Raw genomic sequence first — 44,260 nt, forward strand, 5'->3', positions numbered from 1 at the left:
GCGGTCTAGCCCCCAAGCCCAACGGGCCCGCCCGTCCCCGGCCCGGGCCCCGGCGGCCGTTTCCGGTTTGTGATTGCCATCGTACCTTTTGTTGTTACTTATGCCATTTTCCCGCTTAACGCTCGTTTTCTTCTGCCTGGGCCGCGCTGCTGCTGGGGGCCTGCAACCCTGGCTACCAGAAGCTGCTCAAGAGCGGCGACGTGAACAAGAAGTACGAGGCCGCCATTCGCTACTATGATGCGGGCGACTACTTCCGCGCCGGTACGCTGCTGGAGGACCTGATTCCGCTGCTCAAGGGCCGCCCCGAGGCCGAAAAGGCGCAGTTCTACTTCGCTAATACTAACTTCAAGCAGCGCAACTATGTGCTGGGGGCCTACTACTTCAAGCAGTTCACCGATACGTACCCCAACTCGGAATACACCGAAGAGGCCTCGTTTATGCACGCCAAGTCGCTGTTCCGCGACTCGCCGGGCTTTGAGCTGGACCAGACCAATACCACGTCGGCCCTCGAAGTCATCCAGGATTTCATCAACCGCTACCCCGAAAGCAAATTCCGCCCAGAAACGGAGAGCATGTCGCAGGAGTTGCAGAAGAAGCTGGAAAGTAAAGCCTTTGGTGCCGCCGAGCTGTATTACAAGCTGCGCTACAACCAAGCGGCCGTGACGGCGATGGGCGTGTTCGAGCAGAACTACCCGGCTTCGCCATACATCGACCAGGCCGATTTCCTGCGCCTGAGCGCCCAGTACGCTTGGGCCAAGGAGAGCATCGAATCGAAGCAGCGCGAACGGTTTCTCGACGCCGTGGCGTTTTACCAGCACTTCATCGACACCTTTCCGCAGAGCAAAAGCCTGAAACTGGCCCAGTCGATGTACGACGATAGCCGTGCCGAGCTGGAACGGCTGAAAGCCATTCCCGGGGCCGAGGCTGCGGCTACCAAACAACCCTAGGCTCGTCCCGCCGGGGCCCCGGCATCGCCTGCTGCCGGCCCGCATTTATTCTCAATCAAGTAACCCATCAGTGCCCATGAAACCCGCTCCCAACGCCGTATCCAGTTCCATCGTGACGCGCAACATGGCCGATTTTAGCATCGAAAGCGGCAACGTGTACGAAGCCATTTCCGTCATCTCGAAGCGTGCCAACCAACTCTCCATCAAGCTAAAAGAGGAGCTGAACGACCGCCTGGCCGAGTTCGCCTCCACCGTCGACAACCTGGAAGAAGTATTCGAGAACCGCGAGCAAATCGAGGTTTCGAAGCACTATGAGCGCATGCCCAAGCCCACCAGCCTTGCCATCGAGGAGTTCCTAGAGGGTAAGCTGCACTACACCACCCCCGACCCGGTGGAAGTGCCCCTGGCCCGCGAGCTGTTCTAATTGCCGCCGGTGGTGCCGCCCGCTCCGTTGCCCTCGTCGCCGCTGGCGGGCCGCCGCCTACTGCTGGGTGTGAGCGGCAGCATTGCCGCCTACAAAGCCGCTGCCCTCACGCGGCTGCTGGTGCAGGCCGGGGCCGAGGTGCAGGTCATTCTCACCGAAGCCGCCGCCGCATTCGTTACGCCCCTCACGCTGGGCACCCTCTCCAAAAAGCCCGTCCTGACGGGCTTTTTGCGTGATGCGGCGTCCGGGCAGTGGCACAACCACGTCGAATTGGGGCTGTGGGCCGATGCGCTGCTCATTGCGCCGGCCAGTGCCAACACCCTCGGGCAGCTAGCCAACGGCCTGTGCCCCAACTTGCTGAGCGCCGTGTACCTGTCGGCCCGCTGCCCGGTGTTCCTGGCCCCGGCCATGGACCTGGACATGTACGCCCACCCGGCCGTGACGCAGAACTTGGCGCGCCTGCGCAGCTTCGGCAACCACGTGTTTGACTCGCCCAGCGGTGAGCTAGCCAGCGGCCTCGTGGGCCCCGGCCGCATGCTGGAGCCCGAGCAGATAGTGGCCGAGCTAGCGGCTTTTTTTAGCAGACCTGTTTGATTGAGAGGTTGTTGATGCAGAATGGCACGTCATGCTGAGCCTGTCGAAGCATCTCTCCAGCGTCGTTGAACGATTGATTTAGTGAGCGGTAGAGATGCTTCGATAAGCTCAGCATCACCGCCTGAGTAGTGCGTTCAAATAAAAACGAGCATTTAACTGATAACTGAAAAAATGCGCGTCATCATTACCGCGGGCCCTACTTATGAGCCGCTGGACCCGGTGCGATTCCTCGGCAACCGCTCGACGGGCAAGATGGGCTACGCGCTGGCGGCGGCATTCGCGGCGGCGGGGGCCCAGGTTGACCTTATCAGCGGGCCCAGTGCTTTGCCCGCGCCGGCCCACCCGGCTGTGCAATTGACGCGCGTGGAAACTGCCGCTGAGATGTACGCCGCCGCCGCCGCCGGGGCCCCCGCGGCCGACGTGTGGGTATTTGCCGCCGCCGTGGCCGACTACCGGCCCGCCCACGTGGCCGCCGAGAAAATTAAAAAAGCGGGCGACACGCTCACGCTGGAGCTGGTGAAGAATGTGGACATTGCTGCCACTCTCGGCCATACTAAGCGGGCTGAACAATTTGCCGTCGGTTTTGCGTTGGAGACGACGAACGAACTGGCCCATGCGCAGGAAAAGCTGCACCGTAAAAATTTCGACCTTGTGGTGCTGAATTCGCTGCGCGACGCTGGGGCCGGGTTTGGCCATGACACCAACAAAGTGAGCGTGCTGGACCGCGCCGGCCAGGTAGTTACCTTTGAGTTGATGGCCAAAACCGATCTGGCCGGTGAGTTGGTGCGCTTGGTTTTGGTTCGTCGCGCGGCAGTTATAACTACTTGATTGAATTAGTAATGCGTAAAATCTGGTCCCTGTTGCCGCTGCTACTCCTGTTGCTGGGGGCCCCGCCCGGGCCCAGGAGCTGAACTGCGTCGTGGAGGTATCCATCGGGCCGAGTGTGGTGATTACCGACCAGAGCATCGTGGCCAATTTGCAGCGCGATATTTCGGCGTTTATGAATACGCGCACCTGGACCAACACCACGTACCAGGAAAAGGAACGCATCAAGTGCCGCATGTTCGTGGTGCTCACGGGCGGCACGGCCCCGGCGTACCAGGCCACGATGCGGCTGCTTTCGACCCGCCCGATTTACGGCACGGGCTACGAAACCAACGTCATCAGCATCGTTGATAAGAGCTTTAACTTCAACTACCCGCCGCCCAACTCGCTCGATTTTTCGCCCAACAGCTTCGTTTCCAACCTCTCGTCGCTGCTGGGCTTCTACGCCAACATCATTGTGGGGCTCGACCGCGACACGTTCAGCAAGCTGGGGGGCACGCAGTATTTCGAAAATGCCCGGCTCATCATGACCTATTCGGCCTCGCAGAGCAGCAGCGAGGGCCAGGACCCGAGTTGGACCAACGGCGGGGGCCTGCGTAGCCGCTACCAGCTCCTCACCAACCTCACCGATCCGCAGCTCGAAGCCTTCCGCACCGGCTCCTACGCCTATTACCGGCAGGGGATGGACATCTTTATCGAGAAGCCCGAGGAAGCCCGCACGGCCGTGCTGGGGGCCCTAACGGGCATCAACGCGGCGGCGTCGCTGCGGGTGAGCGAGCCGATTTTCCGGTACTTCTTTGACGCTAAGGCTGACGAGATTGCCAATATCTTCCGCACCAGTTCCGACCAAAACCAGAAGCAGCAGCTGGTGACGATGCTGGTGAACATCGACGCGACCAACGCACCAAAATACCAAGCCATCCTCACGGCCCGCTAACGCGGTGGGATGGTAATATATTGGTTATTACATAACTGAGTGGGCGTTAGCATTTGCCAAAACTTCGGGGTTAACTTTAATAAATAATGCGTCGGGGCCCTATGAAGCGCCGGCCCAATTACTTATTCAGCTAGAATGGCTGACTTTGGCCACGCTACCCCGTGCCCACCCCGGCCCCATCTACCCAATTATGTTAGTCGATTTACGCATTCAGAATTACGCCCTGATTGAGTCGCTGGAGCTGCGGCCGTCGCCGCTGCTCAACATCATCACCGGCGAGACGGGAGCCGGCAAATCCATCATGCTAGGGGCCATTGGGCTGCTGCTGGGCAATCGAGCCGACGGCAAGCTGCTGTTCGACACGGCACGCAAGTGCGTGATTGAGGGGCAGTTTGACATTGCCAGCTACCAACTGCAAGACATTTTTGAGGCCGAGGACCTGGACTACGACGCGCAGTGCATTCTGCGCCGCGAGATCAGCCCCACGGGCAAGTCGCGCGCCTTTGTAAACGACACGCCGGTGACGCTGGAGGCCCTGCGGAAAATTGGAGCCAACCTGATGGACATCCACTCGCAGCACGACACGCTGCTGCTCGGCGACACCGTGTTTCAGCTCAACCTGCTCGACCTCTACGCCGGGTTGGTACCGCAGCGCACGCACTACAGCAACGCCTTCCGGCAGTACCGTAAGCTGGAGGCCGAACTGAAAACCTTGGAGGACCAGTCGAACCAGGCCAACGCGCAGCTGGATTACAATAGCTTTTTGCTGAACGAGTTGGAGGAAGCCAGCCTCGACAATGAAGACCAGGAAGCGCTGGAGCAGGAAGTGAAGCAGCTTGAGCACGCCGAGGAAATCAAGTACAAGCTGAGCCAGGCCCTGCACGGGCTGCGCGACAGCGAAAGCTGCGCCACCGGCACCATGAAGGACGCCTCAACGCTGCTGGGCCAGGTTTCGAGCTACTCTGACAATTTCCGCGAACTGCGCCAGCGCCTGGAAAGCTGCTTGATTGAGCTGCACGACATTGCCGACGAGGTGGAAACCGCCGAGCGCCGCACCGAGGGCGACCCCGCCCGCGCCGAAGAGCTGCAAGAGCGCCTGAACGTGCTCTATACCTTGCAGCGCAAGCACACGGTGCGCGACCTGGGGGCCCTAATCATCGTGCGCGATGAGCTACGCCAGAAAGTGGGCAATGTGCTGAACCTCGACAAGCAGATTGCCCGGGTGCGCAAAGACGTGGAAGCCGCCCTGACCGCCGTGACGAAGCAGGCGGCCAAGCTTTCGGAGAGCCGGCGCAAGTCGTTTCCGCGCTTCGAACAGGAGCTGCGCAACTTGGTGGCCGACCTGGGCATGCCCAATGCCCGCATTGTGGTGGACCACCGTGCTGGGGCCCCCAGCGCCAGCGGTACCGACGTGGTGAACATCCTCTTCACGGCCAACAAAGGGGCCCAGCCCCAGACGCTGAGCAAAGCCGCGTCGGGGGGCGAATTCTCGCGCTTGATGCTGTGCGTGAAGTACATGCTGGCCGACAAAACGGCGCTGCCCACGATAGTATTCGACGAAATCGACACCGGCATTAGCGGAGAAATTGCCGTGAAGGTGGGCCGCATGATGCAGCAAATGGCGCGCAAGCACCAGTTGGTGGCCATTTCGCACCTGCCGCAAATGGCGGCGGCTGGCGACGCCCACTACTTTGTGTACAAGGAAGACCGCGCCGACCGCACCGTGAGCCGCATCCGCCAGCTCGGCGAGGACGACCGCATCCGGGAAATTGCCCACATGATTGCCGGTGCCAAGCCCAGCGCCAATGCCCTGCAAAGCGCCCGCGAGCTGCTGGCATTGCGCGGCGAGGCCATGGCCGGGTAGGGCCCCGGCGGCGGGCGGGCCAAACTCAACGGCTAACTTGCGCCCGCATTCGGGGCCAGCCGCTGGCTGGGGCCCCCGGCTGCGCCCTCATTCCCCCCGTCCACCCACCCGCTATTCAACATGGCTAATAACCTGCTCGCCGGCAAAGTCGGCATCATTTCCGGTGCCCTCAACGAGAAATCCATTGCCTGGAAAGTGGCCCAGCGCGCCCACGCCGAAGGGGCCCGCTTCGTGCTCACCAATGCCCCGCTGGCCATGCGCATGGGCGAAATCAACAAGCTGAGCGAGGAGTGCAACGCCCCGATCATCCCGGCCGATGCCACGTCGGTGGAGGATTTGGAAAAGCTGTTTACCGGGGCCCAGGAGCAGTTGGGCGGCAAGCTCGACTTCATGCTCCACTCCATTGGCATGAGCCCCAACATCCGCAAGGGCAAAAATTATGGCGAGCTGAACTACCAGTGGTTCCAGCAAACGATTGACATTTCGGCCCTCTCGTTCCACAAGATGCTGGCCGTGGCCGAGAAGCAAGACGCCTTCAACGAATGGGGCAGCGTGGTGGCCCTGAGCTACATCGCCGCCCAGCGCGCCTTCCTCGACTACACCGACATGACGCAGGCCAAGGCCATGCTCGAAAGCATTGCCCGGAGCTACGGCCAGCGCCTGGGCAAGCTCAAGAAAGTGCGCGTCAACACCGTGTCGCAGTCGCCCACCAAAACCACGGCCGGCGCCGGCATCAGCGGCTTCGACGCCTTTTACGAGTTTGCGGATAAGATGTCGCCGCTGGGCAATGCCCCCGCCGAGGCCTGCGCCGACTATTGCATCTCGCTGTTTTCGGACCTCACCCGCTACGTGACCATGCAGAACCTGATGCACGACGGCGGCTTCAGCACCACCGGCATCTCGCAGGAAATGGCTGATTTGATGGAAAAGGCCAACGGCTAACCGCTCGCTGGGGCCCCACGAAAAAAGCCTGGCCGTAACTGGTCAGGTTTTTTTTGTGCCCCAAGCGGTTTTGCCGGCAACGATTGCGGAGAAAAAGGTAGGTTTCGGGCGGAAGCGCTGCTTAGTTTGGGACCTTCCCACCTGCTGCTGCTATGAAAAACCTGCTGCTTTTCCTGAGCCTTTGGCTGCTGGGGGGCCCCGCGCGGGCCTACGATTTTGTGGTGGCGCAGGACGGCAGCGGGCAGTTTCGTACGGTGCAGCCGGCAGTTTTACCAGGATTTCTACATCGAGGGCACGGTGGATTTCATCTTTGGCTCGTCCACGGCCTGGTTCGAGAACTGCGACATTGTGTGCAAAACGGCCGGTTTTGTCACGGCCGCGTCCACGCCCGATACCATAAGCTACGGCTACGTGCTGCACCGCTGCCGCATTAGTGCGCCGGCGCCGGCGGGCAGCGTGGCCCTGGGCCGGCCCTGGCGCCCCTTCCCCAAAACTGTGTACCTGGACTGTGAGCTGAGCGCTGCCATCCGCCCTGCCGGCTGGGACGAGTGGAACAAGACGGCCAACCAGAAAACCGCTTACTACGCCGAATACCAAAGCAGGGGCCCCGGCGCCGCGCCCCAGCAGCGGGCCCCGTGGGCTCACCAGCTCACCGCTGCCGAGGCCCAGCGCTACACGCCCGCGCAGGCGCTGCACGGCTGGAACTCACTGGCCGAATAACGCTTGCATCATCGGCAATAGTGGACGGCTCAGTCTCCGTGTTGTTCACCGCCGGATCGGTTGCCGCTTATACCTCAGACGCTCTGCCGCTGGTGCGCGGGAAAGCTACGAGCAACTGCTAGGGTAGCGCAGTCCTACAATTTTTGGTAACGTGCTGGTAGTAAAATTTATAAAAGCAAAAAGCCTGACCGCTGTAGCGGTCAGGCTTTTTGCTTTTGCAGCCTGGGGCCCAGCCAGCGCTGGCTACCTGCGCCGGGCGCGGCTCGCCACCGGGGCGCGTCCATCACCAGCGTGACGAGCAGGGCGTGGGGCAGCGTGACGATGGAGGCCACCACCAGCGCCAGGCTGAACCAGGCGGCCCCGCTGTGCAAGTGGGGGGCCAGCAGGCGGCCCAGCACCAGCAGCGCCGCGCAGCTTAGCAGCAGGAGCGGGGCCGCCCGGCGCAGGAAGAAGGCCAGCCGGGGCATCAAGTCGGCTGCGGGGCGCGGCTGGCCGGGAGCCGGTGCGTAGCCGAGCCAGCCCGTGAGGCGCAGCACGTGTTGCAGGCTGTGCCAAAATATAAAGTACACGGCCACCGATAGTTGGGGCGGCAGTGCCAACAGCAGCAGCAGCAGCACCACCACCTCGCCCAGTTCGGTGCAGAGCCGGGCCCACTGGCGGCGGTAGGCCCAGCGGGCCCACAGGGCCAGGTGGCCCGCCACCACCACCGCACCGAGGGCCGTGGCGGCCGTGGCCAGCGTGGCGGTGGGCACCGTGGGGGCCCCGGTGAAGGCCAGTAGCCCGTTCACGACGCCCGCGGTCTGGGTGGGCCAGCCCCACAAGGGCACGGCAAACAGCAGCAGGCCCCGCAGGCAGCTGTGCGCCAGCCACAGCCACGCCGCCGGCCGGGGCCCGGCCGGTGCGTCGGCCGAGCCCCAGTGCCACACCGTCAGCAAGAAGAAGCCGCCGACCGTGGCCGCCGGCCAAGCCCACCACAGGGCCCCCACCAAGCCCGCCAGGCCCAGGTAGCCGAGCAGGAAGCCCAGCCAGTACCGCCACCCACTGGCCCGGGCCCGGGGCGTGGCCGGCCGGCAGCACCAATTGGTCGCAGGCCCCGTGCGCCACGCCCAGCACCACCATGCCCACGGCCAGCGGGGGCCCCAGCAGCGCCCAGGCGGCGCCCGGAAAGGCCGCACCCAGTCCCGCCAGCGCCAGCACGGCCGCGTAGGAGTAGCGCCGCTGGGGCCAGCTGGAGGCAGAACTAAGTGCCATGGTAGGTGGAAAAAAAAGGGGTAATCAACACGGCCGCTACGCCGCAGAGCGGAGCAGCGGCCCGTGGGCAACATAGGGGCGAAACGGGCCCTGCTTACTAACTGATATTACGCAGCGCTCTAGATTTAAGTGCCCCAGGGGAGGAGCTAGAACTGCAAAGTTTGCGCTACTGCGCGTTGCGTAACACCCCTGGCTAAGCCACCGCGCCGGACTGGATGCCTGGCTGCACCCTGGCCCTGGTACCGGCTTCGGACGGCGTGCTTTCTGGGTCGGCTTTCACCGCTGATTCGCTGCGGGCAATGCCGTACACGACCAGCCCGAAGCCAATTTTATTGACGGCGTCGCCCAGGTTGTAGATCAGGTCGAGGCTGGACGACTTCAGCAGGTTGAGGCCGTCGGGCCCGAGCAGGCCGCCGGGCATGGCCATGTAGCCGATGGGGTAAATGGCCCAGCCCGCGAAGATGAACCACGACAAGTAGCGCACCCCTTTTTGCACGGCCGCAGAATCGGACTTGGCCGCCAGCTGCGCGATTTCGCCGTACCAGGCCGAGTACAGGATGTACAAGTAGCCCAGCGTGGACAGGGCCCCCCACAGGTTCGAGTGGAATTTGGAGCCGTCGGTGAAGGCCTCGCCGATGTAGCCGCACACGAGCATGAACACGGCCGCGATGACGAGCTTCCAAAGTAGGCCGATTTTGGCCCCGGCCCCCCGCACGAGCAGGTAGAACTCAATCACCATCAGCGGCACGGTCAGCGTCCAGTCGATGTAGCGCAGGGCCACGGGCGTTGTGTGGGTGGTGATGTAGTAGTCGCGCATGTAGTAGTAGTGCACGGCGGCGATGCCGGTAATCATCCCCGAAATTAGGAGCGAGGTTTTCCACTTGTCGGCTACGGTGCCGCGCTCAAAAAGGAAAAACACCGACGCGGCCGCCATGGCCATGTACCCGGTGAAAAACGTGAATGCAACCGGGTCGTCAACCGGAATCTTCATGACGTCGAGAAACAAGTTCTGCATGGCGGGTGGGCGTTTAGGTGAAAGTATGCCTCTTTAATATTCCATTGTGCGTTAATGTTTTACAAATAATTAAAAAAGTATGTTATTAAACATTCCCGGAATTAAATTGTCTGGAAGCGGCCTTTCGTTCGTTAGTATCCGCGGCTCAAATCCACCACGTTTTCCAGAGGTTCACCGGCTTGGAGGTGGGCCAGATTGGCGAGGAACACGTCCACTTTGCCTTCGTCTTCGAGGGGCTGGCCGCCGGCGGTGTGCTGGGTGAGCAGCACGTTGGGCAGGGCCCAGAGGGGGCTGGCGGCGGGCAGCGGCTCGGTGGCCGTCACGTCGAGCACGGCGCCGCCGAGGCGGCCGGCTTGCAGGGCCCCGATGAGGGCAGGCTCGTTAGTGGTGTTGCCGCGGCCCACGCTGGCGTACACGCTGCCCGGGCGCAGAGCCCCCACGAGGTCGGCCGAGAAGAACCCCTCGGCGCTGCCCGGCAAGGTGTTGATGACGATATCGGCCTCCGGCAGGGCCGCTTTCAGGTCTTCCACGGAGTGCAGTTCGGCGGCGGGGCTGGTGCGGGCCAGCAGCTGCACCGGGCACGCGAAGCCGCTGAGCTGCTGGCGCAGGGCCAGCGCAATGGCCCCGGCCCCGAGAATAACCACCCGCTTGCCGCGCAGCAGGCCCGCCCGGTTGCGCACGAAGGCCCCGCCCACCCAGTGCTTCTCGGCCTGGAACACGGCCAGCTCGGGCAGGCGGCGGTAGAGGGCCAGCAGGCCGGCCACCATGGTTTCGGCGCAGGGCCAGGCAAAAAAGTCGCCCATGTTGGCCACCGGTACGCCCAGCCGCACGCCGCGGTAGCGCTCAAAGCCAGCCGAGTCAATTTGCCAGAACTGCAAGCCCGCCGGGGCCCCAGTGGCCAGCCACGCCGGCGGCACATTACCCAGCACGGCCTCGGCCTGCTGGAAGGCCGCAGCTTGTCCGTCGGCCGGCACATCGGCATTGAAAGTGACGGTGTGGCCCGCGGGCAGGTGCTGGTGCAGGTAGGTACGGGCGGCGGGGCTGAGGGGCGAATAGATGAAAATGCGCATAGATAAAAATGGGTAGGACCGAAAAAAATGCGTTGGTTAGGCGGGGTGGTCGGGCGACTTTTTCCGTCGTCGGGCCACCCTTACTATAGCGGCTCCGGGGTATCGTGAGAATGGCCCGACGACGGAAAAAATCGCCCGACCACCCCGTTTGGGATTACCGCAAAAAAAGAACGTCGTGCCCGGAATACCGTTGCACGACGTTCGATTGCTTGTTCAGCGGGGCAGGCTAGGCCGGAGCAACGGTGCCTTCGGCCGGGGCCCCGCCGTCTTTGGTGGCGGTGTCCTCAGGGGCTTGGTCGTCCTTTTTAGGGCCCCCGTGTTCTTCGTCGGGCTTGTAGTTTTTCTCCATTTCGGCCAGCTTTTCCTTGCCGTAGGCGAAGCGGGTGATGATGACGTAGAGCACCGGCACGATGAAAATGCCCATGCCCGTGGCCGCCAGCATCCCGCCCAGCACCGTCCAGCCCAGGGTTTGGCGGCTTTGGGCCCCCGCGCCCGAGGCGAACACCAGCGGCAGAATGCCCAGGATGAAGGCCAGCGAGGTCATGATGATGGGGCGCAGGCGCAGGGTGACGGCCTCCAGGGTGGCCTTCACCAGCGGCATCCCCTTGTCAACCCGCTCTTTAGCAAACTCGATGATCAGAATGGCGTTCTTGGCCGAAAGGCCAATGAGCGTGATCATGCCGATTTGGGCGTACACGTTGTTGGTGAGCTTAGGCAGAAAAAATAGCGCCAGAATGGCCCCGAAAATTCCCACCGGTACGGCCAGCAGCACCGAGAACGGCACCGACCAGCTCTCGTAGAGAGCGGCCAAAAACAAGAACACGAAGACGATGGACAGCGCAAAAATGTAGATTGTCTGGCCACCGGCCAGCAGCTCCTCGCGGCTCAGGCCCGAGAACTCGTAGCCGTAACTCTGGGACATGGTTTGGGCCGCCGTTTCTTGCAGGGCCTTGATGGCATCGCCGGAACTATAGCCCGGGGCCGGGTTGCCGTTGATTTCGGCCGAGCGGAACAGGTTGTAGTGCGAGATGAGTGGCGCGGTTTCGTTGCGCTTGTACGTGGTGAGCGTACTCAGGGGCACCATGCCGCCGGCCGAGTTACGCACGTAATACTGGCCGATGTTGGCAATGTCGCCGCGATAAGACGAATCGGCCTGGGCCACCACCCGGAACGTGCGGCCGTAGAGCGTGAAGTCGTTGATGTAGGCGCTGCCCAGGTACGTGCGCAAGGCCGAGCCAATGTCGGCAATTGAAACGCCCAGCTTTTTGGCTTTTTCGCGGTCAATATCAAGCTTGTAGCCCGGCGTGCTGGCCGTAAAGAAGGAAAAGCCCGACGCAATTTCGGGGCGCTTGCGGATGGCCCCCAGGAATTTCTGGAGGTTGGCGTCGAAGGTTTGAATGTCGCCGCCGGCCTCGCGCTCCTGGAAAATGAACGAGAAGCCGCCCGTGTTGCCCAGGCCCGGAATGGCGGGCGGTGAAATCACCACCGTGGTGGCCTCCTTGAAGCGGGCCATGCGCTGCTGCAAGCTGGCCATCAGGCCCTGGAGTTGCAGGGCCTTGTCCTCGCGGTCTTCCCAGGGTGCGAGCTGGCAGAAAATAGTGCCCGAGTTGGATTTTGAGGAGAAGTTAACCGCGTTCAGGCCCCCGAGGGCGGCGAAGTGCGCGATGCCCTTGGTGTGTTGCAGCTCCTTCATCATCTCCTGGAGCGTGGCTACGGTGCGTCCGGTGGAGGCTCCTTCGGGTAGGTTGAAAGTGATAAAAATACGGCCCTCGTCCTCGGTGGGTAAAAAGCCGCTGGGCTTGCCGCGGAACAGCAGCCCGGCCCCGGCGATGATGCACACCAGAATGATGACCACGAAGCGCGAGTGCTTAATGCCGCTCGCCACGCCGTTGCCGTACTTTTCCGTCACGCGCTCAAACCAAGTGTTGAACTTGAAAAACAGCTTGTTGAGACCCGTCGAGCTTTCGTCGCGCTTGGTGGGCTTCAGCAGCAGCACGCACAAGGCCGGCGTGAGCGACAGGGCCACGAAGGCCGAAATCAGCACCGAAATGGCGATGGTGATGGCAAACTGCTGGTACAGGCGCCCCGTGATGCCGGGGATGAAGCCCACCGGCACAAACACCGCCGCCAGAATCAGGGCGATGGCGATAACCGGGGCCGAAATCTCGCGCATGGCCTCCAGCGTGGCGTCGAGCACGTTCATGTTGCGCTCGTTCATGTTGTGCTCCACGGCTTCCACCACCACAATGGCGTCGTCCACCACAATGCCGATGGCCAACACGAAGCCAAAAAGTGTCAGCGTGTTAATGGTAAACCCCAGGGGAATGAAGAACGTGAATGTGCCGATGATGGACACCGGAATGGCGATGACCGGGATGAGCGTGGAGCGCCAGTTCTGGAGGAACAGGAACACCACGACCACCACCAGCAGCAGCGCCTCGGCCAGCGTTTCCACCACTTCTTTGATGGATACCTTCACCACGCTCGCCGACTCGAAGGGTACGATGTAGCTGAGGTCGGCGGGGAACTGCTTTTTGAGCTGATCCATGGTGGCCAGCACGTTGTCGTAGGTTTCGAGGGCGTTGGCGCCGGGGGCCTGGTACACGAGCAGGTAGGCGGCGCGCTTGCCGTCCACAAACGAGTTGTTGGCGTAGTTGAACTTACCCAGCTCCAGCCGGGCCACGTCCTTGAGGTAGACCAGCTGCCCGTCCTGCGGGTTGGTTTTGACGATGACGTTCCCGAACTGCTCTATCGTAGTCAGGCGGCCCTGCACCGTCACGATGTACTCGAACGGCTGGCCTTTTTCGGCCGGTGGGCCCCAATAGAGCCGGCGGCAATCTGGGCGTTCTGCTCGGCCAGCGCGGCCGAAATGTCGCCGGCCGTAATGCCCAGCTGGGCTAGCTTGTCGGGCTTCAGCCAGATGCGCATCGAAAAGTCGTCGGCGCGGCTCACAATATCACCCACGCCCTTGGTGCGCAGCAGCGCGTCCTTGATGAACACGTTGGCGTAGTTGTCGAGGAATGTGGAGCTGTGCGAGCCCTTGGGCGAGTACATGGCGACCAGCATCAGGATGCTTGGGTTCCGCTTGCGCACCGTCAGGCCCAGGCGCTGCACGTCCTGCGGCAGGGTGGGCAGGGCAATGCCCACGCGGTTTTGCACGTCGAGGGCCGCAATGTTGATGTCGGTGCCCACTTCGAAGTTTACCGTCATGCTCATCTGCCCGTTGCTGGTGCTGTTGCTCTGCAGGTAGGTCATGCCGGGCGTGCCGTTCACCTGCACTTCCACGGGCGTGGCCACGGTTTGCTCCACAGTTTGCGCGTCGGCTCCGATGTAGCTGCCCGTGACGGACACCGTGGGCGGCGTGATTTCGGGGTACTGCCCAATGGGCAGGCTGCGCATTGCCAGCAAGCCCACGAGCACAATCACCAGCGAGGCGACGATGGCCAGGACGGGCCGGCGAATAAAGGTTTCTGCAATCATAATGTCTTGGCTAACGCACGCTGCGCCGGATGGCGACTGTAGTTTACTTGGCCGCCGGGGCCCCGCCGGGGCCCCCCGCCGGCGCGGCCACGGCCGCACCCGGGGCACTCACTTGGATTTTGCCGCCGTCGCGCAGCTTCTGCACGCCTTCGGTCACAATTTTGTCGCCCGCCGCAATGCCTTTGAGGATCACCACTTGGTCAACCAGCCGGGGCCCCAGCTGCACCTTGCGCTGCTTGGCGCTGTCGCCAGCGGCCACGTACACGAAGTTTTCGCCCATCTGCTCCACAATGGCTTTGTAGGGAATCACCAGGCGGTTGCCCGACTGCTTGTTGAGTACCTTGATGACGCCGCTCAGCCCGTCCTTCAGTACGCGCTGGGGGTTGGCAAACTCCACCCGCACCGTAATGGTGCCGGTCTGGGCGTTCACGCCGCGGTCAATGGCCCGGATTTTACCCGGCTGGCCGTAGGGCTGGCCGCTGGGCAGCACGAAGCGAATGGTGGAGTCGCCCACGCCGCCGGCTTGGTTTTGCAGCGCCGTGAAGCGCGGGATGTCCGTTTCCGTTACCACGAAGTCCACCCCAATCGGCGTTTCGCTCGAAATCGTGTTCAGCACCGTGGTGCCCGCGCTCACCTGCGTGCCCAGCCGCACCTGCGAAATGCCGATGCGCCCCGCAAACGGGGCCGTGATGGTGGCAAAGCTCAGGTTGGTGCGGGCAATGTTGACGGCGGCCTGGGCCGCGGCCACCTGGCTGCCGGCGGTGGCCGCGGTGGTGGTGGCGTTTTCGGCCAGCTGGCGCGCCACGGCGTCTTGCTGCAACAGGCGCTGGTAGCGGGCCTGGTTTACGGTGGCGTTCTGGGCCGAAGCCCGGGCGCTGCCCAGGTTGGCCAGGGCCTGCTGGTAGGCGGCCTCGTACTGGCGCTTGTCAATCTCGTACAGCGCCTTACCCTTGGGCACCAGGTCGCCTTCTTTGAAGAGCAGGGCCGTCACAAAGCCCGTTACCTGGGCGCGCAGCTCCACGCTGTTCAGGGCTACGGCCGTGGCGGGGAACTCGTCGTAGTAAACAGCGTCGGTGGTGCGGGCGGCCACCACGCTTACCGGAGTGGCGGGCGGGGCGGCGTTCTTTTGGGCGTCGTCTTTTTTGCCGCACGCAGCGCCGGCCACTAGGCCCAAGGTGCAGCACAAGGCCAGGTATTTAGTGTTCATCGAGCGGAAGCGGAGGGATTAGTAATTGGTGGGCAGGGCCCCCAGCGTGCGCTGCAGCTCCACCTTGTAGCTCAGCACCTGAAACAGGGCGCTGTAGTAATTCAGCTGCGAGGTGCGCAGCGTGGTTTGGGCAATCAGCAAATCGAGGTAGGCCTTGATGCCTTCGCGGTACTGCAAATCGACTACTTTGTACACTTCCTTTGACAGTTCCAGGTTGCGCTTGCCCACCAGGTAGTCGTTGAAGTAGCCCTTGTAGTTGGCCAGGGCCGCCGCGTACTCTGCCCCAATCTGGTTGCGGGCGTACAGCACGTCTTGGTCGATGCGCTGGTCCTGGATGCGGGCCTTGCGCAGGTTTTGGGTGCGCCGGAAGCCCGTGAATAAGGGCAGCCCTAACTGTATGCCGGCGTAGGAGTTCGGGAACCGCATGTTGTACTGGTCGCTGAAGTTGTTGGCCTGGTACACCGAATTGTAGTTGCCGAACGCCGAGAGCGACGGCAAAAAGCCCAACCGGTAGTAGTCGATGGTGAGGCCCTGCAACGACTTCTGCGTCAGCACCTGCTGGTACTCGATGCGGCTGGCGGGGTTCAGCGGCTCCAGCGTGTCCACCACCGCGTCCTGCTCCAGGCTCAGCGTGTCGTACTGCACCACCAGGGGCCGCTCGGCCGAAATGCCCATCAGCTGCTGCAAGTTGGCCGTGTTGGCCTTGATGGCCTCCTGGGCCTGCTTGCGGCCGGCCAGCGAGTTATTCAGCGAAATCTCGGCCTGCAAGTAGTCCGTCTTGTCCACAATGCCGGCGTCGTAGCGGGCCTTGGCGTCGCGCAGGTTGCGCTGCAAGCGCACAATGTCCTCCTTATATACGTCGAGCTGCCGCTGCGAAAGCAGCACGGTGTAAAATGCCTTGCTCACGTCCGACACCGTGCTGATGGTCGTGTTCACGGTGTTTTGGCCAGCGGCCAGCCGCGTGTAGCGGGCCGACCGAGCGGCCAGGTTCACGTCGTTGTTGTAAATGACCTGGGTGCCTGAGAGGCCCAGCGTAGTCACGTTTTTCACGCCCAACTGGCGCGGGGTGCTAATGCCCGTGGTGGGGTCGGGAAACACGGTGAAGGGCAGCCCGAAGTAGTGCTGGGCCGTGCCCGTGGCCCCTACCTGGGGTAGCCAGCCTGATAGGGAGATGCGGATGTCGGCTTCGTTGCTCAGCTCATCGAGGCGGGCCTGGCGCACCAGGGGCTGGTTTACGAGGGCGTAATGCAAGCACTCGGGGAGGGTGAGGGGCCCCGTGGGGGCGGGTGGGGGCGTGGCGACCGTTTGGGCCCCCGCCAGCCCCGGCCATAAAAAGCACGCGAGCAGGGCCAGCAGCCGACCTTGCACGCGCACTGCGTTGGTTACAATGCTCATAGTGGGGCACAACCCGTTTGGGGAACAAAAGTTATCGGCCCTAAGACGCATTTGCGGGGCTGGGGTTGCTTGCCGCCCCGCGCTAGCTGGGTGCTAAAACGGATTAATTAGGCATTTATCAATACGTTAACATATTGATGATGAAGGTTGCCGCGGAGGATGCAACTGCACAGCCCCGCCGGTGCCGTGCAACCTGCCCCGGCGGGGAACGTCGTTGAGGGATGTTTCACCTTAAAAGCTCCGCCCTTTGCCTACTTCTTCGCTGCACAAATTGCTGCCGCTGGCCAGCTTGCTGGCCCTGGCCGCTGCCCCCGCTTGGGCCCAGGCCCCTGAAAAAACTGACGCGGCCGCCCTGGCCAAAATCAAGGACGAGGGCATGAACCGCTCCAAGGTGATGGAAACTGCCTTCTACCTCACCGACGTGTGCGGCCCGCGCCTGGCCGGCTCCGAGGGCCTGGCCCGCGCCAACGCCTGGAGCCAGAAAAAGCTGGCCGAGTATGGCTTGGCCAACGCCGCTGTGGAGCCCTGGGGCGACTTCGGCCGCGGCTGGGACATCGACAAGAGCTACGTGGCCATGACCAAGCCCTACTACCACGCCCTGATTGGCGTGCCGAAGGCCTGGACGCCCAGCACGCCCGGTGGGGCCCTGCGCAAGCAAGTAGTGGTGGTGCGCGCCACCACCGAAGCTGATTTAGCCAAGTACCAGGGCCAGTTGCGCGACAAAATCGTGCTGCTGCCGGTGACTACCCCGCCGCAGCCCAACTTCGAGCCCGACGCCAAGCGCCTCAGCGCCGACGACCTGCAAAAGCTGGCCGACGCCCCCGCCACGGCCCCCATGACCGCCGCCAACCGCCCCGTGGAGCCCGCTACGGCCGAGCGCATGGCCGCAATGAAAACCGCCCGCGAGCTGCGCGCCAAGCTGGCCGACATGCTGATTGCCGAAGGTGCGGCCGCCGTGCTCAGCCCCGGCCGCGGCACCGACGGCACCGTGTTCACCACCAACGGGGCCCCCTACGCCGCCGACGCCAAGCCGGTACTGCCCGAGCTGGAAATGTCGAGCGAAGACCAGCTCCGCCTCATCCGCCTTGCCGACGCCGGCATTCCGGTGGAAGTGGAAATGGAAACCAAAACCCACTTCCAAACCCAAGACCTGAAGGGCTACAACGTGGTGGCCGAAATTCCCGGCACCGACCGCAAGCTGAAGAGCGAAGTGGTGATGCTCGGCGGCCACCTCGACTCGTGGCACGCCGCCACCGGGGCTACCGACAACGCCGCCGGTTGCGCCGTAATGATGGAGGCCGTCCGCATCCTCAAGGCCAGCGGACTGAAGCCGCGCCGCACCATCCGCATCGCCCTGTGGGGCGAGGAGGAGGAGGGCCTGCACGGCTCGCGCAACTACGTGAAGAACCACTTCGCCGACCCCGCCACCATGCAGCTCAAGCCCGACCACGAGAAGCTGGCCGGCTATTTCAACCTCGACAACGGGGCCGGTAAAATCCGCGGCATCTACGCCCAGGGCAACGAGGCCGTGAAGCCGATTTTCACCGCCTGGCTCGCTCCCTTCGCCGACATGGGCGCCACCACCGTGACGCTGCGCAACACCGGCAGCACCGACCACGTGGCCTTCGACGCCGTGGGCCTGCCCGGCTTCCAGTTCATCCAGGACGGCCTCGATTACTTCGCCCGCACCCACCACTCCAACCAGGACACCTACGACCGCCTCGTGGCCGACGACCTCAAGCAGGCCTCGGTCGTGGTGGCCTCGTTCGTGTACAACGCCGCCATGCGTGACCAAAAGCTGCCCCGCAAGCCCCTGCCGGTCCCCACGCCGCCCCGGGCCCAGTAGCGCAGAGTGGGCGTTTTTGGGTGATGCACATTTGCTGAAAACAAATCAACGCGGGCTTAAAACCGAGCTCAGGGCCCCGGGGCCCCGCCGTGGCCTGGTCTTCTGCCGAATGCCCGCAAAAAAGCGCCCCTGCTACGTAGCAGGGGCGCTTTTTTTGTAAAAGACTGGCTGGCAGCTATTCGGCTTTCACCTTCATTTTGTCTTTTCTGACTTTCACTTTGCCTTTTTTGGCGGTGCTGTCCTGGGCCATGCCGCGGCGGGGGCCCATGCCCCGGCCGGGGCCCCGCTGCATGCGGTCGGCCTGCATGGCGGTGTACTTGGTGTACTGGTCGGGCGTGAGCACGGCCTTGAACTGGTCGTCGTACTTGGCGCGGCCGGCCACCATTTGGTCGCGCATTTGCCCGCGGGTGGCGGTGCCGCCCTGCATTTGGCCGCGCATGCCCTGCATTTCCTGGTCGCGGGCGGCCATGATTTGCTGCACTTTCGTGGTCTGGTCGGCGTTGAGGCCCAGTTGTTTGGTTATGCGCTCGGACTGGCGGGCAGCCATTTGCTCGGGCGAGGGTCGGCCCCCGCCGTTCTGCGGGGTGGTCTGGGCATTGGCGGCGCCGGCGGTGAGAGCGAAAGCGGCCAGCAGCGGGAACAGGTACTTTTTCATGTTGCGTTAAAATAAATAATTAAGAGAAGAGAGAGAGGGGGAGAAAAAAACAGGGCCCCCGGCGGGTTGGACTGGCCGGGGGGGCCAAAGCTTAACGGTGGTCGTAGCGGTGGGCGGCATCCCAGCGGGCGCGCTCCTGGTCGGTCACGCGGTGGGTTCTGGCGTAGCCGTAGTTGTTGCGGCGCTCGGCCTCCCAGCGGGCCTGCTGCTGGGGCGTTGCCACTACCACCACGGCGGGGCCCCGGCGGTCATCGCGGTAGTCGTAGCGGTGGGCGGCTTCCCAGCGGGCTTGCTCCCGGGGCGTCACGCGGTGCTTGCGGTCGTAGCCGTAGTTGAAGTCCTTGCTGTTGCGGTCGTCGTAGCGGTTGCTGGGGCCCGGGCGGTAGTCGTCGCGGTCGTGGTTGGCGGCGGGTGCGGCGAAAGCGCTGGTGCTAGCGAGCAGGGCGATGGCAGCGAAGGCGGAGAAGAAGGAGGTTTTCATCGGAGCGGGGGAGGGGGAAAGGTGGGTTGAGAAGGGAAGTTGGCGGGGCTTGCTATCCGCTCGATTGGCGAAGACCGGAGCAAGCCGTTCGTACCATACCCTTTGCAAACCTGAATCCACATCGCCCACTTTTTTCGCGGGCTAGACCAACCCCGCCATCCCGTCGACGGGCCCCCGCAAAACCCCGCCCAACCCCGCCAAAGCGGCCCGGGGCCCTACCGCAGCTTCAGGAACTTGCGCCGCATCACGTCCTGCACCGGCACGCCCGCAATCTTGCTTTCCAGCCACGAAATCAGGTCGAAATACAGGAAAGGCCGCCGGTCGTAAGGGTTGGCATAGATGGCCACGAGCTTGTCCTTCAGCTTAATAAATTCGTCTTTCAACTGGCTGGGCGCAAAATTGCCCACCCGCCGCAGAAACCGGAATATCTCCACCTGCATCGGCTGCTGGTCGTCCATCTTGCCCAGGAAGTGGTACACCGACCGCACCTGGTACTCCAGGCTGGCGTCGTCGCCGGCCTCGTAGTGCGCCACCAGGTTGAGGATGCGCGCAAAGCACTGCAAGTCCTCGCGCAGGCTCAGGTCCTTCTGGTCGATGATGAGGTTCAGGTACTCGATGGCCTTGTGGAACTGCCCGCTGCCGAAGTACAGGCTGGCAATCTTGTAATAAAACACCAGCGTGCGGTGCAAATCGAGCTGCGAGCGGTACAGCACCAGGTTTTCCAGCAGTTCCGGCACAATGGCCAGGCCCTCGGTGAAGCGCGCCTCCAGGAAGTAGGCGTTGATGCGGTTGGTGTAGATGTACTGGAAAAGCAACGCCTCGGTGTTGGGGCTGGCCCGCCGCGTCTGGTTGGCCGCGAAGTCCTCCAACTGTTGCAGTACTTCCATAAACTTGCTGTAGTACAGCAGGTTGAACAGTGTGGCCAGCAAGTTGTGCAGCCCCTTGATGTAGAGCATGGCCTGCGTGTCCTTCAGGTGCGGGGCCTCCTCAAACAAATCCACCCACTTCTGGGCGTAGCGGTAACAGGCCCTAAAGTCCTGGTTCAGCGTGTGGTACCACACGTGGGCCTGGTAGAAGTACAGCTTCTCAAAAAACGTGCTGTCGGGGCCCACCGTCGCCGGCATGTTGGCCTCAAAAAACGCCGTAATCTGCTCGTGGTCGGCCTGGTTGCGGGCGTGACCGGCCTTGAGGTACAGGCCGTACAGCCGCAGCGAGGCGTTGGATAGCTCGTGCATCCGGGCCAGGTGCGTCACGGTGTCCATGGCTTCGGTGGCCAGGGTTTCGGCCCGGTCCTTCAGGCTGCGCGTGATGTACTGGGACTCGATAAGCTTCTCAAAATCAATGGCCAACAGCGCCACGTGCGGCAGCTCGGCCTGCTGGGCGGCCAGCTTGGTTTTCTCCAGCATCCGCAGGCTCTGCTGGTAGAAGCCCTTGTTGTAGAGCACCCGGGCGTAGTCGAGCTGCTCGTGCAGCTGGATGTCGGGGTTCTGGCCGGCGTGGTATACGCGCAGGCTGCTCAGCAGCTGCTTGTACAGGTTGGCCTTGAGGTTGGCCAGCTGGGCCCGCTTCAGGGCCGGTACCTGCACCACAATGCGGTCCTCGTCGTAGCCATCCAGGGCATCTAGGGCGTCGAAAAGCTGGAGGAATTTTAGGCCCTCACCGGCCCCCGGGCGGTCGGTGAATAGCCGGAAATGCCGCTTTTCGGAGCGCGTGAGCGACTTGATGAGCTGAAAAACTGGGTCGGTGGGCTTATTGGGCATTGTAGCAACGGTTGGGTTAACCGCTTTAATAACAATTGATTAAACTAAAAGAGCGAACGATTGGAAATAGTACAACGCCTAGAAAAGAATTTTCAGCGGCTAGCCTAACAACGGTACTTGCAGTGCAATATCCACTTTGTATAGTGCTCCCGCCGGAGCAGTCTCACTATGTCGGTCCAAAAAATCCAAATTTTCGATACCACGCTCCGCGACGGCGAACAGGTGCCGGGCTGCAAGCTAAACCAAGCCGAGAAGCTCGTCATTGCCCGCCAACTCGAAGCCCTGGGCGTCGACGTGATTGAGGCCGGCTTCCCCGTGTCGAGCCCCGGCGACTTCGCCGCCGTGGCCGCCATCGCGGCCCAAACCCAAGAAGCCACCGTGTGTGGCCTCACCCGCGCCGTCGAAAACGACATCCGCGTGGCCGCCGAGGCCCTGCGCGGGGCCCGTCGCCCGCGCATCCACACCGGCATCGGCACCTCCGACCTGCACATTTTCCAGAAGCTGCGCACCACCCGCGAGGACGTGTTAATTCGCGCCGTGGCTGCCGTCAAGCTCTCCAAGAGCTTCGTGGAGGACGTCGAATTCTACGCCGAAGACGCCGGCCGCACCGACAACGAATTCTTGGCCCGCGTGTGCGAGGCTGTGATTGCTGCCGGCGCCACTGTCCTCAACATTCCCGACACCACCGGCTACTGCCTGCCCCACGAGTACGGCGCCAAGATTAAGTACCTGTACGAGAACGTGAAGGGCATCGACCGCGCCATTCTCTCTACCCACTGCCACAACGACCTGGGCTTGGCCACGGCCAACTCCATCGCCGGCGTCACCAACGGGGCCCGGCAAATCGAGTGCACCATCAACGGGGTAGGGGAACGGGCCGGCAACACGGCCCTGGAGGAAGTGGTGATGATTCTGCGCCAGCACCCCGACCTCGGCCTCAGCACCAACGTGCAGACCCGCCGCCTGGCCGAAACTTCGGCCCTGGTATCGCACCTGATGAGCATGCCCGTGCAGGCTAACAAGGCCATTGTGGGGGCCAACGCTTTCTCGCACAGCAGCGGCATCCACCAGGACGGCGTAATCAAGTGCCGCGAAACCTACGAAATCATCGATCCCAAAGAAGTGGGCGTCGTCGATTCGAGCATCGTGCTGACGGCCCGCTCGGGCCGCGCCGCCCTGGCCTACCGCCTCCAAAAGCTCGGCTACGATTTCGAGCGCCCGGCCCTCAATGCTGCCTACGCCAGCTTCCTCACGCTCGCCGACCGCAAGCGCGAAGTGGGCGACGAGGACCTGCACGCCCTCGTGGAGCAGGAGAAACTCGTGGCCGCCAACTAAGTCAACCCTATAATGCCTAGTACCTTATTCGATAAAATTTGGGATGCCCACGTCGTCCGCTCCATCGAGGGGTTGGATGTCGTGTACATTGACCGCCACCTGATTCACGAGGTCACCAGCCCCCAGGCGTTCGATGAAATCGCGGCCCGCAACCTGCCGCTGTTTCGCCCGAGCCAAATCTTGGCCACGGCCGACCATAACGTGCCCACCCTGCACCAGGACCAGCCCATCCGAGAGCCACTTTCGCGCTTGCAAGTGGAGAAGCTAACCGAAAACTGCGAGAAATACGGCATCGAACTGTATGGCCTGGGCCATGCGCGCCAGGGCATTGTGCACGTTATTGGGCCGGAGCTGGGCCTGACCCAGCCGGGCCTCACCATTGTGTGCGGCGACAGCCACACCAGCACCCACGGCGCGTTTGGCGCGGTGGCGTTCGGCATCGGCACCAGCCAGGTGGCGCAGGTGATGGCCTCGCAGTGCCTGCTGCTGAGCCGACCCAAGCGCATGCGCATCTCGGTGGAAGGCGAGCTGCGGCCCGGCGTCACTGCTAAAGACTTGATTTTATTCGTTATAGCGCAGCTCGGCACGGGCGGCGCCACTGGCCATTTCGTGGAATACGCGGGCAGCGCCGTGCGCAGTCTCAGCATGGAAGGCCGCATGACCATCTGCAACATGAGCATCGAGATGGGGGCCCGCGGGGGCCTCATCGCCCCCGATGCCACCACGCTGGCCTACGTTGAGGGCCGACCGTTTGCCCCCAAAGGCGAGGCCTGGAACGACGCCATAGCCTACTGGCAGACGTTGTACTCGGACGATGACGCCACGTTTGAAACTGAGTACACCTACCAAGCGGCCGACATTACGCCGATGATTACTTATGGCACCAACCCCGGCATGGGCATCCCGCTCACTGGCCACGTGCCGAACGAAGTGCCCGCCAGCGAAGCCGAAAGCTTCGATAAGTCATTGAAATACATGGGCTTCGAACGTGGCGAATCGCTGCTCGGCAAACAGATTGACTACGTGTTTATCGGTAGCTGCACCAACTCGCGCATCGAAGACCTGCGCGCCGTGGCCGCCTACGTGCAGGGCAAGCAGAAGGCCGGGCACGTGGAAGCCATCATCGTGCCCGGCTCCAAACAAGTTGAGCAGCAAGCCATTGCCGAGGGCATCGACAAGATTTTTGCCGCCGCCGGCTTTGAACTGCGCGAGCCCGGTTGCAGCGCCTGCCTGGCCATGAACGAGGACAAGATTCCGGCCGGTGCGTACTGCGTGGCTACTTCCAACCGCAACTTCGAAGGCCGCCAGGGCCCCGGCTCGCGCACGCTGCTGGCCTCGCCGCTAGTAGCGGCTATCACGGCCGTGCAGGGCCGCATCGTGGACATCACGCAGTACTTGAACTAATGGAAAAATTTCAAACCCTGCACACCACCGGCCGTCCGCTGCCGCTGGAAAACATTGATACCGACCAGATTATTCCGGCCCGGTTTCTGAAGGCGACCACGCGCGAAGGCTTCGGCGAGAACCTGTTTTGCGACTGGCGCTACAACGCCGACGTCTCGCCTAAACCCGAGTTCGTGCTCAACGACCCGCGCTACACTGGTTCCGTGCTGGTGGCCGGCAAAAACTTCGGCTGCGGCAGCAGCCGCGAGCACGCTGCCTGGGCCCTGTACGATGCTGGTTTTCGAACGATTATCTCCAGCTACTTCGCCGATATTTTCCGGGGCAACGCGCTGAATACCGGCCTGCTACCGCTGCAAGTGAGCGACGAGGTGCTGGCCCGGCTGCTGGCGGCCATTGAGGCCAACCCGCAACTGGAATTAGTAGTCGATTTGCCTTCTCAAACGCTGGCCGTGCCGGCCTGGGGCGAGACGTTCAGCTTCGCCATCGACGGCTACAAAAAGGAGTGCCTGATCAACGGCTACGACGACATCGACTTTTTAGTGAATCAAAAATCGGCCATTGAGGCCTTTGAAAAACAACGCGCATGGACCTGGTAACCAAAAAAATAGCTTTGCTGCCCGGCGATGGCATCGGGCCGGAAGTCTGTCGGCAGGCCGTGAAAGTGCTCGACGCCATAGCCGAGCGCTTCGGCCACCGCTTTGAGTTTACCTCGCACCTCGTGGGGGCCTGCGCCATCGACGCCACCGGCAACCCGCTGCCCGACGAGACGCTGGCCGCCTGCCGCGCCTCGGATGCCGTGCTGTTCGGCGCCATTGGCGACCCCAAGTACGACAACGACCCCAGCGCCAAGGTGCGCCCCGAGCAGGGCCTGCTGCGGATGCGGAAGGAGTTGGGCTTGTTCGCCAACATCCGTCCCGTCACGGCCTACCAGGCGTTGCTGAAGCACTCGCCGCTGAAATCGGACCGCATCGAGGGTACTGATATGGTGATTTTTCGGGAGCTGACGGGCGGCATATACTTCGGCGAGAAAGGCCGCACGGCCGACGGCGTCGCCTACGATAACTGCACCTACTCGCGCCCCGAGATTGAGCGCATCGCGCACTTGGCGTTTCAGTCGGCCGCCGGCCGCCGCCAGCACCTTACGCTGGTAGATAAGGCTAACGTGCTGGAAACTTCGCGCTTGTGGCGCGAAGTGGTGCGCGAAATCGCCCCGCAATACCCCGGGGTGACGGTCGATTACCTGTTCGTGGACAACGCCGCGATGCAGATTATCACCAACCCCAAGCAGTTTGACGTGGTGCTGACCGAGAACATGTTCGGCGACATCATTTCGGACGAAGCCTCGGTCATTGCTGGCTCCATGGGCCTGCTGCCCTCGGCGTCGGTAGGCGCGGCGGTGGCGGTATTTGAGCCCATCCACGGCTCCTACCCCCAGGCTAAGGGCAAGGGCATTGCCAACCCGCTGGCCGCCATCCTCTCGGCCGCCATGCTGCTCGACCACCTGGGCCTCACAGCCGAAGCCGAATTGGTGCGTGAAGCAGTGGATGAAGCGCTAACCAATAATATTTTGACCCCGGAGCTGAACCCGACTGCGCCTTACACGACGGAGCAAGTAGGCAGCTACGTGGCTTTCTGGATTGCCGATTCGAACGAGCAGCAATGGAACGCGCACAACATTGCGGTGGGCGTGAGTACGATTATCTAAGTGTAGCGTGGACTCTGCGAGTCCGCGCAACGATACCCGAACGTACTCGCACGCAGACTCGCATAGTCCACGCCACCCCTTTCGCATGCGCTGCTTTCTGCTATCTGTCGGCATTATCATTCCTACCCTCGCGGGCTAGCAGGTACTTCTTACCCCCAAAGAAAACCTTCCTAGCCCGCGGCTCAGGAAGGTTTTTTTAGGACCTTCGCCAGATCACAATCTAATTTATTCTAGCAATAATGAACGCCGTAAAAGAACAGTTTAACGAGATATCGGCGAAGTACGACCAGCAGCGGCCGTACCTGATTCCGTGTTTCGAGGACTTTTACGGCGCAGCCAATGCCCTGCTGGCCAACCGGCCGCAGGCGTGCAAGGTGCTGGATGTAGGCGCGGGCACGGGCCTGTTTTCCTACTTCTTGTACCAGCAGCGGCCCGAGCTGGAATTTACCCTCGTGGACCTGGCCCCCGAGATGCTGGCGGTAGCGCGGCAACGGTTTGTGGGATTGCCGAGCTTCATTTTTCAGGAGTTGGATTTTGTCACTCAGCCCCTGCCGGGCCACTACGACGTGGTTGTTTCAAGCCTGGCTATTCATCACCTGCCCGATGCGGAAAAAGCAACTCTTTACCAGCGTATTCACGACGCGCTAAACCCTGGGGGCCTGTTCATTAACGCTGACCAGGTGCTGGGGCGTACGGCGGGTTTCGATGCCTTCAACCGCCAGCACTGGGTGCGTACCGTGCAACAGTCGGGCTTGCCGAAGGAGGCCATTGAGCGGGCGTTCGAGCGCATCAAACTAGATGATTTTGGTACGCTAGAAGCGCAACTGCGAATGCTAGAAGCGGCTGGCTTTCAGGAAGTCGATTGCGTGTACAAAAACTTAAATTTCGTGGTGTTCGCCGCCGTGAGGGATACCATAACCGACTGGAATTAGCACCGCCTACGCCCCGGTACCAGGCACTTTGCACCAAGTACTAACATCATGACGCTCAATAAATACAGCCGCATCTACACCAAGGACGATAGCTTGCCCGCCTCGCAGGCCATGCTTATCGGCGCGGGCCTGTCGGATGCGGATTTGCGCAAGCCCTTCGTGGGCATCTGCTCCACGGGCTTCGAGGGCAACACCTGCAACATGCACCTCAACGGCCTGGCCGATGAGGTGAAGCGTGGCGTGGCTGCCCAGGGGCTGGTGGGGCTGCGCTTCAACACCATCGGCGTAAGCGACGGCATCACCAACGGCAACGCGGGCATGCGCTTTTCGCTGGTTTCGAGGGAGATAATTGCCGACTCGATTGAGGCCATGGCGGGCGCGCACTACTACGATGCCATCGCCACGGTGGTGGGCTGCGACAAGAACATGCCGGGGGCCCTAATTGCCATGGCGCGGCTCAACCGGCCATCGCTAATGGTGTATGGCGGCACCATTAAGGGCGGGGAGTTCAAGGGGCAGCAGCTCAACATTGTGTCTTGCTTTGAGGCTTACGGTAAGAAAGTTAATGGCAATATTTCGGAGGAAGACTACCAGGGTATTATCCACAATGCTTGCCCTGGCCCCGGCGCGTGCGGCGGTATGTACACGGCCAACACGATGGCGGCGGCCATCGAAACGCTGGGCATGAGCGTGCCCGCCTCGTCATCGCTGCCCGCCGAAAGCGCCGCCAAGGTGCAGGAGTGCCTCGATGCCGGCGGCTACCTGCGCCGCCTGCTGGAGCTCGACCTCAAGCCCCGCGACATCCTTACCCGGGCGGCGTTTGAGAACGCCATGGTGATGATAACGGTGCTCGGCGGCTCGACCAATGCCGTGCTGCACCTCATCGCCATCGCCCACGCGGCCGGCGTGAAGTTGACGATGGAGGACTTCCAAGCTGTGAGTAACCGTGTGCCGGTGCTGGCCGACCTCAAGCCCAGCGGCCGCTACTTGATGGAAGACTTGTCGAAAATTGGCGGCGTGCCCGCCGTGCAGCGCACCCTGCTCGACCTGGGGATGCTTAATGGCGACCTGCTGACCGTGACCGGCCGCACCCTGGCTGAGAACCTGGCCGATGTGCAACCCCTTGGCCCGGAGCAAGATTTGCTGCGCCCGCTCAGCAACCCCATCAAGGCCGATGGGCACATTCAGATGCTGTACGGCAACCTCGCCACCAAGGGCAGCGTGGCCAAAATCAGTGGCAAGGAGGGCCTGCGGTTTGAGGGCCCGGCGATAGTATTCAACTCGGAAGAAGAGCTGAACCAGGGCATTATTGACCACAAAATTGAGGCCGGGCAGGTGGTCGTGATTCGCTACGTGGGGCCCAAAGGCGGGCCGGGAATGCCCGAAATGCTCAAACCCACCTCGGCCATCATGGGCGCGGGCTTGGGCGATAAGGTGGCCCTGATTACCGACGGCCGCTTTTCGGGCGGCACGCACGGCTTCGTCATCGGCCACATCTGCCCCGAGGCCTTCGACGGCGGCGGCCTGGCCCTGGTGCAGAACGGCGACTGGATTATCCTGGATGCCAGCGCCAATACCATCGACGTGCAACTTTCGGAAGCGGAGCTGGCCGACCGCCGCGCCGCTTGGCGGCGCCCCCCACTGCCCGCCAAGCAAGGCGTGCTGCTTAAGTACATCCGCACCGTGAGCGACGCCAGCCACGGTTGTATCACTGACTTATTAGAAGAAGATGCGCAGGCTGCGACGGTGCCAACGGCGCAATTGACGCACTAGCTTACTCGCCGCCCGCGCCGCCACTGACTGCTACACCAGAACTTATGTTCCAGACCCAAACCGCTCCTGACCTTACTACCGCCGCCCCCGCCACTACGCCCCTGACGGGCGCGGTAGCCACGCTGCAAGCCCTGGTGGCGGAGGGCGTGGACACAATTTTTGGCTATCCCGGCGGGGCCATTATCCCGATTTATGATGCCCTCTACGATTTCAAGGAGCAGCTCAACCACGTGCTGGTGCGCCACGAGCAGGGCGGCATTCACGCGGCGCAGGGCTATGCGCGCAGCTCGGGGCGGGTGGGCGTGGCGCTGGCTACCAGCGGGCCAGGCGCGACCAACCTCGTGACGGGCTTAGCCGACGCCATGATTGACAGCACGCCGCTGGTTTGCATTACGGGGCAAGTGTTCGCGCATTTGCTGGGCACCGATGCGTTTCAGGAGACGGATATTATCAACATCACGACGCCGGTTACGAAATGGAACTACCAGGTTACCAGGGCCGAAGAGATACCCGAGGCGCTGGCCAAGGCCTTCTACATTGCGCGCAGCGGCCGGCCCGGCCCGGTATTGGTGGATATCACCAAAAACGCGCAGATGCAGACCTTCGACGCGCCGGCCTACGAGCGTTGCACGCACATCCGCAGCTACCGGCCCGCGCCGGTGGTGCGCCCCGAGTACATCGAGCAGGCGGCGGCGCTGATTAATAGCGCCAAAAGGCCCTTTATTCTGTGGGGGCAAGGCGTGGTGCTGGGCAAGGCTGAGCGCGAATTCCAGGAATTTGTGGAGAAAAGCGGCATCCCGGCCGCTTGGACCATCCTGGGCGTGGGGGCCCTGGCCACCGGCCACCCGCTGAACGTGGGCATGCTGGGCATGCACGGCAACTACGGCCCCAACGTGCTCACCAACGATTGCGACGTGCTGATTGCCATTGGGATGCGCTTCGACGACCGGGTGACCGGCCGGCTCGATAAGTACGCCAAGCAGGCGCAAATCATCCACCTCGACATCGACCCGACCGAAATCGGCAAAAATGTGCCCACCGCCGTGCCCGTGTGGGGCGACTGCAAGGAAACCCTCCCACTGCTCACGGCCTTGGTCGAGCGCAAAGAGCACACCGCCTGGCTGGCCCGCTTCAACGACCACATGGCGCAGGAAGTGGACGCCGTGATTCGGGAGGAGTTGTTCCCGACGTCGGAAGAATTAACTATGGGCGAGGTGCTGCAACAGCTCAACGAAACCACGGGCGGTGAGGCCGTTATCGTATCCGACGTGGGGCAGCACCAGATGGTGGCCTGCCGCTATGCCCTGCAAAACCAGTCGCGCAGCCACGTCACGAGCGGCGGGCTGGGCACCATGGGCTTCGCGCTTCCTGCCGCCATCGGGGCCAAGTTTGGGGCCCCGCACCGGCCAGTGGTGGCCGTCATTGGCGACGGTGGTTTCCAGATGACGATTCAGGAGCTGGGCACCATCATGCAGACGGGCGTGGACGTGAAAATCATCATCCTCAATAACCAATTCCTGGGTATGGTGCGGCAGTGGCAGGAGCTGTTTCACCAGCGCCGCTACTCGTTTGTGGATATCCAAAGCCCTGATTTTGTGGCCGTCGCGGCCGGGTACCGCATCGCCGGCCAGCGCGTGGACGACCGCGCCAACTTGCGCCCAGCCTTGGAAAAGATGCTGGCGCACCCGGGGTCGTTTTTGCTGGAAGTGATGGTGACAAAGGAGAATAATATTTTCCCGATGGTGCCGCAGGGGTGCAGCGTGGCGGAAATCCGGCTGCGCTAATGGCTCAGCATGACGACCTGGGAACTGATGTTCTTAATTAAATAAACCAAGTGCTATGAGTCCCGAACCTGCCGACCGCCAGGAATACAACATCACCGCGTACACCGAAAACCAAGTGGGTCTGCTCAACCGCATTGCCATTATTTTCTCGCGCCGCAAAATCAACATCGAGAGCCTCAACGTGTCGCCTTCGGAAATTGAGGGCATCCACCGCTTCAACATCGTGATTGTGGAAACGGAGGAGGTGGTGGAGAAGCTGGCCAAACAGATTGAGAAGCAGGTGGAGGTGCTGAAAGTGTACTTCAACACCAACGCCGACGTGATTTGGCAGGAGATGGCGCTCTACAAAGTGCCCACCGACGTGATTGCCGAAAAAGTGCTCGTGGAGCGCCTGCTGCGCGAAAACGGGGCCCGCGCCGTGGTCATTCGCAAGGACTATACGGTGTTTGAAACCACCGGCCACCGCGAGGAAACCGACAACCTGATTAAAGCTTTGCAGCCTTACGGGCTCATCGAATTTGTGCGCTCGGCGCGCATTGCCATCATCAAGGCCAGCGATGGTTTTCACCACAAGCTGCGCGAGTTTGAGCGCCGCGAGCCCAGCGAGGAGGTGGCCGAAAACGAATTTTTGAACGACCGCGAGCAGGTCTTCACCATGTAGTGTAGCGTGGACTCTGTGAGTCCGCGCATTTGAACGAAACCCTTTTAAACCCACGCGCGGACTCGCACAGTCCACGCTACAACCAATCCCAACCCAATGGCAACCATCAACTTCGGCGGCGTACCCGAAACCGTAATTACCCGCGACGAATTTCCGCTCGCCAAGGCCCTCGATTTCCTGAAGGACGACACCATTGCCGTAATCGGCTACGGCGTGCAGGGCCCCGGCCAGGCGCTGAACATGCGCGACAACGGCTTCCACGTAATCGTGGGGCAGCGCGAGGGCACGCCGTCGTGGGAACGTGCCATCAAGGACGGCTGGGTGCCGGGCGAGTCGCTGTTTTCGATTGAGGAAGCGGCCGACAAGGGTACCATCATCTGCAATTTGCTGAGCGATGCCGGCCAGATTGCCCTGTGGCCCACGCTCCAGAAATACCTCACGCCGGGCAAAACGCTGTACTTCTCGCACGGCTTCGGCATCACGTTTAATGAGCAGACCAACATCATTCCGGCCAAGGATATTGACGTGATTTTGGTGGCGCCCAAGGGCTCCGGTACCAGCCTGCGCCGCTTGTTCGTGGCTGGCGGCGGGCTGAACTCGTCGTTTGCGGTGTTCCAGGATGCTACCGGCAAAGCCTGGGAAAAGGCCATTGCGATGGGCATCGGCGTGGGCTCGGGCTACCTGTTCGAAACCGATTTTAAGAAAGAAGTGTACTCTGACCTCACCGGCGAGCGCGGCGTGCTGATGGGGGCCCTGGCCGGCATCATCGAGGCGCAGTACCAGGTGCTGCGCCAGCGCGGCCACTCGCCCTCCGAGGCCTTCAACGAAACCGTGGAGGAACTCACCCAGAGCCTCGTGCCGCTGGTGGGCGAAAACGGCATGGACTGGATGTTTGCCAACTGCTCGGTAACCGCTCAGCGCGGGGCCCTCGACTGGAAAGGCAAGTTCCGCGACGCCACCCTGCCTGTACTCAACGACCTGTACGACAGCGTAGCCAGCGGCGAGGAAGCCCGCCGCACCATCGAGCGCGGCAGCACGCCCAACTACCGTAAGGAGCTGGAGGCAGAACTGAAGGAAGTGCGTGAGTCGGAGCTGTGGGCCACCGGCGCGCAAGTGCGCGAGCTACGTTCGCGCAGCAGCGCGAGCGTGGAGGCGTAAGCGCCTTCTTTTACCGATTACAACAGGCCGTCATGCTGAGCTTGTCGAAGCATCTCTACCGCGCCGCAGGGATTAGTAATCCAACGAAGCGGCAGAGATGCTTCGACAAGCTCAGCATGACGTTCTCTTTTACCCTGTACTAATTCAGAATCAGCCCTCTACCCCCATGCCCGACCTGCTAGCCCCGGCGGCCACCGCCGTTACCCTGCAAAACGTGGAGGCCGCCGCGCGCCGCCTCAAAGGCGTGATTACCAAGACGCCCCTAATGCTGAACCTGGGGCTCTCGCGCACTTACGATGCCACCATTCTGCTCAAGCGGGAGGATTTGCAGGTGGTGCGTTCCTATAAAATCAGGGGGGCTTACAACAAGATTTCGGCGCTGCCGCTCACCGTGCCGGGCCGCCAGATTGTGTGCGCCAGCGCCGGCAACCACGCCCAGGGCGTGGCCTACGCTTGCCAGCTGCTGGGCTTGCAGGGCGACATTTTCATGCCCGCCCAAACGCCCGCCCAGAAGGTGGACAAGGTGCGCCTCTTCGGCAAGGACATGGTGACGGTGCACCTCACGGGCCGCACTTTTGACGACTGCTACCACGCGGCGCAGGCGTTTTGCGACGAGCGCGGCAGCACCTTCGTGCATCCATTTGATGACTTGGCGATTGTGGAAGGGCAGGCTACGGTGGGGCTGGAAATCCTGAAATCTGCCAAGGAGCAGATTGACTTTTGCTTTATGCCCATCGGCGGCGGCGGGCTGGCCTCGGGCTTGTCGAGCGTTTTCCGGCAACTCAGCCCTAATACCAAGCTCATTGGCGTGCAGCCGCTGGGGGCCCCCAGCATGCACGACGCCATCCGGGCCGGGCGGCGGCAGGCGCTGGCCAGCCTCGATACCTTCGTGGATGGCGCGGCCGTGAAGTGCCCCGGCGAGCTGAATTTTGAGATTTGCCAGGCGCTGCTCGATGAGGTGCACCTCGTGCCCGAGGGCCAGGTGTGCGAAGACTTATTGAAGATGTACAACGAGGAAGGCATGGTGCTGGAGCCCGCCGGCACCCTGGCCATCTCGGCCCTGCACGCCTACGCCGACCAGATTCGGGGCAAAAAGGTGGTTTGCATCGTGAGCGGCTCCAACAACGACATCACCCGCATGGAGGACATCAAGGAGCGCGCCCAGCGCCACCAAGGCCTCAAGCACTACTTTATGGTGCGCTTCAACCAGGCCCCCGGGGCCCTGCGCCGCTTCGTGAACAACGTGCTGGCCGAGGGCGAGGACATCATTCAGTTTCAGTACATCAAGAAAAACAACAAGGAAAAAGGCCCCGTTTTCATCGGCGTCGAGGTCAAAAATCCGCACGATGTAGAGGGCATCAAAGCCCGCATGGTGGAAGAGGGTTTTGGCTTCGAATACCTCAACGGGCAACAGGATTTCCTGAGCTTGCTAGTATAACTGGCCGTAGTCAATTGAGCGTCGGGTGCTTACCTTTTATCGCCTGGGGCCCCAGGCGTACCTTACCGCGGCCGGCGGTGACCAGTTCGGCTTGCGGATCGAGGAAAAAATAAGCCCCGTTTTCGACGATTAGCTGGCCTTCGACGAGCAGTTTCGCGTGCCGCTGGAGCACCAGCGAACCGCCCTTCTTTACTATTAAACGAGAGGTGGGACCGATGTATAGTTCTGAGGGCTGCCAGATGGGCTCGTTCATGACCAAGGCGTTGTTGGCGCCGATGACTACGCTGGCCGAGTCGCGGCTGTGGGCCGGCCGCCGGCCGATGTCGAGCCCCGTGATTACGCCGTAGACGCAATTGCTGGCCAGCAGCTGGAGGCTGCCCGGGGCCCTGACCACCGTCGACTGCGGGGCCCCGCCGTTGCCCAGCGTCGTGTTGGTGCGGCCCAAGCTGGTGCGGTGCGGCCCGTCCCGGAACACGGTTGTGCCCGTGAAAACGGTGCCCTGCAAGTTGTTGTAAGAGCCCTGGGCGGCTTGGGCGTAGTCGTACAAAAACGTGCTGCCGCGAAAATGAAAAAAGCTGGCCGTATCGGGCTGGGCCACAATGGCCCAGATGAGGTAGTTGCGCGTGCCCACGAACCGGCAATTGGTGAAGCTCATGTGCCGGGCGTGGGCATCGGAGTGCATAGTGAACGAGCCGTAGGCTGCTTGCCCGTGGTAGGGGCGGTCCTCAAACGTGCAGCCCACAAAGCGCGTGGCTTCGGCCGCCGTGGTGGCCTTGCAGCCGTGCACAAACGCGCCGTAGATGCGGCAATTTGTGAATAAAAAACCTGGCTGCGTCACCCAGGTCGACCAATTGGTGGCCCCAAATCAAGCTCCCCGTGACTGCCACGTTTTTGGTGGTGTTGGGCTGGCTGTCATTGCCGCGGTCCGACACCAGCCCCGCCCCGGCATTGTCCACAATGCGGCAGTTTTCGAGGCTTACGTTGGCCACGAAGCCCCCCTCGGGCTCCAGGTCGATGCCGGCGCCGGGGCTGGACGTTAGCGCCTTGCCAGTGGCAGCCACCACCGCGCGCCCGGTGTGGCTGAAGCTGCAGTTGACGGCCCGGAACCCGTTCACGCCCGTGAGGGAAAGGCCCTGGCGGCCGTTGTAGGTGCAGGTGGAGTTTTCGAGCAGGATGGCCTCGCGCTGCGGGTCATCGAGGCGCTTGGCTAAGTGATTGAGCACTTGAATGCCGTCGCGCCCGAAGTGGTGCAGCGCCAGCCGCCGCAGCGAAACGCGGCGCGAGTCGCTGACGAAAATGCCATCGGCGGGCAGCTGAATGCCGGTGTCGCCCCAGTGCCCGCCGATGAGCAATTTGGGGCTGTTGCCGTTGAGGTTCAGCCCGCTCACTGCTACGTTGTCGCAGCCTTGCAGCACGAGGCAGGTGCCGCCCCGGGCGGCGTAGTTGGGGTCGGTGAACGTGGCGGCCGGGGCTTCGTAGGGCCGCTGGGTCTTGGGGTCGAAGGCCCCGTAGCGCAGGCCGGCGGCGTAGCGAATTTCGGTGGTGGCGCTGTCGGCCCCCGCGATGGTGAGGTTGCGGCAGTTCACCAACCGCAGCACATCGGGCGTGTTGCCGGCCGCGTCCTGCTGGCCCACCAGGTACGTGCCCGGCGGAATGGCGAGCACCGCTGCGCCGGTGCCGGCCGGCGTTTGGGCGCGCTGGTTGAAGAAAGCGGCGGCTTTGGCGAAGGCAGCCTGGTCGTTGGTTTTGCCGTCGCCCCGGGCCCCGAAGTCCCTTTTGAGGTCTTTGCGCAGCACCGCTGGGGGCCCCTGGGCGTGGGCTGGGCTGCCCAGCAGCAGGCTTAGGCTTAGCCAGCCGCCCAGTAAAATGCGCCAGGGCAGCGCCCTAGCGGCGCCGTTCGTTTTCATTTGGAGTGCTCTCATACCGCTCGCCCTAACTCGGCTGGGCCCGAAAAGGTGTGGTGAGCGGCAAAAATAATGCAGCAGTTGGGGCCCCGGCGCCTACGCCAGCTTGTCTTTGAATAGCTTCAGGGTGCGCTCCCAGGCCAGTTTTGCGGCCTCGGCGTTGTAGCGGGCGGGGGAGGTGTCGTTGTTAAAAGCGTGGTTCACGTTGGGGTACACGAACAGCTCGTAGGGCGTGTGGTTGGCCTTGAGAGCCGCCTCGTAGGCCGGAATACCGGCGTCGATGCGCTCGTCGAGGCCGGCGTAGTGCAGCATCAGGGCGGCCTTTATTTGGGGCACGTCTTCGGCCCTGGGCTGCTGGCCGTAGTAGGCCACGGCGGCGTTCAGCTTGGGGTCGTGCACCGCCAGCTGGTTGCTCAGGCCCCCGCCCCAGCAGAAACCCACGCAGCCGGTGTGCCCGTTGCTCTCGGGCCGGGCGCGAAGGTAGGCGAGGGCGGCGAGGTAGTTGTTGAGGTTTTTGGCGGGGTCGAGCTGGCCGATGAGCGTGCGGCCCTGGTCTTCGTCGGCGGGCGTGCCGCCGAGGGGCGAGAGGGCATCGACGCCCAGGGCCATGTAGCCGGCCTGGGCCACGCGCCGCGTCACGTCCTTGATGTGGGGCGTAAGGCCCCGGTTTTCGTGGATGACCACCACGGCCCCGCGCTTTTTGTTGCCCTTGGGGCGGGCCAGGTAGCCCTTTACGGGGCCCCCGTCGCTAGGCCAGGTCACGTCCTCCAGCACCAGGTCGTCGGCCGAGGTGCTCACGGTGGCCGCTTGGGCATAGCCGGGCTCCAGCACGGCGAGGGCTGCCAGGGCCAGCGCGGTGCCGCCGGCCAGCTTGGCCAGTCGGTCCAAAAAGTCCTTGCGGGTGAGCGGGGCGTGGGTGTACTCGTCGAACAGGTTGATGATGCGCTGGTCCATGCGGTGGGGTGGGTAGGAAAGAAAATGGGCTACGGCAGTCGTTCCGCCAGGTAATAATACGGCTGAAAGAAGTGGTGCCGAAACAGTTGCTTCGGGTCGTTGGGGTATTTGGCGTAGTAGGTGGCGTCGGCCGGCAGCGCCACGGTATTACCCGCCGGCACGTAGTTGCTGCTGGGGTAGAAGGCGGGGCCCCGGAAGCCAGGCACGGCCTTGACCACCGCCTTGCCCACGTAGCGGCCCAGGTAGCGCTGGTAGCGACGTTGGGCCCGGCGCGGGGGGCCGTCGAGCTGGCGGAAGGCGTGGCGCGCCACCAGATTTTTGGGGAACGGTTGCTTTTTGAGGGTGGCCGCCACGCCCACAAACGGATTGGTGGGGTTGAAGTCGTGCACGGTTTGCACGGTGAGGGGCACCTCGGGCACCCAGTCGGCGGGGTTCACCACGTTCACGGCCCAACCGCCGTGGGTGGCGCGCGCGTAGTCGTAGGCGTAGTAGAGGTTGCCGGGCTTGGGGCCGGCGCTGCAATAGGTTTTGAGGCGCAGGTCGGCCGGTAACTTGCGCTGCTGCTGCAAGTTGCGCAGGTGCGAGGTGAGCAAAAACGCCACGGCCCCGCCCTGGCTGTGGCCCATGATGAGGAAGTCGCGGGTGCCGCGCCGGTAGCACGAGTCCACGGTGTGCACAATGCCGTCGGCCATAAAGGCGAGGCTCAGCAGCCAACCGGCGTGCACGGCGGCCTGGGGGTTATCGGCCAGGTGGTAGGCAAATTTGCGGCCCCCGCCCAGCTCCAGCTCGCCCGCGGCCGGCAGCATGGCGGCGTAGAAATTGGCCAGCCAGCTTTCGGCCTTGGCGGTGGTGCCCCGCAGGTTGATGACGGCCTGCGGCTGGGGCCCCGGGTGGGACCACAGGTCCCAGCGGTTGTCGAGCGGGCTGGTGGGCGAGCGGTAAGCCAGCGCAAACCGCTGGGGCTTCGGAATGCCTACCCACCACATCGAATCGGGCCCGCCCATGCGGGCGTGCAGCCGCAGCAGCTCCAGGTATTCGGCCTTGTCGAAGCCCGGCTGGAGGGCCTGGGCGCTAGCGCTGGGGCCCCAAGCAAGCCAAGCAGGACGAGTAAAGAAACGATAAGCCGCATCCGCCGGGGCCCCCAGGGGTAAAAACTGACGAGCCGGTGAATATCGTATTTATTTAATTGGATCAGCGCAAATTACCATTGGGCCCACTGGCCGCTGTCGTTACAGGGCGTCAAGGCCGGCCCCCGCCAGCTGCTGCCGGATGCGCTGCCGGGCGGCGTCGGGCAGGCCCGGTAGCGCATCCGGGGCCCCGGCGGCCCGGGCTTGGGCCAGCTGCACCAGCAGCACGGTTTGGCGGGCGTAGCGGTGGCAGTAGGGGCAGTAATGCAGGTGCAGCCACAGGCTGCGCCGGTCGCGCGGGGCCAGGGGCGCGTCGGCGCGCTGCTCGATGAGCAGGGTGGCGTGTTGGCAGGAGAGCAGGCGCAGCATGGCGGGCGGTGGCAAGAGGGTTAGGACCGGGTGCGGCGGCCCAGGCCGTGCTGCTCGAGGCAGCGGCGCAGCTGGAGCTTGGCCCGGTGGACGATGACCCAATAGTTGGCCGCCGACAGCGACAGTTCTCGGCAGATTTCTTCGGCCGGCAATTCTTCCACAAACCGCAGCGCGAACACCGCGCCGTGCCGGGCGGGCAGGCGCTCCTGGCAGCGGTGCAGGGCGGCTTGCAGTTCCGCCTGCTCCAGGGCCCCGTCGGCGGTTTGCCAACTGGTGGGGGCCTGGGCGGCGCGCCAGTGGCCGTTGCCTTCCTCAAAAAAATCGGCTTCCGTGGGGCCCTCGGGGGCCAGCTCGGCGAGCGATACTTCGGGGCGATGGGCTTGCCGATGGTAGTAATCAAGCACCTGCCGCTTCAAAATGGCAAACAGCCAAGTGCGCTCCGACGCCTCACCCCGGAATTTCCCCAGCGCTTGCAGGGCCCGGAGCAGGGTGGCCTGCACCAGCTCTTCAGCGGCGTCGGCCCCGCCCACGCGGGCCAAGGCGTAGCGGTACAGCTCGTTGCCGTAGCGGGCCAGCCACTGCGTTGGCTCGGGGGCGGGGTAGGGCGTCAATATGAAAAAGCGTAGATGGCTAGCCGTGCCAAAGTGAACGGCTTATCAGTTACTTATTTTTAATTGACAGTCAATAAGTTGTGTTTTAGCTAACAGCTTCTGCGGCATCAGTGGCCCGAGTCCCAGTCGTAGCCCTGCTCGGCCCAGAAATCGGCCGGCCGCTCGTCCACAAAGGCGATGGTGCCGATGCGCTTGAGGTGCTTGATGCCGTACTTGAGGGGCGTGACCAGGCGCAGCGGTGCGCCGTGGGGCCCCGTCAGGGGCTGGCCGTTCATCTCGTAGCAGAGCAGCGTTTGGGGGTGCACGGCGTTGGACAAATCCAGGCCCACGTAGTATTTCTCATCGGGCGTGACGACGCTGACGTAGCGGGCTTCGCGGCCGCTGGCGGTGGCCAGCGGGTACTTCTCAATAAAGTCGGAAAACCGGGCCCCCACCCAGTTCACCTTGATGCTCCAGCCCTCGATGCACTTCAGCTCCGTCGTCATGTCCACGCGCGGCAGGGCCTTGATGTCGTCGATGGTGAATTCCTGCACGCGCGCCGGGGCCCGGCCGGGGCATAGGCCTGCACGCGCAGGCGCCAGTCGGCAGTTACGAAGGACTCTTCCAGGCCAATGTTGCCGTTCTGGCGACTGGTAGCCATCGACTTCGGAAACGTGGGGCCAGCCGGGTTTCGCGGAAGTAGGCCTGCGAGAGGCGCCCGTTGGCGTCGAGCACCCGCCGGAAGGGCCACGGCGTGCCCTCGTCGGCGGGGCGCGTGAGCAGCCAGCGCCAGCCACCCACGCCCGCCAGGGCCGCCACGCCCCCCAATAATAAAGGCGCGGCGCGAGCGGCTGGCGGCCTGCTGGGCCACGTCGGCTTCGGACGTGCCGGCCGGCGACTCGGGCAGCGGCGGGGCGGAATAATCAGTGGTATTATCCATCACAGTAACAAGCTAAGCGGGCAGGGTAGGAGAAGTGGCCCGGCTGGGGGCCCCAGCTACCGGCTCGCCGGGGGCCGGGTGCTCCGCGTCCACGATTTGGAAGCCGGCCACCATCGAGCGGAAGTTGTTCCAGCCGGCCCGCACCACCTGCGCGATGTGCACCACGAAGAACAGCACGTAGCCGACGGTGAGCGTAAAGTGCTCGGCGCGGGCCCACTCGTAGCCGCCGAGCAGGCCCGTGAGCCAGGCAAACTGCACCGGCTTGTAAATGGCCAGGCCCGTGAGCAGCGAGCCCGCGCCCATGAGCACTACGGCGGTGTAGGCAATTTTCTGGGCCCCGTTGTACTTCACCACCGGCGGCTCGCCCTTGCGCAGCCCCAAGTCGTGGAGCGTCACCAAAATGGCTTCCTTGAAGGAGTTGCGGTCGGGCAGCAGGTGGCGCCACTCGCCCGAAACCAGCGTGTAGCCCACGTACAGCAGGCCGTTAATCATGAACAGCCACATCAAGGCGAAGTGCCAGTTCATGCCCTGGGCCAGCTTTTGGGGCATGCCCAGGGCCTTGTAAAAGCCGTCAGGGAAGAACTTGAACAGCGTGGTAAGGCCCCAGCCGATGCGGTACACATCGTTGGCCCAGTAAATGAGCAGCCCGCTCCAAATCATGAGCGCGAGGATGGGGAAATTCAGCCAGTGGAACCAGCGGATGGCCAGCGGGTGCTTCTCGACGAGGCGTTTCATGGGCGGTAAAAAATGGGTCGGAGAAATTCTTAGGAAAGATACCGGGGCCCCGGCAATCGCGGCGGTGGCCAGGCCAGCCAGTCGGGCAGACGCCCGCTGGCCGCGGTCCTTACAGCCGGGGGAGATGTTTTTTTTCGAACCGCGGTTGTAAGGCCGGGCCCCGGGCGGCGTCTGCCCGTCCAAAGCCCACCCGTTCACTTTAAGCCCCGTTTGCCATGAAACGTTTCGTGCTCGTTGGATTGCCCTCGCTGGCCGCGGCCGGGGCCCTCGCTGCCTACCGCCCGCTCACGCCGCCCGCCGCCGCCCGGGTGCCCGTGGTGGTGGAGCTGTTCACCTCCGAAGGCTGCTCGAGCTGCCCGGCCGCCGACGCGGCCCTGCGGGAGCTGGAAGCGGCCCAGTCGGTGCCCGGGGCGGAGGTCATCGCCCTCGGCCAGCACGTCGATTACTGGAACCGCCTGGGCTGGAAGGACCCGTTTTCGGCGGCCCAGTTCACCGAGCGCCAGCAGGCCTACGCGGCGGGCTTCGGCACGGGCTCCTACACGCCCCAGGCCGTGGTGAACGGCCAGGCGGAGTTCGTCGGCAGCAACCGCGCCGCGCTGGTGGCCGCCATTGCCAAAGCCGCCCAGGGCCCCCACGCCGCCGTGCAGCTCGTGCGCCAGGGCGCGCCGTGGCCCGTGCAAGTAGCGGCCCTGCCCGCCGGGGCCCCCGCGGCCGACGTGCTCCTGGTCATCACCGAAGCCGGCCTGGCCACCCAGGTGGGCCGGGGCGAAAACGCGGGCCGCCTGCTGCGCCACGCTGCCGTGGTGCGGGCGCTGCGCCCCGTGGGCCAGGCCGGGGGCAGCGCGTTTGCCGCCGCGGTGCCACTGGCCCTACGCCCCGAGTGGCACCCCGAAAACCTGCGCGCCGTGGTGCTGGTGCAGGAGCCCGCCACGCACCGCATTGTGGGCGCGGCCAGCCTGCCACTGGGGGCCCTGAATTAGAGTGTTTTTAGAATTAATTAAAAATTAAAAATGATGAATTAAAAATTTGATAGCCAGATTTTTAATTCATCATTTTTAATTTTTAATTAGTTCTAAAGAATACGCTGACCACAAAACTGCCACTTAGGGTTTCGGCTCGTTGCGGTACACTTTACCTTCCTTCATCACGAACTGCACCGTTTCCAGGGCCCGCACGTCGGTGAGGGGGTTGCCGGGCACGGCCACGATATCGGCCAGCTTGCCGGCTGTGAGCGAGCCGGTGCGGTCCTGCCATTGCAGCAGCTCGGCGGCCCGGATGGTAGCCGATTGGATGGCCTGCATCGGGGTGAGGCCGAACTTCACCATGTAGAAAAACTGCTTGGCGTTGCCGCCGTGCGGGTACACCGCGGCGTCGGTCCCAAAGGCCACCTTCACACCGGCCCGCACCGCTTTCTGGAAGTTCTCGCGCTGCAATTTGCCCACGCTGCGCTCCTTTTCGATGATTTTTTCGGGGAAGCCTTTCTTGGCGTATTCGCTCAGGATGTAGTCGTCGTCGTAGATGTCGGCCACCAGCCAGGTGCCGTTTTTCTTCATCAGCTGAACGCCCTCGTCGTCGAGCAGCGAGCCGTGTTCGATGCTGGTGACGCCCGCGCGCACGGCCAGTTTGATGCCCTCGGCCCCGTGGGCGTGGGCCGCCACCTGGCGGCCCCAGCGGTGGGCCTCGTCCACGGCGGCCTTCAATTCCTCCAGCGAGTACAGGGCCGCCCCCGCGCTGCCTTCTTCCGAAAGCACGCCGGCTGTGGCCAGCACCTTAATCCAATCGGCCCCGAATTTGACGTTGGTGCGCACGCGCTTGCGGATTTCCTCGGGCCCGTCGGCGATGCCCGTGAAGTCGGGGTTTTCGCCAAATTTCAGGCCCGGCGCGAAGCCCGTGGTGGGGTCGCCGTGGCCGCCGGTGGCGCTCAGGGCGAAGGTGGCGACCAGCATCCGGGGCCCCGGCAGGGTGCCGGCGTTGATGGCGTTGCGCAGGCTCACGTCGATGAGGCTGCTGCTGCCCAAGTCGCGCACCATTGTGAAGCCCGCCTGCAAGGTGCGCGCCGCGTAGGTGGGCGCCAGTAGCGCCCGGTCAATCGGCGACTTGCGGAACATGTCCTCGTAGTAGTTGTCGCCCGGCTCGCTGCTGAGGTGAGTGTGGCAGTCCATGAGCCCGGGCAGCACCGTGGCGCTGCTCAAGTCTACCACCGTGGCGCCGGCCGGAATGGTCAGGTTGGGCCCCACGGCCGTGATTTTGTCGCCGCTGACGAGAATGATTTGGTTGGTGAGCAGCTTGCCGCTCACCACATCCACCAGCCGCCCCGCCCGGATGGCCGTGACGGTGGGCACAGCGGCGGCCGGCGCTGGGGTGATGGGGGTTTGGGCGGCGGCGGTAAAAGAGAGGGCTACCCCCAAAGCGAGCAGAAGTTTTTTCATAAGCCAGAAAGTGAAGCGGAGGCCGCGGCCGCCAGTGCGCGCAGGGCCCCCAGGGCCCGGTCGGCGTCGGCGCGGGCCACAAATAAATGGTCGTGATAAAAGGCTGCCACTACGTTGCAGCTGATGTTTTCTTGGGTTAGGGCCCCGGCCACGGCGGCCGTCAGCCCCACGGCGGCCAGCGACGAGTGCACCGTCAGCGTCAGCCAGGCGGCCACGTATTCGTAGGAAAAGCCTTGGGCATCGGCGTCGGCCTGGGGTAAAATGAGGGTAACGCCTTCGGCCTCGCGGAACCAGCCCAGGGCCCCCGCCGGTATAGACGCGGCCGGCCCCACGGCGCAAAACACGTAGTCGCCGGAGTGTAGCGCGGGCTCCAGAGTGGCCAGCAGGCGCGCCAGGTTGGTTTCGCCCGCCGCGGTGCTCATTCTGCTTCGCGGTTCACCGTGTCGGGGCTGAACGCTGGCACGCAGATCGACCAGTATTCGCACTCCTCATCGAACGGGTTGGCGTAGCGCACCCGGGCCCCGCCCTTGATGAGCAGGGCCTGCCCGGCGTGCAATTCCACGGTGTCGCCGTCAATTTCGAACCGCTTGCGGCCGCGCACCACGATGGTGATTTCGTCGAACGTGGGCGTTTGGTGGGGCTCGCTCCAGTGGGGCGGGGCCACCATGTGGGCCAGGCTGTAGGCGGCAGTGCCGGTGCTGGCCTGGCCCACGTGCTCCTCGATGAGCTTGCCGTCGGTGGTGGGCACCACGAAGGGCGCGGGGTTGAGAACGTAGCGTTTTTCGGTAGGCATAGAGAAAATTGTTGGGATGAATTGATTAGGCCGTCATGCTGAGCGCAGCCGAAGCATCTCTCCCGCTGACTATTTTAATCGTTCGCCGATTTAGCTGCTTAGCGGGAGAGATGCTTCGGCTGCGCTCAGCATGACGGCCTATCTTGAAAAATTAGCTTTAACAGCTCTGAGGTTAGTTTTTTAATTTATCCAGCCACTTGAAGAGGCGGGAATGGTATTTCCAGATGAAAAAGTACGGCGTTTGGACGGCCCCGAACCGCACCCGCACCCGCGCGACGCCCGGCAGCATGCTGCCTTCAAAATCGAAGCAGTTGAGCCCCAGCACTTCGCTGGCGTAGCGGATGCATTCCCAGGCCAACAAAATGCCCGCGCCGCTGGCCCGCAGCGTGGGGTCGTCGCCGGCCAGGTGGTAGTAGGCCGTGGTGGCGTCCCAAATCAGGTAGGCCACCGAATGCACCCGGCCCTGGGCATCGACGGCGAAAAACAGCTGCCGGGCCCCCCGCGCCGCCAGGGCCCCATCGAGCCGCCGGAACTGCGCCTCCGAGTACGGCACGGCCAGGCCCTGGCGCGCAAAGCTTAGCCCGTTCACCGCCCAAAAAGTGGCCAGGTCCAAGTCGTGCACCACGCGCACCTTGCCCCGCGCCTGCCGAATGTCGCGCCGGATGCCCCGGTGCAGCCCGGCCGCCACTTGCGCCAAATCGTGCAGGGGCCCCAGGCGGTAGGTGTAGGCCGTGGCCAGGCCAAAGCCCCGCCCGCGCAGCCGCGGCCCATCGGCAAGGGTGGGGTAGCAGTTCTGCTTGAAGGCAGCCAGCGGCG

40 protein-coding genes and 2 pseudogenes are annotated in these 44,260 nt (G+C 63.2%); 20 read left to right on the plus strand and 22 right to left on the minus strand.

Features of this window, described 5'->3' with window-relative positions:
• Positions 1–143: 143 nt before the first annotated feature.
• From BEN49_RS12220 to BEN49_RS12255, 8 genes and pseudogenes are all read left to right on the plus strand, one after another.
• Positions 144–947: pseudogene (locus tag BEN49_RS12220) on the plus strand (outer membrane protein assembly factor BamD); the annotation flags it as partial.
• A 76-nt stretch (positions 948–1,023) separates the two neighbouring features.
• Positions 1,024–1,371 (plus strand): DNA-directed RNA polymerase subunit omega, encoded by a 348-nt coding sequence (locus BEN49_RS12225; RefSeq protein ID WP_070743822.1) that lies wholly within the window; start codon positions 1,024–1,026, stop codon positions 1,369–1,371.
• A gap of 9 nt (positions 1,372–1,380) precedes the next feature.
• Complete coding sequence (locus BEN49_RS30540) at positions 1,381–1,965, plus strand: flavoprotein (RefSeq protein WP_317040446.1); 585 nt, start codon at positions 1,381–1,383, stop codon at positions 1,963–1,965.
• A 171-nt stretch (positions 1,966–2,136) separates the two neighbouring features.
• Positions 2,137–2,793: a phosphopantothenoylcysteine decarboxylase domain-containing protein gene (locus tag BEN49_RS30545; RefSeq protein WP_070743827.1), complete on the plus strand. Its 657-nt coding sequence runs from the start codon at positions 2,137–2,139 to the stop codon at positions 2,791–2,793.
• 22 nt (positions 2,794–2,815) lie between these two features.
• Complete coding sequence (gene porD / locus BEN49_RS12240) at positions 2,816–3,727, plus strand: type IX secretion system protein PorD (RefSeq protein ID WP_070743829.1); 912 nt, start codon at positions 2,816–2,818, stop codon at positions 3,725–3,727.
• 190 nt (positions 3,728–3,917) lie between these two features.
• A complete protein-coding gene (recN, locus tag BEN49_RS12245) occupies positions 3,918–5,591 on the plus strand; it encodes a DNA repair protein RecN (RefSeq protein WP_070743893.1) in 1,674 nt (557 codons plus the stop codon).
• Between the two features lie 120 nt (positions 5,592–5,711).
• Positions 5,712–6,533, plus strand: coding sequence for an enoyl-ACP reductase FabI (locus BEN49_RS12250; protein ID WP_070743831.1), 822 nt, complete (start codon positions 5,712–5,714; stop codon positions 6,531–6,533).
• 216 nt (positions 6,534–6,749) lie between these two features.
• A complete protein-coding gene (locus tag BEN49_RS12255) occupies positions 6,750–7,253 on the plus strand; it encodes a pectinesterase family protein (RefSeq protein WP_262490201.1) in 504 nt (167 codons plus the stop codon).
• 200 nt (positions 7,254–7,453) lie between these two features.
• On the opposite strand, the gene BEN49_RS12260 is transcribed toward BEN49_RS12255, so the two are convergent.
• The 6 genes and pseudogenes from BEN49_RS12260 to BEN49_RS12285 form a co-directional block, all read right to left on the minus strand.
• Positions 7,454–8,428, minus strand: coding sequence for a beta-carotene 15,15'-dioxygenase, Brp/Blh family (locus tag BEN49_RS12260; RefSeq protein ID WP_158022887.1), 975 nt, complete (start codon positions 8,426–8,428; stop codon positions 7,454–7,456).
• Positions 8,429–8,697: 269 nt separating this feature from the next.
• Entirely contained in the window at positions 8,698–9,519 is an 822-nt protein-coding gene (locus BEN49_RS12265) for a bacteriorhodopsin-like (RefSeq protein ID WP_070743837.1), read from the minus strand.
• A 131-nt stretch (positions 9,520–9,650) separates the two neighbouring features.
• Entirely contained in the window at positions 9,651–10,589 is a 939-nt protein-coding gene (locus BEN49_RS12270) for a D-2-hydroxyacid dehydrogenase (RefSeq protein ID WP_070743839.1), read from the minus strand.
• 226 nt (positions 10,590–10,815) lie between these two features.
• Positions 10,816–14,069, minus strand: a pseudogene (locus BEN49_RS12275) (efflux RND transporter permease subunit).
• A 43-nt stretch (positions 14,070–14,112) separates the two neighbouring features.
• On the minus strand, positions 14,113–15,276 hold the full coding sequence (locus BEN49_RS12280) for an efflux RND transporter periplasmic adaptor subunit (protein WP_070743841.1): 1,164 nt from the start codon (positions 15,274–15,276) through the stop codon (positions 14,113–14,115).
• A gap of 18 nt (positions 15,277–15,294) precedes the next feature.
• Positions 15,295–16,671 carry a TolC family protein gene (locus tag BEN49_RS12285; protein ID WP_070743843.1) on the minus strand — a complete coding sequence of 459 codons (1,377 nt, stop codon included), beginning with the start codon at positions 16,669–16,671 and terminating at the stop codon, positions 15,295–15,297.
• Between the two features lie 247 nt (positions 16,672–16,918).
• Between BEN49_RS12285 and BEN49_RS12290 the strand changes: the two genes are divergently transcribed.
• Positions 16,919–18,517: a M28 family metallopeptidase gene (locus BEN49_RS12290; protein WP_239691918.1), complete on the plus strand. Its 1,599-nt coding sequence runs from the start codon at positions 16,919–16,921 to the stop codon at positions 18,515–18,517.
• A 175-nt stretch (positions 18,518–18,692) separates the two neighbouring features.
• On the opposite strand, the gene BEN49_RS12295 is transcribed toward BEN49_RS12290, so the two are convergent.
• From BEN49_RS12295 to BEN49_RS12305, 3 genes are all read right to left on the minus strand, one after another.
• A complete protein-coding gene (locus tag BEN49_RS12295) occupies positions 18,693–19,172 on the minus strand; it encodes a DUF4890 domain-containing protein (protein WP_070743845.1) in 480 nt (159 codons plus the stop codon).
• Between the two features lie 91 nt (positions 19,173–19,263).
• Positions 19,264–19,653: a hypothetical protein gene (locus BEN49_RS12300; protein ID WP_070743847.1), complete on the minus strand. Its 390-nt coding sequence runs from the start codon at positions 19,651–19,653 to the stop codon at positions 19,264–19,266.
• Positions 19,654–19,868: 215 nt separating this feature from the next.
• Positions 19,869–21,413 carry a hypothetical protein gene (locus tag BEN49_RS12305; RefSeq protein ID WP_070743849.1) on the minus strand — a complete coding sequence of 515 codons (1,545 nt, stop codon included), beginning with the start codon at positions 21,411–21,413 and terminating at the stop codon, positions 19,869–19,871.
• Positions 21,414–21,581: 168 nt separating this feature from the next.
• Here BEN49_RS12305 and BEN49_RS12310 point away from each other — a divergent pair, with 168 nt between their 5' ends.
• The 10 genes from BEN49_RS12310 (at position 21,582) to ilvA (ending at position 33,603) form a co-directional block, all read left to right on the plus strand.
• Positions 21,582–22,748: a 2-isopropylmalate synthase gene (locus tag BEN49_RS12310; protein ID WP_070743851.1), complete on the plus strand. Its 1,167-nt coding sequence runs from the start codon at positions 21,582–21,584 to the stop codon at positions 22,746–22,748.
• Positions 22,749–22,760: 12 nt separating this feature from the next.
• Positions 22,761–24,152, plus strand: coding sequence for a 3-isopropylmalate dehydratase large subunit (leuC, locus tag BEN49_RS12315; RefSeq protein WP_070743853.1), 1,392 nt, complete (start codon positions 22,761–22,763; stop codon positions 24,150–24,152).
• Complete coding sequence (gene leuD / locus BEN49_RS12320; RefSeq protein WP_070743855.1) at positions 24,152–24,748, plus strand: 3-isopropylmalate dehydratase small subunit; 597 nt, start codon at positions 24,152–24,154, stop codon at positions 24,746–24,748. The genes leuC and leuD overlap by 1 nt, the downstream gene beginning before the upstream one ends.
• The gene (gene leuB / locus BEN49_RS12325; protein ID WP_070743857.1) at positions 24,736–25,857 is read left to right on the plus strand and encodes a 3-isopropylmalate dehydrogenase; all 1,122 of its coding nucleotides are present in this window, start codon (positions 24,736–24,738) and stop codon (positions 25,855–25,857) included. Before leuD ends, leuB begins: the two co-directional genes overlap by 13 nt.
• A 239-nt stretch (positions 25,858–26,096) precedes the next feature.
• The gene (locus BEN49_RS12330) at positions 26,097–26,789 is read left to right on the plus strand and encodes a class I SAM-dependent methyltransferase (protein WP_083326040.1); all 693 of its coding nucleotides are present in this window, start codon (positions 26,097–26,099) and stop codon (positions 26,787–26,789) included.
• Positions 26,790–26,837: 48 nt separating this feature from the next.
• Complete coding sequence (gene ilvD, locus BEN49_RS12335) at positions 26,838–28,562, plus strand: dihydroxy-acid dehydratase (protein ID WP_070743861.1); 1,725 nt, start codon at positions 26,838–26,840, stop codon at positions 28,560–28,562.
• 44 nt (positions 28,563–28,606) lie between these two features.
• The gene (gene ilvB / locus BEN49_RS12340; protein ID WP_070743863.1) at positions 28,607–30,346 is read left to right on the plus strand and encodes a biosynthetic-type acetolactate synthase large subunit; all 1,740 of its coding nucleotides are present in this window, start codon (positions 28,607–28,609) and stop codon (positions 30,344–30,346) included.
• 55 nt (positions 30,347–30,401) lie between these two features.
• The gene (ilvN, locus tag BEN49_RS12345; protein ID WP_068229536.1) at positions 30,402–31,007 is read left to right on the plus strand and encodes an acetolactate synthase small subunit; all 606 of its coding nucleotides are present in this window, start codon (positions 30,402–30,404) and stop codon (positions 31,005–31,007) included.
• Between the two features lie 96 nt (positions 31,008–31,103).
• Positions 31,104–32,165 (plus strand): ketol-acid reductoisomerase, encoded by a 1,062-nt coding sequence (gene ilvC, locus BEN49_RS12350; RefSeq protein WP_070743865.1) that lies wholly within the window; start codon positions 31,104–31,106, stop codon positions 32,163–32,165.
• A gap of 166 nt (positions 32,166–32,331) precedes the next feature.
• On the plus strand, positions 32,332–33,603 hold the full coding sequence (gene ilvA / locus BEN49_RS12355) for a threonine ammonia-lyase IlvA (RefSeq protein ID WP_070743867.1): 1,272 nt from the start codon (positions 32,332–32,334) through the stop codon (positions 33,601–33,603).
• 10 nt (positions 33,604–33,613) lie between these two features.
• On the opposite strand, the gene BEN49_RS12360 is transcribed toward ilvA, so the two are convergent.
• The 9 genes from BEN49_RS12360 to BEN49_RS12395 form a co-directional block, all read right to left on the minus strand.
• Positions 33,614–34,390, minus strand: a complete 777-nt coding sequence (locus BEN49_RS12360; RefSeq protein ID WP_070743869.1) for a hypothetical protein — start codon at positions 34,388–34,390, stop codon at positions 33,614–33,616.
• Positions 34,329–35,525, minus strand: a complete 1,197-nt coding sequence (locus tag BEN49_RS12365) for a right-handed parallel beta-helix repeat-containing protein (protein ID WP_083326041.1) — start codon at positions 35,523–35,525, stop codon at positions 34,329–34,331. The genes BEN49_RS12360 and BEN49_RS12365 overlap by 62 nt, the downstream gene beginning before the upstream one ends.
• Positions 35,526–35,603: 78 nt before the next feature.
• Positions 35,604–36,461, minus strand: a complete 858-nt coding sequence (locus BEN49_RS12370) for a dienelactone hydrolase family protein (protein ID WP_070743873.1) — start codon at positions 36,459–36,461, stop codon at positions 35,604–35,606.
• A 29-nt stretch (positions 36,462–36,490) separates the two neighbouring features.
• Positions 36,491–37,465, minus strand: coding sequence for a lipase family protein (locus tag BEN49_RS12375; protein WP_083326042.1), 975 nt, complete (start codon positions 37,463–37,465; stop codon positions 36,491–36,493).
• A 225-nt stretch (positions 37,466–37,690) separates the two neighbouring features.
• On the minus strand, positions 37,691–37,957 hold the full coding sequence (locus tag BEN49_RS28650) for an anti-sigma factor family protein (RefSeq protein WP_070743877.1): 267 nt from the start codon (positions 37,955–37,957) through the stop codon (positions 37,691–37,693).
• Positions 37,958–37,977: 20 nt separating this feature from the next.
• On the minus strand, positions 37,978–38,568 hold the full coding sequence (locus BEN49_RS12385) for a sigma-70 family RNA polymerase sigma factor (protein WP_070743879.1): 591 nt from the start codon (positions 38,566–38,568) through the stop codon (positions 37,978–37,980).
• A 107-nt stretch (positions 38,569–38,675) separates the two neighbouring features.
• Positions 38,676–39,101: a molybdopterin-dependent oxidoreductase gene (locus tag BEN49_RS29520; RefSeq protein ID WP_070743881.1), complete on the minus strand. Its 426-nt coding sequence runs from the start codon at positions 39,099–39,101 to the stop codon at positions 38,676–38,678.
• A 55-nt stretch (positions 39,102–39,156) separates the two neighbouring features.
• Positions 39,157–39,366: a hypothetical protein gene (locus BEN49_RS29525; RefSeq protein WP_239691919.1), complete on the minus strand. Its 210-nt coding sequence runs from the start codon at positions 39,364–39,366 to the stop codon at positions 39,157–39,159.
• A gap of 133 nt (positions 39,367–39,499) precedes the next feature.
• Positions 39,500–40,222 carry a cytochrome b/b6 domain-containing protein gene (locus BEN49_RS12395; protein ID WP_070743883.1) on the minus strand — a complete coding sequence of 241 codons (723 nt, stop codon included), beginning with the start codon at positions 40,220–40,222 and terminating at the stop codon, positions 39,500–39,502.
• A 215-nt stretch (positions 40,223–40,437) separates the two neighbouring features.
• Between BEN49_RS12395 and BEN49_RS12400 the strand changes: the two genes are divergently transcribed.
• Positions 40,438–41,202 carry a DUF1223 domain-containing protein gene (locus BEN49_RS12400; protein ID WP_070743885.1) on the plus strand — a complete coding sequence of 255 codons (765 nt, stop codon included), beginning with the start codon at positions 40,438–40,440 and terminating at the stop codon, positions 41,200–41,202.
• Positions 41,203–41,325: 123 nt separating this feature from the next.
• Here BEN49_RS12400 and BEN49_RS12405 read toward each other — a convergent pair whose 3' ends face one another.
• The 4 genes from BEN49_RS12405 to BEN49_RS12420 all read right to left on the minus strand — a co-directional run.
• On the minus strand, positions 41,326–42,651 hold the full coding sequence (locus BEN49_RS12405; protein ID WP_070743887.1) for a Xaa-Pro dipeptidase: 1,326 nt from the start codon (positions 42,649–42,651) through the stop codon (positions 41,326–41,328).
• Complete coding sequence (locus tag BEN49_RS12410; protein ID WP_070743889.1) at positions 42,648–43,073, minus strand: ACT domain-containing protein; 426 nt, start codon at positions 43,071–43,073, stop codon at positions 42,648–42,650. Before BEN49_RS12410 ends, BEN49_RS12405 begins: the two co-directional genes overlap by 4 nt.
• On the minus strand, positions 43,070–43,444 hold the full coding sequence (locus BEN49_RS12415) for a cupin domain-containing protein (RefSeq protein WP_070743891.1): 375 nt from the start codon (positions 43,442–43,444) through the stop codon (positions 43,070–43,072). The genes BEN49_RS12410 and BEN49_RS12415 overlap by 4 nt, the downstream gene beginning before the upstream one ends.
• A 172-nt stretch (positions 43,445–43,616) precedes the next feature.
• Positions 43,617–44,260, minus strand: a 644-nt coding sequence (locus tag BEN49_RS12420) for a GNAT family N-acetyltransferase (protein ID WP_141765665.1), incomplete at its 5' end; no start/stop codon positions are given.

This window comes from Hymenobacter coccineus, assembly GCF_001816125.1.
GTDB lineage: Bacteria > Bacteroidota > Bacteroidia > Cytophagales > Hymenobacteraceae > Hymenobacter > Hymenobacter coccineus.

Excerpts from the sequence above, each read along its gene's own strand:
- BEN49_RS12225 (WP_070743822.1), top strand. The coding sequence starts at position 1,024 with ATGAAACCCGCTCCCAACGCCGTATCCAGTTCCATCGTGACGCGCAAC.
- BEN49_RS30545 (WP_070743827.1), top strand. The coding sequence starts at position 2,137 with ATGCGCGTCATCATTACCGCGGGCCCTACTTATGAGCCGCTGGACCCG.
- recN (WP_070743893.1), top strand. The coding sequence starts at position 3,918 with ATGTTAGTCGATTTACGCATTCAGAATTACGCCCTGATTGAGTCGCTG.
- BEN49_RS12250 (WP_070743831.1), top strand. The coding sequence starts at position 5,712 with ATGGCTAATAACCTGCTCGCCGGCAAAGTCGGCATCATTTCCGGTGCC.
- BEN49_RS12265 (WP_070743837.1), bottom strand. The coding sequence starts at position 9,519 with ATGCAGAACTTGTTTCTCGACGTCATGAAGATTCCGGTTGACGACCCG.
- BEN49_RS12270 (WP_070743839.1), bottom strand. The coding sequence starts at position 10,589 with ATGCGCATTTTCATCTATTCGCCCCTCAGCCCCGCCGCCCGTACCTAC.
- BEN49_RS12280 (WP_070743841.1), bottom strand. The coding sequence starts at position 15,276 with ATGAACACTAAATACCTGGCCTTGTGCTGCACCTTGGGCCTAGTGGCC.
- BEN49_RS12285 (WP_070743843.1), bottom strand. The coding sequence starts at position 16,671 with ATGAGCATTGTAACCAACGCAGTGCGCGTGCAAGGTCGGCTGCTGGCC.
- BEN49_RS12295 (WP_070743845.1), bottom strand. The coding sequence starts at position 19,172 with ATGAAAAAGTACCTGTTCCCGCTGCTGGCCGCTTTCGCTCTCACCGCC.
- BEN49_RS12300 (WP_070743847.1), bottom strand. The coding sequence starts at position 19,653 with ATGAAAACCTCCTTCTTCTCCGCCTTCGCTGCCATCGCCCTGCTCGCT.
- BEN49_RS12305 (WP_070743849.1), bottom strand. The coding sequence starts at position 21,413 with ATGCCCAATAAGCCCACCGACCCAGTTTTTCAGCTCATCAAGTCGCTC.
- BEN49_RS12310 (WP_070743851.1), top strand. The coding sequence starts at position 21,582 with ATGTCGGTCCAAAAAATCCAAATTTTCGATACCACGCTCCGCGACGGC.
- leuC (WP_070743853.1), top strand. The coding sequence starts at position 22,761 with ATGCCTAGTACCTTATTCGATAAAATTTGGGATGCCCACGTCGTCCGC.
- leuD (WP_070743855.1), top strand. The coding sequence starts at position 24,152 with ATGGAAAAATTTCAAACCCTGCACACCACCGGCCGTCCGCTGCCGCTG.
- leuB (WP_070743857.1), top strand. The coding sequence starts at position 24,736 with ATGGACCTGGTAACCAAAAAAATAGCTTTGCTGCCCGGCGATGGCATC.
- BEN49_RS12330 (WP_083326040.1), top strand. The coding sequence starts at position 26,097 with ATGAACGCCGTAAAAGAACAGTTTAACGAGATATCGGCGAAGTACGAC.
- ilvD (WP_070743861.1), top strand. The coding sequence starts at position 26,838 with ATGACGCTCAATAAATACAGCCGCATCTACACCAAGGACGATAGCTTG.
- ilvB (WP_070743863.1), top strand. The coding sequence starts at position 28,607 with ATGTTCCAGACCCAAACCGCTCCTGACCTTACTACCGCCGCCCCCGCC.
- ilvN (WP_068229536.1), top strand. The coding sequence starts at position 30,402 with ATGAGTCCCGAACCTGCCGACCGCCAGGAATACAACATCACCGCGTAC.
- ilvC (WP_070743865.1), top strand. The coding sequence starts at position 31,104 with ATGGCAACCATCAACTTCGGCGGCGTACCCGAAACCGTAATTACCCGC.
- ilvA (WP_070743867.1), top strand. The coding sequence starts at position 32,332 with ATGCCCGACCTGCTAGCCCCGGCGGCCACCGCCGTTACCCTGCAAAAC.
- BEN49_RS12365 (WP_083326041.1), bottom strand. The coding sequence starts at position 35,525 with ATGAGAGCACTCCAAATGAAAACGAACGGCGCCGCTAGGGCGCTGCCC.
- BEN49_RS12370 (WP_070743873.1), bottom strand. The coding sequence starts at position 36,461 with ATGGACCAGCGCATCATCAACCTGTTCGACGAGTACACCCACGCCCCG.
- BEN49_RS12375 (WP_083326042.1), bottom strand. The coding sequence starts at position 37,465 with ATGGGCGGGCCCGATTCGATGTGGTGGGTAGGCATTCCGAAGCCCCAG.
- BEN49_RS28650 (WP_070743877.1), bottom strand. The coding sequence starts at position 37,957 with ATGCTGCGCCTGCTCTCCTGCCAACACGCCACCCTGCTCATCGAGCAG.
- BEN49_RS12395 (WP_070743883.1), bottom strand. The coding sequence starts at position 40,222 with ATGAAACGCCTCGTCGAGAAGCACCCGCTGGCCATCCGCTGGTTCCAC.
- BEN49_RS12400 (WP_070743885.1), top strand. The coding sequence starts at position 40,438 with ATGAAACGTTTCGTGCTCGTTGGATTGCCCTCGCTGGCCGCGGCCGGG.
- BEN49_RS12405 (WP_070743887.1), bottom strand. The coding sequence starts at position 42,651 with ATGAAAAAACTTCTGCTCGCTTTGGGGGTAGCCCTCTCTTTTACCGCC.
- BEN49_RS12410 (WP_070743889.1), bottom strand. The coding sequence starts at position 43,073 with ATGAGCACCGCGGCGGGCGAAACCAACCTGGCGCGCCTGCTGGCCACT.
- BEN49_RS12415 (WP_070743891.1), bottom strand. The coding sequence starts at position 43,444 with ATGCCTACCGAAAAACGCTACGTTCTCAACCCCGCGCCCTTCGTGGTG.